This is a genomic window from Streptomyces sp. NPDC043878 (assembly GCF_056435735.1).
This window is the reverse complement of the sequence record NZ_JBWKDW010000002.1, coordinates 219,706-277,376: the sequence shown is the minus strand read 5'-3', so window position 1 is coordinate 277,376 and position 57,671 is coordinate 219,706. Positions and strand designations below refer to the sequence as shown.

The window sequence follows — 57,671 nt, the reverse complement described above, 5'->3', positions numbered from 1 at the left end:
GCTTCAGGACCTGGCGGGGCAGGTCGCGGACGGCAGCGTCAGCGCGGCCGAGGCGACCGAACGCATGGATGAGATCAAGAAGTCCCAGGGGGGCTCGGTGCTGAGCAACACGACGCAGACGACGAGCAGTTCGGGTGCTCCCACGGTCAAGCGGGTGGTCCGTGAGATCCAGTCGCTGCTGCGGTCGGTGGCGGCGGCCGGGGACATCATCGACGCGGCCGACACCCTCGCCCCGGCCCACCCGGAACTGGCAGAGTTCCTCCGGGTGTACGGAGCGGGTCGTACCTCCGACGCGGTCGCGCACTACCAGTCCCACCAGAACTGAGCGGGCGGCCCGGTCGCCGAAGGGGGTTCGGCAGCCGGGCCGGCGGCAGCGGCGGAGGGTGAGAGGCCCGTACCTGTCAGGTGCGGGACACGCGGGGGTGTGTCCCGCACGAGAAGGTGCGCGGGAGGGTCGGACCGCTCGTCCGGGGGGAAGCAAGGGGGGTAACCGAAGGGGGAGGGGCGGCGCACATCCATGGGTGAGGTCTTTGCCGGCCGGTACGAACTGGCCGACCCGATCGGACGCGGCGGAGTCGGCGCCGTCTGGCGTGCCTGGGACCACCGGCGCCGCCGTTACGTGGCGGCGAAGGTTCTCCAGCAGAGCGACGCCCACTCGCTGTTGCGGTTCGTCCGCGAGCAGGCGCTGCGGATCGACCATCCCCATGTGCTGGCGCCCGCCAGCTGGGCCGCCGACGACGACAAGGTCCTCTTCACGATGGATCTGGTCGGCGGGGGTTCGCTGGTCCATCTCATCGGGGACTACGGTCCCCTGCCCCCGGGGTTCGTGTGCACGCTGCTCGACCAACTCCTCTCGGGGCTGGGGGCGGTGCACGCCGAAGGTGTGGTGCACCGGGACGTCAAGCCCGCCAACGTGCTGCTGGAGGCCACGGGCATCGGCCGGCCGCGGCTGCGGCTGTCGGACTTCGGCATCGCGATGCGGCTGGGTGAGCCGCGGCTGACGGAGACGAACCTCGTGGTGGGGACGCCGGGGTATCTCGCGCCCGAGCAGATGATGGGCGCCGAACCGGACTTCCCGGCCGATCTGTTCGCGGTGGGGCTGGTCGCCCTGTATCTGCTGGAGGGCGCCAAGCCGGACGCCAAGGCGATCATCCAGTACTTCACGGCGCACGGCACTCCGAGCGCGCCGAAGGGCATCCCGGAGCCGCTGTGGCAGGTGGTGGCGTCGCTGCTCCAGCCCGATCCGCAGGCGCGGTTCCGGACGGCGACGGGGGCCCGCAAGGCGCTCGGCTCGGCCGTCGAGCTCCTGCCCGAGACCGGCCCGGACGACGAGCTAATCGAGATCTTCGACCAACTCGGCCCGCTTCCGGCGGGGTTCGGCCCGGACGGACCGGCCAGGCCCGGACGCGGGGTGCGGGTGGGGCCGGGAGGTCACCTGTCGGGGGACGACGTGTCGTCGGGGTCGGTGGGTCCTGCCGGGACCGCCCGCGAGGACACCGGCGCCCCGGGCGGCGGCCCTGCCACCGGTTCCGTGGCGTCGGGCTCGGGCGAGGGGGCCCTGTCGCGGGATCCGGGTGCCGTAGCGCGGGATCCTGCGGGCCTGTCGCGGGATCCGGGTGCCGTATCGCGTGATCCACGGCGGCGTGGGGGGTATCGGCCGGCTCCGGACGTCCAGGACTCCCGCGTTCCCCGGGTCTCCCGTGCGGAGCCATCCGCGCCCGCGCAGCCGCTCGGGATGTCGGACACCGGCAGCTTCCAGCTGCCGCCGCCTCAGGCGACCGTCTCCTCCCAGGTGTCCGCCGTACCGACGCCGCACGCGAACCCGCGGGCGGAGAGCCGGCCGCTGCCTCCCGGGCAACGCCAGGGCGCACAGCAGCACTTCTCCCCCGACGACCCGACGTACGACCTGCCCTCCGCTCCGTCTCACGCACCCCGTCCGGCGGCGCCCCCCGCTGCCGCGGTGCCGGCGCCGGACCGGGATCGGCGCGAGGACGCCTCCACCGCTTCGTACACCGCTGAGGTCCCGAAGGTCCCGGCGTTCACGCAGGGGCACGCGCAGCCGCGTCACCGGGCCGGCCGTCGGGCCCGCCGGGCCGCGCGCCGGGCCGGTCCGCCCGCCAAGGTCGTGGTCCCGCTGCTGCTGCTCGCGCTGGCCTGCTACGCGGTGGGTTTCTGGGCGCTGACCCGCGTCTGACGGGCGGTACCCGCTGCTTTTCCCCGCACGGCGAGGCGCGACCTCGGCGTGTGGCGAGCGGCGGCCACGGCTACCGCTCGCCGGATCTCCGACGCGCCAGCGCCGTCCACGCTCCGAGCGCCACCAGCAGTACGGTGCCGCCGCCGATGCCGCCCGTGGCGACGAGCCGCATCGTGGCGTTCCCGCCCGCGGTCCCGTTCCCCGACACCGCCCGTCCGTTCCATGCCGTGTCCCCGAAGACGCCGGCCGGCTCGGCGGGTCCGTCGTAGCCCGGGCCACCCCGTGCCCCGCCCTTGATCCGTACGCGCAGGGTCAGTCCGACGGGTGCGTCGCCGAACCGGTCGGCGACCTGCGCGGCCAGGTTCACGACGAGGTAGTACGACCCGGCGAACCTCATGGCGTTCACGCGGTCGGCGACGGCGTAGCGGTTGGGGTAGGCGACCGGCGGGACGGGTTGCAGGGTGGCCGACTTCTGGCTGCCGTCGTAGGTGACGCCGGTGTTCTCGATCTCGGCGCGCACCGGGTTGTGGAGCGACAGGTTGAGGGCGCCGGGCACGAAGCCCTTGCCGCCGCTGGAGTTGCCCAGTTCGACGGTGGCGTACAGCTGCCGGCCCCAGTCGAGCGGCACCTCGTAGAAGAGGGTCTGTCCGGGCCGTATGTCATCGCGCCACACTCCCTGCGTGAGGGGCGTGGCGGAGGCGAACCCCAGGCCGCCCCGGCAGCGCCGTGGATCGCCGGGGAGGGGCTCCGCCGAGGCCGAGTCCCAGGCGTCGGGGGCGCTGGTGGCGGCGGTCTGCCGCAGGCGGGGCTCCAGGACGGGGGAGAGTTCGAGGTCCCAGGTGTCCGGGGAGGCGTCCGTGCCGGTGACGCGCTCGACGACCATGTAGTACGTGCCGGCCGCCTGGCACAGGACGCGCGTGGCCCTGGTCTCGCGGGTGCCGACGGCGGTGACGGGGTGCGGGCTGCGGCTCGCGCCGACGGTGGCACTGTCGAAGGAGCAGGAGTTGCCGTCGGCGTCCTGGACCGAGACCCGGATGCCGTCGCCCGCCGTGACGGCCGTACCGGCGGGCGGGATGGCGGTGGCGGCGACGTAGGCGTTCGACGTGGCGTCGAGTTCGAGGCGGTAGTAGACCTTGCCGGTGGCCGGGAGGGAGCTCTCGTACGACGTGCCGGGCGTGAGACGTTCGGCGTCCGTGGTGCTGGTCCTGGCCGCGACGGGCCGGGCGCCCGCGGCAAAGGCGTAGCGACCGGCGCCGGGGCTGGAACTGGGCCCGGAGTCCGGGCCGGCGGTGCCGTCCGCCGCCGCGGGCACCCCGGGCGGCATCGCCACCGCCGCGCACAGGACGACACCCACGACGGCCACGCGGGTGTGCGCGCGTGCGGGCAGGGTCTCAGACGGCGGCACGGAGGCGGGGGCGGGCGCCGGGGAACGGCCGTACGACACTCTCGCGCGCCACCACGCCGTACGCCGCCCCATCATGCGCCACCCCTCGTCGTCCGCGCGGATCGCGGGACCGTGGCCCATCCTGCCCCGCCGTGCCGCGCGTCATCCGCGCAATCCGTACGAGCGTCCGAAACACCCGGGTCGACGGCCCCCGTCTCCTGCGCCCCGAGGCGGCCCCGGTTCCGCACGGGTGCGTGAGGGGGCCCGGCAACACGAAACCCCGACCGTGAGAGACGGCCGGGGTCTGGTCAGAATCGGTTGTCGATCCTCACGAACCCGTGGGCACGGAGTCAGTCGCCTCCGTCCACAGATCCTGCTCGGCGCGATCCGCCTGGATCTGGCGGTACACGAGGAGCCCGCCGATGGCGGCCAGTGCGACCAGGAGAAGCTTCTTCACCGTGCGACCTCGTCTTTCCTTGACGTGGGGGACTTATGGCGCCCGACTATACACACCGGCCGAGACCGATCGGTGACCTGCGCGGGCCCCTCAACTACCGCTCCGGGTACCGCAATAGAAGCGGATGATGTCGCTCCGATCAGAGGGTGATCACATCCGCACACACGGTGATTACGGCACGATTCCTCCTCATTTCTACTCTTCCGACGCCTTTGCGGCCATCCGGGTGGTGTTCATCCGAAGATCGACGCGCCACGGGCGTCGGTCCACCACTTCCCGGCCCACATACACATCATGAGGAAAGTACGCAAATCGCCCGACCCGAAAGTGAGGGGCCATGGCCCAGAACAAGGTCATGAAGCTGTGGACCGCCATCGTCACCGCCTTCCTCGCGCTGTTCACGGCGCTCGGACTCGTCACGACGACAGCCGCCGCGGCCGTACCGCAGGCCGAGGCCGCGCGCAACAGCGGCAGCACCACGACCGCACAGACGACGACGGCGTCGGCCCTGTGGGCGTGGTCCTTGGCCAGGTCCCTGCCCCCCACGATGAAGCAGCGCATCCACGCCGAGGCCCATGGCAAGTCCCCCAGCTGTCGCCACCGCCCGTCGGCGGACGCGGACCTGACCGCGACGGCGGACACCCCGTGCGTCTCCCCCGACGCCCCGGACGCGCCCCCCGCCCCGCTCCAGCGCTGAACACCGCGCGGCAGCCCGCACCGGGCGCCGGCACCAGGCCCCGACGCGCGTCACCGCTCATCACGCTCCACCACGTACCTCGCGTCACCGCTCACCCCGCCGCACCGCTCCCCGCACCTCTCGCTCGTAGCGGCAGCGCATCAGCCCCTTCTTCCTCACGTCCATGACGGAACGGCGAACTTGCGTACAACGCTCTCGAAGAAGACCTGAGAAAGAACCGACGAAGACCCCCGGCCCACCGGCCGGGGGTCTTGTGTTCCCGTACGCCATTGCGAGGACCGGTGTGTGCGAAGCCGCCGTGTGCGAAGCCATCGTGTGCGGAGGCCGCCGTGTGCGGAGGCCGCCGCGAAAGCGCTGGCATACGGCGAAGGCCCCCGGTCCTGATGGACCGGGGGCCTTCTCGCTGGTGGGGCTAACAGGATTTGAACCTGTGGCCTCATCCTTATCAGGGATGCGCTCTAACCAACTGAGCTATAGCCCCGCCGCGCTGTGCGGTGTGTGTCCCGCGCGCTGACTCCTGAAGATTAGCGCACGACATGGGCAGTCCCAAAATCGGTTGTGACGGGGGCTTCGGCGGGGGTTTGGAACGACCGCCGAAGCCAAGTCACTCGTCCTCGGCGAGCGTCAGCTCGACGCCGCCGACAAAGCCGGCGGAGAGGTTGTAGATGAACGCGCCCAGCGTCGCGAGGGCGGTCGCGAGGACGACGTCGATGACCGCGATGATCGTCGTGAAGATCAGGACGTTCGAAAGAGACAGGAAGGACTGCAGGTCGAAGCCGTTCGACTCGTTGGAGCCGGTCGCCTCGGAGATCGTGCCGCCGACGGTCGAGAAGACGCCCATCGCGTCCATGACCATCCACAGCACGGCGGCCGCGACGATCGTGCAGATGCCCAGGGCGATGGACAGCAGGAAGCTGACCTTCATCACCGACCACGGGTCGGCCTTGGCCACGCGCAGGCGGGCCTTGCGGGTGCGGGGCACGGTGCGCGCGCCGGTGCGCGGACGGCGTACGGCGCCTGCCGGACCGTCGGACGGGTAGGCCTGCGGCGGGTGGTAGGGGCCGGCGGGCTGCTGCGGCTGGCGTTCGCCCGGCAGCGGGGAGGGAGCCTTCGGGGCCTGCGCCTGGACCGGTGGCTGGTGCGGCTGGGCGCCCGCAGCGGCCGGGGCCTGGCCCGCGCCAGCGGCGTACTGCTGGGTCTGCGGACCTCGGGTGTCCGTCACAGTTCCCCCCTGGGAATCATGCGTGTCGGGCGAGCGCGAGTCGGTCGCGGGTGACTTGATCGCTTGAAGGTTGGTCGTGTGCGGGTCTGTCGCGTTCGCGGCGGAGCCACGGCCACCGCCGCCCGTGTTCGTACCGGTCGATCCGGCGCCCGTGGCTCCGCTCACGCTGACTCACTCCTCGTGCTACTCGGCCGAGGGCGCGTCACCCTCATCCGTGCCGGTGGTCGTGGCATCCTCGGCGGTCTCGGCGACGGCGTCGTCACCCTCGACCTCTTCCGCCTCGCGTCCCGCCTCGGCGTTACGAGCGACGCCGACCACGGCATCGCGCTTGCCCAGGTTGATCAGTTGGACGCCCATGGTGTCACGGCCCGTCTCCCTGATCTCGTTGACTCGCGTACGAATCACACCGCCGGACAGCGTGATGGCGAGGATCTCGTCGGTCTCCTCGACCACCAGCGCGCCGACGAGAGAGCCGCGGTCCTCCACGATCTTGGCAGCCTTGATGCCGAGGCCGCCGCGACCCTGGACGCGGTACTCGTCGACGGCGGTCCGCTTCGCGTACCCGCCGTCTGTGGCAGTGAACACGAACGTACCGGGTCGAACAACATTCATCGAGAGCAGCTCGTCGCCCTCACGGAAACTCATGCCCTTGACGCCCGAGGTGGCGCGGCCCATCGGTCGCAGGGTTTCGTCCGTGGCGGTGAACCTGATCGACTGGGCCTTCTTGCTGATCAGCAGCAGATCGTCATCGGCCGAGACGAGTTCGGCTCCGATCAGTTCGTCGTCGGAACCGTCCTCCGTCTCACGGAGATTGATCGCGATGACGCCACCGGAACGCGGCGAATCGTAATCCTTCAGAGGCGTCTTCTTGACCAGACCGCCCTTGGTGGCCAGGACCAGGTACGGCACGGCCTCGTAGTCGCGGATCGCGAGGATCTCGGCGATCGCCTCGTCCGGCTGGAAGGCCAGCAGGTTCGCGACGTGCTGGCCGCGCGCGTCCCGGCCGGCGTCCGGCAGCTCGTACGCCTTCGCGCGGTAGACGCGGCCCTTGTTGGTGAAGAACAGCAGCCAGTTGTGCGTCGTCGTCACGAAGAAGTGGTCGACGATGTCGTCCTGCTTCAGCTTCGTCCCGCGGACGCCCTTGCCGCCCCGCTTCTGCGAGCGGTAGTCCTCCGTCTTGGTGCGCTTGATGTAGCCACCGCGCGTGATGGTGACGACGATGTCCTCTTCGGCGATCAGGTCCTCCATGGACATGTCGCCGTCGAAGGGCACCAGCTTGGAGCGGCGGTCGTCGCCGAACTTCTCGACGATCGCGGCGAGTTCCTCGCTGATGATGCCGCGCTGGCGCACCGGCGAGGCCAGGATCGCGTTGTACTCGCGGATCTTCGCCTGGAGCTCGTCGTGCTCCTGGATGATCTTCTGGCGCTCCAGGGCGGCCAGTCGGCGCAGCTGCATCTCGAGGATGGCGTTGGCCTGGATCTCGTCGATCTCCAGGAGGCCCATGAGGCCCTCACGCGCGATCTCGACGGTGTCGCTGCGCCGGATCAGCGCGATGACCTCGTCGATGGCGTCCAGGGCCTTCAGAAGGCCGCGCAGGATGTGCGCCCGCTCCTCGGCCTTGCGCAGCCGGAACTTCGTACGGCGGACGATGACCTCGATCTGGTGCGTCACCCAGTGCCGGATGAACGCGTCCAGGGACAGGGTGCGGGGCACGCCGTCGACCAGCGCCAGCATGTTGGCGCCGAAGTTCGTCTGCAGGTCGGTGTGCTTGTAGAGGTTGTTCAGGACGACCTTGGCGACCGCGTCCCGCTTCAGGACGATGACCAGGCGCTGGCCCGTGCGGGAGGACGTCTCGTCGCGGACGTCGGCGATGCCGCCGACCTTGCCGTCCTTCACCAGGTCGGCGATCTTCTGCGCCAGGTTGTCGGGGTTGACCTGGTAGGGGAGCTCGGTGACCACCAGGCACTGGCGGTTCTGGATCTCCTCGACCTCGACGACCGCGCGCATCGTGATGGAGCCACGGCCCGTGCGGTACGCCTCCTCGATGCCCTTACGGCCCACCACCAGGGCGCCGCTCGGGAAGTCGGGGCCCTTGATGCGCTCGATCAGGGCGTCGAGCAGCTCCTCGTGAGAAGCCTCGGGGTTCTCCAGGTACCACTGGGCGCCGGCCGCCACCTCGCGCAGGTTGTGCGGCGGGATGTTGGTGGCCATGCCGACCGCGATGCCCGCCGAGCCGTTGATCAGCAGGTTCGGGAAACGGGCGGGCAGGACGGTCGGCTCCTGGGAGCGGCCGTCGTAGTTGTCCGTGAAGTCGACGGTCTCCTCGTCGATGTCGCGGACCATCTCCATGGACTGCGGCATCATCTTGCACTCGGTGTACCGCATGGCGGCCGCCGGGTCGTTGCCGGGAGAGCCGAAGTTGCCGTTGGAGTCCACCAGCGGCATGCGCATCGACCACGGCTGCGCGAGGCGCACCAGCGCGTCGTAGATCGAGGAGTCGCCGTGCGGGTGGTAGTTGCCCATGACGTCGCCGACGACGCGGGCGCACTTGTAGAAGCCCTTCTCGGGCCGGTAGCCGCCGTCGTACATGGCGTACAGGACGCGGCGGTGAACCGGCTTGAGGCCGTCCCGCACGTCGGGCAGGGCGCGGGAGACGATGACGGACATCGCGTAGTCGAGGTAGGAGCGCTGCATCTCCGTCTCGAGCCCGACGGGCTCGACACGCAGGACGATCTCGCCGCCCTCTTCGGGCGTGCTGGGGGTGTTCTCGTCGGCCATTGCTGGTGAGGATCCTTTCTGCGGCGGTCAGCTGAGACCGACTCAGATGTCGAGGAAGCGGACGTCCTTGGCGTTGCGCTGGATGAAGGCGCGGCGCGCCTCGACGTCCTCGCCCATGAGGACCGAGAAGAGGTCGTCGGCCTGGGCCGCGTCGTCCAGCGTGACCTGGCCGAGCACGCGGTGCTCCTGGTCCATCGTGGTGATGCGCAGCTCCTCGGCGTTCATCTCGCCGAGACCCTTGAAGCGCTGGACCGAGTCGTCACGGATGCGCTTGCCGTTCTGCCGGCCGAGTTCGATCAGCGCGTCGCGCTCACGGTCGGAGTACGCGTACTCGAAGTCGTCCCGGCCCCACTTGATCTTGTACAGCGGGGGGCGCGACAGGAAGACGTGCCCGGCCTCGACCAGCGGCCGCATGAAGCGGAACAGGAAGGTGAGCAGCAGGGTGTTGATGTGCTGGCCGTCGACGTCGGCGTCCGCCATCAGGATGATCTTGTGATAGCGGAGCTTCTGAATGTCGAAGTCCTCGTGGACCCCGGTGCCGAACGCGGAGATCAGCGCCTGGATCTCCTGGTTCTGCAGGATCTTGTCGATCCGCGCCTTCTCGACGTTGAGGATCTTGCCTCGGATCGGGAGGATCGCCTGGTACTGCGGGTTGCGGCCCGACTTGGCCGAACCGCCGGCGGAGTCACCCTCGACGATGAAGATCTCGCACTTGGTGGGGTCGTTCGACTGGCAGTCGGACAGCTTGCCCGGCAGGGACGCCGACTCCAGCAGTCCCTTGCGGCGGGTCAGGTCACGCGCCTTGCGGGCCGCCACGCGCGCGGTGGCCGCCTGGATCGACTTGCGGATGATGTCCGCGGCCTCGTTGGGGTTGCGGTCCAGCCAGTCGCTGATGTGCTCGTGGACGACCTTCTGCACGAAGGTCTTCGCCTCGGTGTTGCCCAGCTTGGTCTTGGTCTGGCCCTCGAACTGCGGCTCACCGAGCTTGATCGAGATGATCGCGGTCAGACCCTCGCGGATGTCGTCGCCCGTGAGGTTGTCGTCCTTCTCGCGCAGCAGCTTCTTGTCGCGCGCGTACCGGTTGATGAGACCGGTGAGCGCCGCGCGGAAGCCCTCTTCGTGGGTGCCGCCCTCGTGGGTGTGGATGGTGTTGGCGAAGGAGTACACGCCCTCGCTGTAACCGCTGTTCCACTGCATCGCGACCTCGAGGGAGAGCATGCGCTCCCGGTCCTCGGCCTCGATGTCGATCACCGTCTCGTGGACGACGTCGCCCTTGCGGGAGTTGAGGTACTTCACGAAGTCGACGATGCCGCCCTCGTAGTGGTACGTGACCGTCTTGACCTCGGCCTTCTCGTCCGCACCCGCCTCGTCGGCCCCGGCCGTGGCCTTCGCCGACTCGCGCTCGTCAGTGAGTTTGATCGTCAAACCCTTGTTGAGGAACGCCATCTCCTGGAAACGCCGCGAGAGCGTCTCGAAGGAGTAGTCGGTGGTCTCGAAGATGTCGCCGTCGGCCCAGAAGGTGACCGACGTACCGGTCTCGTCGGTGGCCTCGTGCTGCGCCAGCGGGGCCGTGGGGACGCCCAGCTTGTAGTCCTGCGTCCAGCGGTGGCCCTCCGTCCTGATCTCGACGGCCACCTTCGTGGACAGCGCGTTCACGACGGAGACACCCACGCCGTGCAGACCGCCGGAGACGGCGTACCCGCCGCCGCCGAACTTGCCGCCCGCGTGCAGCACGGTCAGCACGACCTCGACGGCCGGCTTGCCCTCGGACGGGACGATGCCCACCGGGATACCGCGGCCGTTGTCGACCACACGCACGCCGCCGTCGGCGAGGATCGTCACGTCGATGGTGTCCGCGTGACCGGCCAGCGCCTCGTCGACGGAGTTGTCGACCACCTCGTACACGAGGTGGTGAAGTCCACGCTCACCGGTCGAGCCGATGTACATACCGGGTCGCTTGCGGACCGCGTCCAGACCCTCGAGGACGGTGATGGCACTGGCGTCGTACGAGGCGGTGACCTCGCCGTTCGAGGTGGTGGCCTCGTTCTTCACGCCGGCGTCGGTGGACGGGATGTTCTCGTTGGGGTTGCCGGAATCGGCCACGAAGCGCCCTTTCTGGCACAGCACCAGCCAGGCTCGTCGGCGGGTTGCCGGAGCGGCTGCGGCATGTTGCGTTGGTAAGCCTTGATCAGCGTTGCTCAGCTTCTCCCGGGCGGTCCCCACGTTCGGGGCGGGATCGGCTTCCAGTCTACCGGTAGCGCTGACAGTGATGGGGGTTTGCCGGTACCTGAGTCCCCATGTGCCGCCCTGAACCGGTCTCCGCCGGGTCCCCATATACGGAACGGGGCTCAAAGAGGCTCACGGAGGCACTCAGCGCTTCCGGGTGTCAACCCATGGCTACTTGGGAGTCAGGTCGGCATTCGCAACCGCGTGCGGTTGCTCGCCGGGACCTCGGACAGCGCCACGATCAGCCCTCGGACGTGACGTACCTCACCCGTAGGTGTCACCGGGTCCCGTGCTCCCAGGGGCACGCAGCGGGCCGTAGCGACGGACGGGGCCGGCGGGACCGTGCACCTTGATCAGCTTCACCGTGCCGTGCCCGAGGTCCTCGTTCAGCCGGGCCACGAGCTGCGGCGCGAGCAGCCGCAGGTTCGTCGCCCACGCCGTGGAGTCGCAGCGCACGACCAGCACTCGCTCGTCCTCGTCGTACTTCTCCGGCTCGCAGTGCTTGGCGAGGTCCTCGCCGACGATCTGCGGCCAGCGCCCCATCACCCCGCCCACCGCGGCCGGCGCCTCCCAGCCGCGCTCCGTGATCAGACGGTTGATCGCGGCGCCCAGCGCCATGGGGTCGCGCCCGTCGGCGCGCGCGCCTGAGCGCAGCCCCCCGCGCCGCGCCTGCCTCTTCTGCTGGGCCGCGTCCCCGCGCGCGCGTGCCTGCTCCTTGGCCGCCCGCAGCGCCACGCGCGCGAGGTCCACCCCGGAGGGCTCCGGGGTCTTCTTCGGGGCCGCCTCGCCCTTGCCGTCACTCATGCGCGCTCCACCGTCCCGCCGGCCACCGCGTACCGCGCCCCGGCCAGCACATGCGGTACGTCGTCGTCGACCGCGGCCGTCACCAGGACCTGCTCACCCGGCGCGACCAGCTCCGCCAGCCGCTCCCGGCGACGCGTGTCCAGCTCCGCGAACACGTCGTCGAGAACGAGCACCGGCTCGTTCCCCTCGGCCCGCAGCAGGTCGTACGACGCCAGCCGCAGCGCCAGCGCGTAGGACCAGGACTCGCCGTGCGACGCGTACCCCTTCGCCGGCAACTGACCCAGCTTCAACAGCAGTTCGTCCCGGTGCGGCCCCACCAGGGTCACACCCCGCTCGATCTCCTGCTTGCGGGCCTCGGCGAGTGCGGCCATCAGCTGCCCGTAGAGGTCCTCGCGCGTGTGCGCCTCGCCCGGCGCGGACGGCTTGTACTCCAGCGCCACGGGCCCCCCGCCCGGCGCCAGCTGCTCGTACGCCTTGTCGGCCAGCGGCTGGATCGCGGCGATCAGGTCGAGACGCTGCGCGAGCAGCTCCGCGCCCACGCGCGCGAGATGCTGGTCCCACACGTCGAGGGTGGACAGGTCCATGGAACGCCCGCCGTGCCGGCGGGCCAGCGCCGCCGTCTTCAACAGCGTGTTGCGCTGCCTGAGGACCCGGTCGTAGTCCGACCGGACCCCGGCCATGCGCGGCGAGCGCGCGGTGATCAGTTCGTCGAGGAAACGCCGCCGCTCACCGGGGTCGCCCTTGACCAGCGCGAGGTCCTCGGGCGCGAACAGGGCAGTCCGTACGATACCGAGCACGTCCCGCGGTCTGACCTGCGACGATCTGTTGATGCGGGCCCGGTTCGCCTTGCCCGGGTTGAGCTCCAGCTCGACCAGCTGCTGCCGCTCGCCCTGGCGGACCTGCGCCCGGATCACCGCCCGGTCGGCGCCCATGCGCACCAGCGGGGCGTCGGTGGAGACCCGGTGACTGCCGAGGGTCGCGAGATAGCCGACCGCCTCGACCAGGTTCGTCTTGCCCTGCCCGTTGGGACCGACGAACGCGGTGACGCCCGGATCGAGCGGGACCTCGACCCGGGCGTAGGAGCGGAAGTCGGCCAGCGACAGATGCGTGACGTGCATGATCGTTCGCCGACCTCCCCCAGGGTTGTGGACCGCCGGGCGGTCCTGTGGACTACTTCTTCTCGACCGCGTGGCCGCCGAACTGGTTGCGCAGCGCCGCGATCATCTTCATCTGGGGCGAGTCCTCCTGCCGGGAGGAGAACCGCGCGAACAGCGACGCGGTGATCGCCGGCAGCGGCACCGCGTTGTCGATCGCGGCCTCCACGGTCCAGCGGCCCTCGCCGGAGTCCTGGGCGAAGCCCCGCAGCCGGTCCAGGTGCTCGTCCTCGTCCAGCGCGTTGACCGCGAGGTCCAGCAGCCAGGACCGGATCACGGTGCCCTCCTGCCAGGAGCGGAACACCTCCCGGACGTCGGTCACGGAGTCGACCTTCTCCAGGAGTTCCCAGCCCTCGGCATAGGCCTGCATCATCGCGTACTCGATGCCGTTGTGGACCATCTTCGCGAAGTGGCCCGCGCCGACCCGGCCCGCGTGCACCGCGCCGGAGTCGCCCTCCGGCTTGAGCGCGTCGAAGACCGGCTGCACCTTGGCGACGTGCTCCGCGTCACCGCCGTACATGAGCGCGTAGCCGTTCTGCAGGCCCCAGACGCCGCCGGAGACACCGCAGTCGACGAAACCTATGCCCTTGGCCGCCAGTTCCCCGGCGTGCTTCTCGTCGTCCGTCCAGCGGGAGTTCCCGCCGTCCACGACGACGTCTCCGGGCTCCAGCAGCTCCGCGAGTTCGTCGACGGTGGACTGGGTCGCGGCTCCGGCCGGGACCATCACCCACACGACCCGCGGGCCGTGCAGTTTCCCCACCAGCTCTTCCAGACTGTGGACGTCGGCGAGGTCAGGGTTGCGGTCGTATCCGATCACGGTGTGGCCTGCGCGGCGGATCCGCTCACGCATGTTGCCGCCCATCTTGCCGAGGCCGACGAGACCGAGCTCCATCAGTGTTCCTTAGGTGTGCGACGTGGCGTTACGGCACTTTCGTACCTACGTCCGACCCTAAACCCGGACGCTCGCGCACATCTGTGGGCATACGCGCTCATGCGTACGCCCCGACCTGCGGGTTCTCCGACGGAACCGGTCAGCCGCTGAGACGGACCGGCATGATCAGGTACTTGTAGGACTCGTCCGGCTCCGCGTCCAGGGCCGGCCTGCCGCTCAGCAGCGCGGGCTTCGTGGACGTCGTGAACGACAGCTGGGCCACCGGGGAGTCGATGGCGCTCAGGCCGTCCAGCAGGAACGTCGGGTTGAAGGCGATCGAGATGTCGTCGCCCTCCAGCTGGGCGTCGACCCTCTCCACAGCCTGTGCGTCGTCGCTGGAACCGGCCTCCAGGATCAGCACCCCCTGCTCGAAGCTGAGCCGCACCGGGGTGTTGCGCTCGGCGACCAGCGCCACCCGCTTGACGGCCTCCACGAAGGGGGCGGTCTCGATCACGGCGATGGAGTTGAACTCCGTCGGGAACAGGGTCCGGTACTTCGGGAGGTCGCCCTCCAGCAGCCGCGTGGTGGTGCGCCGGCCCGCACCCTCGAAGCCGATCAGGCCCTCGCCCGCACCCGAACCGGACAGCGCCAGGATCACGCTGTCGCCGCTCGTGAGGGCCTTGGCGGTGTCCAGGAGCGTCTTGGCGGGCACCAGGGCCACCGCGGACGCGTCCGGGTTCTCCGGCTTCCACAGGAACTCGCGGACCGCGAAGCGGTAGCGGTCGGTGGACGCCAGCGTGACCGTGTCGCCCTCGATCTCGATACGCACACCGGTGAGCACCGGCAGCGTGTCGTCGCGGCCGGCGGCGATGGCCACCTGGGCGGCCGCGGACGCGAAGACCTCACCGGGAACGGTGCCGGTCGCGTTCGGCATCTGCGGCAGGGCCGGGTACTCCTCCACGGGCAGGGTGTGGAGGGTGAACCGCGAGGAGCCGCAGACCACCGTCGCGCGTACACCGTCTGTGGAGATCTCCACCGGGCGATTGGGCAGGGCGCGGCAGATGTCCGCGAGCAGGCGGCCGGAGACGAGCACCGTGCCCTCCTCCTCGACCTCCGTCTCCACCGACACCCGCGCCGAGACCTCGTAGTCGAAGCTGGACAGGCTCAGCTGGCCGTTCTCGGCCTTCAGCAGAAGGCCGGCGAGGACAGGCGCCGGCGGACGGGCCGGGAGGCTGCGGGCCGCCCAGGCGACTGCCTCCGCGAGTACGTCGCGTTCCACCCGGATCTTCACTGTTGCCGCCTCCTGCTGTTGCCGGCGCTTCTCGCCCTGCCTGGCTTCGTCGTCTGTCTCGGTGTCGTCGGTCCCAGCGGTGGGAAGGACACCGTGAACAGTCTGACGCACCGCACTGACAGTAGGTGCCTCTCGGGGTCAAGTCGTGACGAGGGGCAGTCGGGGGCCGGACAGCGAGTTGTGCACAGGACCCCCTTCGAAGCGACTTTCTCACTCTCTCCAGTTGTCAGTAGTAGTAGGGGCTGTGGATACCGTGGATAACCGCGTTTTCGCAGGTCAGGTGCCAAATTTTATCCACTGGCCCTGTGGGCGGAGGCGGTGGACAACCGGGGGTGTCTGTGGAGAAAGAAAAGTTCTGCACACTCCGTGCACAGGCAGAGGCGAGTTCTCCCCAGCGTCGTCCCCAGCTTTACCCGTCTTTCCCACAGGCCAACCCGGCACCTTCGTGTGACGCCTTTCACTCGACATGGTGAGGAGGCGCTCCGGGTTGCCGAACAGTGGACAGTGCTGTGGAGAAGCCCCTGATCGCTGGGGACAACCCGCCTCGGCCTGTGGGTTTCCCGTGGACAACTCGGTGCACAGGCTGTGGATCACCGCGTTGTCCACAGCCTGTGGAGATCCTTCGTCCACGAATCCACAACCACCTGACCTGGCACGACAGTTCCCGGGCCGCCGGGCCTGTGGACACGATCTGGACAACTCCGCGGTCCCCAGGGTGTGGACGGGAGAAAGTCGCCGAATCTGTGGAGGAAGGCCGTAACCCCGCCGGTATTCGAACACCGGAAGGGCGCACACGACGAAGGGCGCCGCCGGGATCTCCTCCCGGCGGCGCCCTCGGCGACGTGCTGGGGTCGTCCTCAACCGTTCTTGATGCGGTTGGTGAGCTCGGTGACCTGGTTGTAGATGGAGCGCCGCTCGGCCATCAGATTGCGGATCTTGCGGTCGGCGTGCATGACCGTGGTGTGGTCCCGGCCGCCGAACAGCGCGCCGATCTTCGGCAGCGAGAGGTCCGTCAGCTCGCGGCACAGGTACATGGCGATCTGGCGGGCCGTCACCAGGGCCCGGCCGCGCGAGGTGCCGCACAGGTCCTCGACGGTCAGCCCGAAGTAGTCCGCGGTGGCGCCCATGATGGCCGTCGAGGTGATCTCGGGGGCGGAGTCCTCACCGCCCGGGATGAGGTCCTTGAGGACGATCTCGGTGAGGCCGAGGTCCACCGGCTGCCGGTTGAGCGACGCGAACGCCGTCACCCGGATCAGCGCGCCCTCCAGCTCGCGGATGTTGCGCGAGATCCTGGAGGCGATGAACTCCAGCACCTCCGGCGGGGCGTTGAGCTGCTCCTGCACCGCCTTCTTGCGCAGGATCGCGATCCGCGTCTCCAGCTCGGGCGGCTGGACGTCGGTGATCAGGCCCCACTCGAAACGGTTCCGCAGCCGGTCCTCAAGGGTGACCAGCTGCTTGGGCGGCCGGTCGGAGGACAGCACGATCTGCTTGTTGGCGTTGTGGAGCGTGTTGAAGGTGTGGAAGAACTCCTCCTGCGTCGACTCCTTGTCCGCGAGGAACTGGATGTCGTCCACGAGCAGGATGTCCATCTCGCGGTAGCGCTTGCGGAAGCTGTCGCCCTTGCCGTCGCGGATGGAGTTGATGAACTCGTTGGTGAACTCCTCGGAACTCACGTACCGCACGCGCGTGCCGGGATAGAGGCTGCGCGCGTAGTGCCCGATCGCGTGCAGCAGGTGCGTCTTGCCGAGCCCCGACTCCCCGTAGATGAAGAGCGGGTTGTATGCCTTGGCGGGTGCCTCGGCGACGGCGACCGCGGCCGCGTGGGCGAAGCGGTTGGAGGCGCCGATGACGAAGGTGTCGAAGAGGTACTTCGGGTTCAGGCGCGCGGTCGGCTCGCCCGGGCCGGTGGCCGGTGCGGGCTTCGCGGCCAGTGGTCCGGGGGCGCCGCTGGAGGAGGGCGAGCCGACCGGGCCGCCGCGGTGGACGTGCCCGGAGCCGGACTCGTGCCGGTCGCGCCGCGGGGCGCGCTGGTCGTAGTCGGAACGCTGGCCGTAGTCGGGCCGCGGCTGCTCGTACTCGGGCCGCTGCGACTCGTAGTCCGGGCGCTGCGGTTCGTACTCCGGCCGCTGGTTGTCGTAGTCGGGGCGCTGGTTGTCGTACGGCGGGCGCTCCATCGACTGCGGGCGGTAGTCCTGAGACGGCGCGTTGTACGAGTCCTGTCCGGAGGAGCCGTACGAGTCCTGCCCCGAGCCGCCGTACCCGTCCTGGGACGGGGAGGCGTAGGGGTCCCGGTCGGGGAAGCCCAGGCGCTGTTGCTGCCAGCTGTACTCGTCCTGGGCCGGGCGCGGCCAGGAGCCGGGCTCGGGGCGCTGGTACTCCGAGGGGTAGGCGGGGCGGGCGGTGGGGAGCTGGTCCTGACGCGTGTGGGGCAGCTGGTCGCTCGGCGTGCCGGGGTGCTGTTCGCCGCGGCCGGGTGCGCGGTCGTCGGCGCGGTGGCGGCCGTAGCCCCCCTCGTAGGTCTCGCGCCCCTGGCCGGAGGGCAGTTCCGGTTCCTCGTACCGGGGGCGGGCCGGCGGTGCCGGCGGGGAGGGGGATTCGCCCGCGGAGTCGTCGACGGTGATCGCGATGCGGATCGGGCGGCCGCACTCGCGGCTCAGGGTCTCGCTGACGATCGGCGCGAGCCGGCCCTCGAGGACGCCCTTGGCGAACTCGTTGGGTACGGCGAGCAGGGCCGTGTCGGCGACCAGGGCGAGGGGCTGGCAGCGCCGGATCCAGTGCTCGTCCTTGCCCTCGACCCCCTGTCCGCGGCTCTCACCGAGGAGCTGTTCCAGTACTCGTGGCCACACTGCGGCAAGATCGGCAGGCACGTCAGCCACAGGGCACGCTCTCTCACGGGTCCCTCGAAGGTGTGATCCAGGGACGGGTCGGGATGTAAATCGGGTGGGTGAGGGACTAGGGATCGAGTCGGAGTCCAGTCACGGTAGTCAGGGCGACGGGTACGGTTCAAGTTGTTGTCCCCAGGCTGTGGACAGTGTCTCCCGGTGACCGTTGGTTTGACCGGATGGCGTAGCCCCGCGTACCGTAACCAGGTCGAGTTGTCGATGGCTGCTGCCGCCTGCCTCCGATGGGCACAGATCGCTTCAGGTGATCGGGAAGCGGTGCACTCGGGCGTGATACGAGCTACTCGTGGGCGCACGGTGACAGCCAGGACGGCACCCCGCCACCACCGATTGATTTCTGGAGCCCCCGAGTGAGCAAGCGCACCTTCCAGCCGAACAACCGTCGTCGCGCCAAGACCCACGGCTTCCGCCTGCGGATGCGTACCCGTGCCGGCCGCGCGATTCTCGCGAACCGTCGTGGCAAGGGTCGCGCCAGCCTGTCCGCCTGATCCCGATCAGGTCATGACGTCGTGCTGCCTACCGAGCATCGGCTGAGGCGGCGCGAAGACTTCGCGACCGCGGTACGACGGGGTCGTCGGGCAGGCCGCCCGACCCTCGTCGTCCATCTTCGTAGCGGTGCCAAGGACCCGCACGCGCCTGGGGAGAGCGCTCCCCCGGTGCGTGCGGGTTTCGTCGTGAGCAAGGCCGTGGGCGGTGCGGTCGTGCGCAACAAGGTGAAGCGCAGGCTTCGTCATCTGATGCGCGACCGAATCGCCCTGCTGCCCCCCGGTAGCCTGGTAGTCGTACGAGCGCTGCCCGGTGCGGGCGACGCCGATCATGCACAACTGGCCCAAGACCTGGATGCCGCTCTGGAGCGGCTGCTGGGAGGGGGCGCGCGATGAAGTACCCACTGCTGGCGCTGATCAAGGTGTATCAGTGGATCATCAGCCCGTTGCTCGGGCCGGTGTGCAAGTACTACCCGTCGTGTTCCCACTACGGCTACCAGGCCATCGACCGGCATGGTGCGATCAAGGGAACGGCACTCACGGCCTGGCGCATCCTGCGGTGCAATCCGTGGTCGCCTGGCGGTGTGGACCATGTTCCGCCGCGCAAGCGCCCGCGATGGCACGAAATGCTGGGTGACGCGTGGCGCGCACGCAAGGGCGGGCCCTTCGCCGCCGAACCGGCCACCGAGGGGCTGAGTCCTTCGAGCCCGGCCGCAGAGACTCCGTCCCATGCCCAAGGAGCATGATTAGTGGACACGATTGCCAGCCTTTTCAGCTTCATCACGACACCTGTCTCCTGGGTCATCGTCCAGTTCCACACGGTGTACGGGTCCATCTTTGGGCCTGACACCGGTTGGGCCTGGGGCCTGTCGATCGTGTCCCTGGTGATTCTGATCCGTATCTGCCTGATCCCGCTGTTCGTGAAGCAGATCAAGGCGACCCGGGCGATGCAGACGCTGCAGCCCGAGATGAAGAAGATCCAGGAGCGCTACAAGAACGACAAGCAGCGCCAGTCGGAAGAGATGATGAAGCTGTACAAGGAGACGGGTACCAACCCGCTCTCCTCGTGCCTTCCCATCCTGGCGCAGTCGCCGTTCTTCTTCGCCCTGTACCACGTGCTCAACGGCATCGCGTCCGGTGACACCATCGGCGTGATCAACCAGAGCCTGCTGACGAGCGCGCAGAAGGCGCACATCTTCGGCGCGCCGCTGGCCGCGAAGTTCACCGACAGCTCCGCGAAGGTGGAGGCGCTCGGCGCCACGATCACCGATGTGCGGGTCGTCACCGCGATCATGATCGTCCTGATGTCGGCGTCGCAGTTCTACACGCAGCGCCAGCTGATGACGAAGAACGTCGACACCACGGTGAAGACGCCGTTCATGCAGCAGCAGAAGATGCTGATGTACGTCTTCCCCGTCATGTTCGCCGTCTTCGGTATCAACTTCCCGGTCGGTGTCCTCGTCTACTGGATGACCACCAACGTGTGGACCATGGGCCAGCAGATGTACGTGATCCACAACAACCCGACCCCGGGTTCCAAGGCTCAGGCCGCGTACCTGGAGCGCCTGTACAAGCACGTCACGAACCACGGCAAGACCCGCAACCGCCGCGAGCGCACCATCGTCAAGGCGATCGTCGTCAAGGGCCGTGACCGCAACGAGCACGAGCGCAAGTTCATCAACGGCCTCAACAAGGCGGGCCTCACGGCCCAGCCCGACGGCACCGTGGTGAAGGGCGACGGCTCGGTGGTCACCCAGGCCGAGGACGGTACGACGACCACCACCACGGCGGCCACCCCCAGGCGTCAGCAGCCGAAGCGGCAGAGCAAGTCCCAGCGCCAGTCCGGCCCCGTGAAGGCCGCCGGAGAGCCGGAGCCGAAGACGTCGCTGTCCAAGTCCGCCGAGCCACAGGACGCCAAGCCGGGCGCCGCCGGCGGCAAGGCCGAGTCGAAGCCCGGTGCCGGAACCCGCAGCAAGGCCCAGTCCGGACAGCGCAAGGGCCCGCAGCGGCCCAAGTCCCCGTCCAAGAAGTAAGAAGGAGTCCATCCCGTGACGGAAGGCACCACCACCTCCGCCGCTGCCGAGGGTGTAGACACCCTTTCCCGCCTGGAGCAGGAGGGGGAGATCGCGGCGGACTACCTCGAGGGTCTGCTGGACATCGCCGACCTCGACGGTGACATCGACATGGATGTCGAAGCCGACCGTGCCGCTGTCTCGATCATCAGCGACGCGAGCGGCCGAGACCTGCAGAAGCTGGTCGGGCGGGACGGCGAGGTGCTGGAGGCACTCCAGGAGCTCACGCGCCTGGCGGTGCACCGGGAGACCGGGGACCGCAGCCGGCTGATGCTGGACATCGCGGGCTACCGGGCGAAGAAGCGCGCGGAACTCTCCGAGCTGGGTGCCAAGGCGGCGGCCGAGGTCCGCAGCAGCGGTGAGTCCGTGAAGCTGAAGCCGATGACGCCGTTCGAGCGCAAGGTCGTGCACGACGCGATCAAGGCCGCGGGCCTGCGCAGCGAGTCCGAGGGCGAGGAGCCGCAGCGGTTCGTCGTTGTGCTGCCCGCCTGATCGGTCCGTACGTTTCTCCGGCCCCGTCTGTTGCGCAGGCGGGGCCGAGCTTTGTCAGCCTGATAGTTCTGGTGGTTCAGGCGTGGGTGCCCGGTGTGCCGACGCAGTACGGAAGGACGGTCCCCCCGTGACGGAGGCAGCGGAGCTTCCCCCCGCGCCCGAGCAGGCGCGTGAGGTGTTCGGTGACCGCTTCGCGGATGCGGTGCGGTACGCGGAGCTGCTCGCTGAGGCGGGAGTGCAGCGAGGGCTGATCGGCCCGCGTGAGGTGCCGCGCCTGTGGGAGCGGCACCTGCTGAACTGCGCGGTGCTCTCGGAGGTCGTTCCGGAGGGCGTGACGGTGTGCGACGTGGGGTCGGGCGCCGGCCTGCCCGGCATCCCGCTGGCGCTCGTCCGCGAGGACCTGAAGATCACGCTCCTCGAGCCCCTGCTGCGCCGTACGACCTTCCTGACCGAGGTGGTCGAGCTGCTGGGCCTGCATCACGTGACGGTCGTGCGCGGACGTGCCGAGGAGGTCGAGCTGCTGGGCCTGCATCACGTGACGGTCGTGCGCGGACGTGCCGAGGAGGTCATGGGCAAGCTGAACCCCGTCCATGTGGTGACGGCGCGAGCCGTGGCCCCGCTGGACCGGCTGGCCGGCTGGGGGATTCCGCTGTTGCGTCCCTACGGCGAGATGCTGGCGCTCAAGGGTGACACCGCGGAGGAGGAGCTGAAGACCTCGGCCACCGCCCTCAGCAAGCTCGGTGCCGTGACGACCTCTGTCCTCCATGTAGGTGAGGGTGTGGTGGACCCGCTGTCCACAGTGGTGCGGGTCGAGGTCGGGGAGAGCCCCGGAGGCGTGCGGTTCGCCGCCAAGCGGGCCAAGGCCGCGCGGACGGGTCGGACACGGCGACGCCGTGGCCAGTGATCAGAAATCTGTGTCGCAGTCTTTCCGGCGGGTGTTCCTGCCGTCGTGGCGTTCGTCTCAGTCTTCTGGGTGTTGTGAGCGCTGATCCGTCCTGACGACGAGACGTACTCCACACAAGGTGTCAAACCTACGCATGCCGGAGTGTCGCGGCAGTTCCGTACCCGGCGCTGTGCATCGTGTTTCACGTGAAACGTCGCTCACTGCTGCACGGCATCATCAGCCGGGGCCGCGCTGCGGCCGAACCCCGCGATCGCAAGCCTCTTGGTTCTCTTGGCGGGGGCCCGGCTTCCAACGACTCTTCGTCCCCCCCAGGGGGCACGGAGTTGTCCACAGAGGTGGATTTCTCCACAGAACAACAGGCCTCACTGGTTCACCACCCCGAAGACATGGGAGGCTCTGTTCATTGCGAGCCTGAAGTCGAGGAGAGTGAATCCTTGCGGTCCGACGCCAACATCGCGGGACCGATGACCGACCCGGTCCCCGGTCCCCGTACCGAGTCGACGTTGGGGGACGATGTTTCACGTGAAACACCGCCTCCGATGGACGACACTCCGATCGGTCGTGCTGCCCAACTGGCGGTCGAGGCTCTAGGCCGCGCCGGTGAAGGTCTGCCGCGGCCCGACCAGACCCGGGTCATGGTCGTCGCCAACCAGAAGGGCGGGGTGGGCAAGACGACGACGACCGTCAACCTTGCGGCCTCGCTGGCCCTGCACGGCGCACGTGTCCTGGTGATCGACCTCGACCCACAGGGCAACGCGTCCACCGCGCTGGGCATCGACCATCACGCCGAGGTCCCGTCCATCTACGACGTCCTGGTCGACAGCAGGCCGCTCGCCGAAGTCGTGCAGCCGGTTCCGGACGTCGAGGGTCTGTTCTGTGCCCCCGCCACGATCGATCTTGCCGGTGCGGAGATCGAGCTGGTGTCCTTGGTGGCACGGGAGAGCCGGCTGGAGCGGGCGATCCAGGCGTATGAGCAGCCGCTGGACTACATCCTCATCGACTGCCCGCCGTCGCTCGGTCTGCTGACCGTCAACGCGCTGGTGGCCGGACAGGAAGTTCTCATCCCGATCCAGTGCGAGTACTACGCGCTGGAGGGCCTGGGGCAACTGCTGCGCAACGTCGACCTGGTGCGGGGGCACCTCAACCCCGGCCTGCATGTGTCGACGATCCTGCTCACCATGTACGACGGCCGGACGCGCCTTGCGTCTCAGGTCGCCGACGAGGTGCGCACCCACTTCGGTGACGAGGTGCTGCGGACGAGCATTCCCCGCTCGGTCCGTATCTCCGAGGCACCGAGCTACGGCCAGACGGTACTGACCTACGATCCCGGATCGAGCGGTGCCCTGTCCTACCTTGAGGCGGCACGAGAAATCGCGCTGAGGGGGGTTGGCGTCAGCTACGAAGCGGCGCACGCCCACATCGGCGCACAGGGCGACCCGAGCATGGTGGAGGGCATCCAGTGAGTGAGCGACGGAGGGGTCTGGGCCGTGGCCTCGGGGCACTGATCCCTGCTGCCCCGACGGAGAAGTCGGTGGCTCAGGCCGCGATCGTCGGAGGTTCCGCGTCCCCGGCGGCGGTCCCGGTACTGACGGCCGAGCGTGGAGTGGCCGCGGCGAAGGTGGCCACACTGTCGCCGGTCGCTCATGACGTCGAGGAGCCGGCGCCCGCCGATGTGGTGGAGACTCTTCCTCCTCCGGTCGGCGCCCACTTCGCGGAGCTTCCGCTCGACTACATCACGCCGAACCCACGGCAGCCCCGTGAGGTCTTCGACGAGGACGCGCTGCAGGAACTCGTCACCTCCATCCGTGAGGTCGGTCTCCTCCAGCCGGTCGTCGTCCGACAGCTCGGTCCCGCGCGGTACGAGCTCATCATGGGTGAACGGCGCTGGCGGGCATGCCGGGAGGCGGGGCTCGACGCGATCCCGGCGATCGTCCGCGCCACCGAGGACGAGAAGCTTCTTCTGGACGCGCTGCTGGAGAACCTGCACCGGGCTCAGCTGAACCCGCTGGAGGAGGCCGCGGCCTACGACCAGTTGCTGAAGGACTTCAACTGCACGCACGACCAGCTGGCGGACCGCATCGGCCGCTCCCGCCCGCAGGTCTCCAACACCCTGCGTCTGCTGAAGCTCTCGCTGTCGGTTCAGCGCCGGGTCGCCGCGGGTGTGCTGTCCGCCGGTCACGCCCGGGCCCTGCTGTCCGTCGACGACTCGGAGGAGCAGGACCGTCTGGCGCACCGCATCGTGGCCGAGGGCCTCTCGGTGCGTGCTGTGGAGGAGATCGTGACCCTCATGGGGTCGCGGCCGCAGTCGGCTCAGCGTTCCAAGGGTCCGCGGGCCGGGGCGCTGGTCTCGCCGGCTCTGACCGATCTGGCGACCCGTCTCTCGGACCGCTTCGAGACGCGGGTGAAGGTCGATCTGGGCCAGAGAAAGGGCAAGATCACCGTCGAGTTCGCCTCCATGGAAGACCTTGAGCGGATCCTTAGCTCCCTCGCCCCGGGTGAGGGACCGGTCCTCCAGAGGAGCCTCCTGGACGACGACTCCGAGGAGACCCAGGACTGAGTCCCCCTCGCGAGGCGGTGGTCGACATCGTTCGTCAAACGCGGGAGCGGGTCGTGTCCGGTGCAGATCGGATACGACCCGCTCTTTGCTGTGAGGCGGTTTCGATGGAATCCCATCGTGGATACGATGCGTTGAGGTAGGGCACCATCCACCCGGCCGCACCTGTGAGGGGAGACAGGGGCCATGCGAACGGTGAGTCGCACGGGACTGGTGAGCGCAGGCCTGGGACTGGGCGCCGTCGGCGGGTTCGTCGGCAGCCTGCTCAGGGAAAGGAACGCTCTGACGGCCGCCCGCGACGCGGCGGGCGAAGGAAGCGAGGAACAGCCTTCATGGGGCGCCGGCTCGTACCGCTCACGCTGGACAACCTTGCGGACCTTCCCAAGCGCTGTCGTTCATGTGTCTTCTGGGAGCTGGATCCCGTCAGCGGTGAGGCCGCGGTAAAGACGGGCACCTCCGTTCTGGAGAAGGAGGCATGGATCTCCGCTGTCCTGCTGGACTGGGGGTCCTGCGGCCGGGTCGTATACGTCGACGACGTGCCAGTGGGTTACGTCCTGTACGCGCCGCCCGCCTACGTCCCTCGCTCGACGGCCTTCCCCACGAGCCCGGTCTCACCCGACGCCGTGCAGTTGATGAATTCGTTCATCATGCCGGGCTACCAGGGGCAGGGGCTGGGCCGGGTGATGGTCCAGACGGTCGCCAAGGATCTGCTCCGGCGCGGCTTCAAGGCGATCGAGGCCTTCGGCGATGCCCGCTGGAAAGAGCCCGCCTGTGTGCTGCCCGCCGACCATCTTCTGGCTGTGGGCTTCAAGACGGTCCGGACTCATCCCGCCTACCCGCGGCTGAGGCTGGAACTCCGCTCCACGCTCTCCTGGAAAGAAGACGTCGAGATGGCCCTGGACCGGCTGCTGGGAGCCGTGCAGAAGGAACCGGCACTCCGTCCCCTCTGAGCGGGGCAACGCCTCTCCCGCACGATCCAGTGTGTCTCTTGCCGCAGGCGGCACAGTCCGCGGCAAAGCGAATGGGCCGACCCGCAGGGTCGGCCCATTCGCGTTTCACGTGAAACGTCACTCGGCGATGAAGTCCTCGAGGTCGCGGACAATCGCCGCCTTCGGCTTCGCACCGACGATGGTCTTGGCGACCTCGCCACCCTGGTACACGTTCAGGGTCGGGATGGACATGACGCCGTACTTGGCGGCCGTACCCGGGTTCTCGTCGATGTTGAGCTTGACGATCTCGATCTTGTCGCCGTACTCGGCGGCGATCGCCTCGAGCGAGGGCGCGATCTGACGGCACGGACCGCACCAGGCGGCCCAGAAGTCCACCAGGACGGGCTTGTCGCTCTTCAGGACGTCCTGCTCGAAGGAGTCGTCAGTCACATTCTTCAGGGTGCCGGCCACGGCGGGCTCCTTAACTTGTTCGTGCGGTGGGGCGGATGGGGGTCAGACAGCGGTCTTCTCGGGCTCGGCCTTCTCCTCGTCCGCCAGGGCGGCGAGGAAACGCTCAGCGTCGAGAGCGGCGGAGCAGCCGGTGCCGGCGGCGGTGATCGCCTGCCGGTAGGTGTGGTCGACGACATCACCCGCGCCGAAGACGCCGGTCAGGTTCGTCCGGGTCGAGGGCGCCTGCACCTTCAGGTAGCCCTCGTCGTCCAGGTCCAGCTGGCCCTTGAACAGCTCGGTGCGGGGGTCGTGGCCGATCGCGATGAACAGGCCGGTCACCGGGAGCTCCGAGAGCTCGCCGGTCTTGAGGTTGCGCAGGGTCAGGCCCGCGAGCTTCTGTTCACCCTGGACCGCGGTGACTTCGCTGTCCCAGACGAACTTGATCTTCGGGTCGGCGAAGGCGCGCTCCTGCATCGTCTTGGACGCGCGCAGGGTGTCCCGGCGATGGACGATCGTCACGGACTTGGCGAACCGCGAGAGGAAGGTGGCCTCCTCCATCGCGGTGTCACCGCCACCGATCACGGCGATGTCCTGCTCCCGGAAGAAGAAACCGTCACAGGTGGCGCACCACGAGACGCCACGTCCGGAGAGGGCGTCCTCGTTGGGCAGACCGAGCTTGCGGTGCTGGGAGCCGGTGGTGACGATGACGGCCTTGGCCTTGTGGACCGTGCCCGCGGTGTCGGTGACGGTCTTGATCTCACCGGTGAGGTCGACGTCGACGACATCGTCGGGGATGAGCTCGGCACCGAAGCGCTCGGCCTGGGCGCGCATGTTGTCCATGAGCTCGGGGCCCATGATGCCGTCCTGGAAGCCGGGGAAGTTCTCCACCTCGGTGGTGTTCATCAGCGCACCACCCGCGGTCACGGCGCCCTCGAACACCAGCGGCTTCAGCGACGCGCGCGCGGTGTAGAGCGCCGCCGTGTAGCCGGCGGGCCCGGAGCCGATGATGATCACGTTACGGACGTCGCTCACGGCCTGATTCCTCGTCTCTGGACTACGTCGTAGGTCCGGTGGGAGTGCCTTTCGGAACTCTCATCCGACCCAACGGATCCTAAGGGGCGCGCATTCCCGTTGTGTCGGGGCACACGGGAACCGCCACCGGACGAGATGCCACGGGGAGTGGAGACGAAGCGTGCGGGTTCAGGAGCGGGTGTAGGACTGCTTCAGCAGAACCGTGGCAGTGGCGGACGCCGGGTGGTCCACGCACGTCGCGTCCACGATGTACGCCGTGACCCGGGTGGTGTCGGAAGGGTCCGGCAGCACCACCAGCACCGCGTGCTTGCCCTGGTAGGTCCCGTCCTCGGTGGCGAGGGCCGAGTCGTCGCGGCCGATGCCCTTCTGGACGCATCCGGGGACGGCTGGCTGCTTGAGGGTCCTGGGGGAGTCGGTGACGGCGTTGCCCTCGACTCCGAGGCTGTGGGAGGTGTGGGAGCCGCTCACTGAGGCGCTGTTCCGGGCGAGGAGACCGGCGACCTGGTCCCCCAGTGCTTCCTTGGAGAAGGTGTCCGAGGCGGACTGCCGACCGTGTGCTTGAGGGGGCGACGGGTTGCCGTCGTTGAGTGAGGAGAGCAGCAGGGATCCGAGTCCCAGGGCGGCGGCGGTGAAGACGGCCCCCAGGACGGCGGCCCGGCGGCGCCTGCCGCGCCTGCCCTTGCGGCCGGGGCCGGTGGTCGAGATGTGGGCACGGCCTGCGGGGCGGTCGGTGGTGGGCGATGTTTCACGTGAAACAGAGGTGTCCTCGTCCATGGCGGAGAGGGAGGTCGGGGAGACGGCAGGCCGGGGTGTCTCCACCCCGTCGGGCGCGGTGGCGTCGAGCAGGGGCTCGGCCGCGAGCGCGGCGTCGATCCGCCCCGCGACATCGTCCGGCATGCGTGTCGGGCCAGGCAGTGTCCCGAGGAGTCCCCGGATCTCCTCCAGCGACGCGAGAGTGTCGGCGCAGAGATCGCATCCGTCCACATGCTGTCGTACGTCCGCGGTCCGGGACGGCGGGAGCAGGCCTTCGGTGAGGTCGGAGATCTCCGTGACGTCCGGATGCCCGGCCGTGCCCGTCGTGGACGTCACGCTCGCCCACCTCCGCCCTTCACAGCAGTCGAATCGCTTGGCCCCGCACCCGGCGGACTCACGGGGTGCTGTCCCGCTGCGGGTGGGACGGATGTCCCCTGCGCCCGGTTCCGTCCTGCGGACGGTTCCTTGCCGTCATCTGTTTTTTCCGGCCGCAGATGGGTGAGGAGGGGGAGGAGCCTGGCTCTGCCGCGCGCGCATCGGCTCTTCACCGTGCCCGTGGGGACGTCGAGAACCCGTGCGGCCTCGGCGACCGGGTAGCCCTGCATGTCCACGAGGACGAGGGCGGCCCGCTGGTCGGGCGGAAGGGTGCCGAGTGCCTCGATGAGCTGCCGGTGCAGATCGTTGCGTTCCGCCGGCGCGGAGGCCGCCTCGTGGGGTTCCAGCAGCTGTTCCAGCCGCTCGGTGTCGTCGACCGGAGACGTCTTGCGGGAAGCGGCCTTGCGGGCCCGGTCGAGACATGCGTTCACCGTGATGCGGTGCAGCCACGTCGTGACGGCCGACTGGCCGCGGAAGGTGTGCGCGGCCCGGTAGGCGGAGACGAGTGCGTCCTGCACGGCGTCAGCGGCTTCCTCGCGGTCGCCGAGGGTGCGCAGGGCCACCGCCCACAGCCGGTCGCGGTGGCGCCGGACGAGCTCGCCGAAGGCGTTGGGGTCGCCGTCCACATGACGGGCTAGGAGGTCCTGATCGCTGGTGTCGCCGTATGCGTTGCCATCTGCCATCGGACCCCCTCCCCTGGTGTGCGGTGAGCCCTCAGCCGGTGAACTTCACGTCGGTGACGGCCTGCTTGTAGCCGGCACTGCTGTAGCCGTCGCTGGGGGCGTTGGGTACAGCGGTGACCCACAACAGTACGAACTGCGTCTTGACCGACTTGGACGCCTTCACCTTCAGAGAGGTGTCGGTGCCGGTGGCGGTTCCGATCTGCTTCATTCCGTCGACGCCCGTGGAAGGGGTCAGCGAGTCCGTGGCGTACAGCACGATCGTCGTGTGGTCGCCGCTGTATCGGAGCCCTATCGACGCGGCCGAGACGTTCTGCGCCGAGCCGAGGTCGTAGACGATGCCTACGCCCGGCTTGTAAGGGGCCAGTTCGGGTCCCTGGAGGAAGCGCTTGGTGCGCCAGTAGGTGGAGCTGTCGTTGTCGTATGTCTTGCCGACGTCGCCGGCCGCCTGGGCCGAACCGCTCGCGACGTACTCCTGGGCTCCCTTGATGGCGAGGGTGCGGACCGGCCTGGTCTTGTCGCTGTTCTTGTCGTGGCCGTCGTTGGTCTGCGTCTTGTCGGTGTCCTCGGACTGGTTGCTCTGATCCATGAGGGCGTCCGCCAGCTGCCAGCTGCCGAGGCCCAGTGCGGCGATGAGCAGCGCCGACACGGCCCACTTGAGAGCCTTCCCGGTGCGGCTCTGCAGTGGGGCCGGCGGTGTCGGTGCCGGCTGCGCGGCGTGCGGATGGGCGACGGGACGGCCGTAGGTGCCCTGCTGGTACGTCGTGCGCTGGTACTCGGGCGGGGCGGTGAACGCCGGCTCCGGCGGGCGGATGCGCGGCATCTCGCCGATCGCCTTCACCAGTTCCTCCGGTGTGGTGCACGGGGACTCGTGCCGGGAGGCGGTGGCGCCGTCGTTGGCGAGTGCCCGCATGGACAGCTCGGACAGGCCGCGGTGCACACCCGCGCGCACCTGGTCGGGAGCGATCAGACCGACGTCCTTCGGCAGCCCCGACAGCCCGTAGGCGTCACTCTCGTACGGCCAGCGCTGGGTGAGCGCCGCGTACAGCAGGGCGCCGATCGCCTCCGTGTCGGTGCGCTGTGGAGTGTCGGAACTGACGCCGCGCAGCGCGGCGTTGACGGCCAGGCCGCGGATGCGCCACTGACCGCTGGAGGTGCGCAGGATCGCGTTCGGGTTCAGGCGCAGATGTGCCAGGCCCTCCCGGTGGGCCGCGGCCATGGCCGCAGCCACCTGGCTGACCATCTGGTAGGCGTCGTACACCTCCAGCGGGCCGGCGGCGAGGAGAGCGGTCAGTTCGGTGGCGTCGGGGAGCCACTCGTGGACGACGTAGACGAGGTCGTCCTCCTCGACGGCGTCGAGGACCTGGACGAAACGGGGGTCGCCGAGCAACGCCGAGGAGCGTGCCGCCGCGAGTACCGAACGGGCCCTGGTGTGGTCCGCGGGGAGAAGGTGGACACCGACCGCTCGGCGAAGTTTCTCGTCGACGGCACGCCAACTGCTGAAACCGTCCAGACGGGTGACGCACTCCTCCAGGCGGTATCGCCCGGCGAGCTTGTGTCCGCTGTGCAGTTCGGGTGGTGAGGCCTTCCCGGGACGTTCGGTCCCGCCACTCCCCTGTGCCTCGACGTCGTCCGTGTCCCGCTCCCGGTTCTGGGCCTCCCCGTCGGCCGTGGACTGGTCCGCCTTGGCGGTCAGCGGCTTGTCACCGCTGTTGTCTGCCACGTCGACGGCAGCCGTGCTCCGTTCCGCCACCGTCGTTCCTGCCTCCCCATCCGTTGCGCGCCGTGCGACGCCGAATCCAATTGTGCCCACAGTCTGCCGCTATGCACGACACACGGTGGCGGCCGATGGTTGTGCGCCTACCCCGGCCTCAACGCCCCAGGCGCCCACGGACCATACCGACCAGCGAGTTCAGCTCCTCGATCCGCAGGCGCCGGGCCACGACGAAGAAGATCCCGAGCAGTACCGCCCCGCCCACCAACAGCGCGGCGAGCGAGCCGGCGACGCCCTGACCGAGCGTGTGCCCGATGCCGTAGCAGGCCGCGCCGCTCAGCAGCGCCGCGGGCACCGAGGCGAGGCAGAGCCTGGCGTACGTGCGCAGCACGCGCGAGCCGTCCAGGTCGCCGCCCAGCCGCTTGCGCAGCCGGTTCCAGGCGACACCGACCCCGATCGCGTAGGCGAGACCGTACGCGGCGGACATGCCGACCACCGCCCAGCGGGCCGGCAGGACGAAGAAACACAGCGCCGAGGCACCCGCGTTGACCGCGGCCACGATGACCGTGTTGTAGAAGGGAGTTCGGGTGTCCTCGTAGGCGTAGAAGGCCCGCAGGACGACGTACTGCACGGAGTAGGGGATCAGGCCGAGGCCGAACGCCATCAGCATGAAGCCCATGTTGGTGGCGGCGCGGGTGCCGGACGAGCCGAAGATCAGGGTGCACATCGGGATGCCGAGCGCGAGGAAGCCGAAGGCGATGGGCACGATGGCGACGGCGGTCGTGCGCAGCCCCTGGGAGATGTCGTCGCGGACCGCGCCGCCGTCTCCCTCGGCCGCCGAGCGGGAGATGCGCGGCAGCAGCGCCGCCATCAGGGAGACGGTGATGATGGCCTGCGGCAGGCCCCAGATGAGCTGGGCGTTGGCGTAGGCACTGAAGCCTGTACCGGCGATGTTCGTGTCCGAGACCGAAGCGGTGGCCAGCTGGGTGACGACGAGCGCGCCGGCCTGGTTGGCGAGGACGAAGAGGATCGTCCACTTGGCGAGCATCGCCGCCTTGCCGAGGCCGTGACCCTTCCAGTCGAAACGCAGACGCAGTCGGAAGCCGGTCTCCCGCAGGTACGGGATCATCGCCAGGGCCTGCACGACAAGGCCGAGGAGGATGCCGACCCCGAGGAGCCGCTGGCCCTGCGGCGGAATGTTCGCCACGTCCATGCCGGAGTCGGCCGAGGTGCCGTACACCCAGAGGAACATGCCGAGCGTCACGATGATGACGATGTTGTTGAGGACCGGGGTCCACATCATCGCGCCGAACTTGCCGCGGGCGTTGAGGACCTGGCCCATCACCACGTGAATGCCCATGAAGAAGATCGAGGGCAGGAAGTAGCGGGTGAAGGTGATGGCCACGTCGTCGGCCGCGGGATCGCTGGCGACCGGGTTCGACAGCACCTGGACGAGGAGCGGGGCGGCGAACATCGCCAGGGCGGTGAGCAGTCCGAGCGCCACCATGACCAGCGTCAGCAGGCGGTTGGCGAACGCCTCGCCACCGTCGTCGTCCTCCTTCATGGCCCGCACGAGCTGCGGGACGAAGACCGAGTTGAGGCCGCCGCCGACGGTGAGGATGTAGATCATCGTCGGGAGCTGGTAGGCGACCTGGAAGGTGTCGCCCAGCAGGGCGGTGCCGAGGGCGGAGACGATCAGAGCGGAACGGACGAAGCCGGTGAGGCGCGAGACCATCGTGCCCGCCGCCATCACGGCGCTCGACTTCAGCAGGCCCGTGGCGCGACCGCCCCGCTTCGCGGCAGGAGCGGCGGGCGCGGATGCCGGCCTCGTGTCTGCCGCGGGTGGGGACGGTGCCGGCCGGTCCTGGCCGGGAGCCGGTGCGGCGGCCGGGCCGGGCACCGCAGGGGCGTCCGCGGAGGGCGCCTGTCCGCCCTGCTGCTGGTCACGGAAGAGATGCGCGAAGGCGTCGGGCTCGTGGTGCTCCTCGCCCGCCCCGGTGACCAGGTCGTCCACCCCGACGAACTGGGTCGTCCGGGGGTCGTCGCCGTAGGGCAGGTACTGGGTCGGGCCCTCCGGCTCGGGCGGCGGGGTCTGGGCCCACACGCGGGGGTCGGGGGCGTACGGCGACTGGGGCGGCTGGGCGTACAGCTGCTGCTGCGGCGGGTACGTGCCCGGCGGCGGCGGGGGATGCGCGGCACGGTCGTAGAGCGCCTCGGCGACCGGGTCCTGGGCGTAGAGGTCCTGTGCCCGGTAGGGGTCCTGGTCGTAGGCGTCCTGGAGGTACATGTCCGCGGGAGACTGCGGAGGTACCTGGCCGTGCTCGGGCGGCGGGCCCTCGGGGTGGCCCGGGCTGTCCGCGGCCCGGCCGCGGTCACCGTCGTACGGCGCGTTCATGGTTACCCCACCTCATCGTCCCGGGCCCACCGGCCACGACATCCTCAACGGTCCACTCTCTCACCCGTGCCGGACGGGTCCGTGCTTTCCGCTGGGGTGTCAGCTGTCGGGTCACTCGGCTGCTCCGGGGCCTCCGCCCCGGGCCGGATGCCCGACTCCTCCTCTGGACGGTCCTCGGGCCCCTCGGGGTTCCGTGCGTCGTCCTCGGCCTCTCCCGCCTCGTCCGGGCCGTCCGGACCGGCCTCCTCGGCCTCCCGCGCCGCGGCACGCTTACGGTGCGTGTACATCCGGAAGCCGGCGAGCACCAGGAGGAGGAAGCCGCCGCCGATGACCAGCATCACGGTGGCCGTGAACTCGGTGACCTTCACATCGAAGGTGACCGGCTCGCCGTACTTCTGGCCGTCCTCGGTGTACAGCTGCGCGACCACCGCGGCCTGGCCGTTGGCCTTGGCGGTGGTGGTGAACTTCACTGTCTGGCTGTGTCCGCCGGACACCGTGACGGGCTGTTCGTCGAAGGAGTCGCCGCCGATCTCCAGGCGCGGGCTCGTCGAGGTGAGCCGCAGCCTGAGGTGTCCGACGCCCTGCACCAGGTTGTTCTGCACCGTCACGGGGATCGTGGCGCTGCGGCCGGAGAGCTTGGTGTCGGACTTGTCGATCAGCTTGACCTGGCCGGTCAGACCGTCGAGGTAGGTCTTCACGCCGGTGCGGTAGGCGGCGGCCTCGGTCGCGAGGCCACGCCACGAGGTGGACATCGCCCGGTTCATGGCCCGCCCGAAGGGGGTCACCACACGGGACTGGTCGGTGAGGATCACCTTGAAGCTGTCGAGTTCGTCCTGCGTGCTCGCGATCTCCTCGAACGCCGCTCGCGGCAGCTCCCGCTTGCGCAGTGAGGAGGGGTACGCGGACATCGACGGCACCCTCGTGGTGGCACCGGGGTCCGGCTTGGCGGAAGCGGCCGCCGAGAGTTCCTGGGACTCGGACCAGTTCCCGTCCTGGAGCGCGGTGATCGCCTCGGCCATCGCCTGCGCCTGGCGTGCGGTGGGCATGCGCTGCGGTGCGACGACGATGCTGCGCTGCTTGTCCGTCTGGCCGTTGAGGGCGAGGCTCTGCGCCAGGAAGGCCTGCACGGCGAGGGTGCCGGACGAGGCCTTGATCAGGTCTCCCTGGAACGCGGTCGACAGGCGGGCGTCCGCCACGACCGCCGTGGTGCCACCGCCGATGGGGCGCGCCGCGGACGGGGTGTAGGGCAGGCCGCCGGTCTCCTGGAGGCTGTCGCTGCGCGCGATCAGTTTGTCGGCGCCGGCGGAGGTGGCCACCTTGACGATCGAGGGGTCCACGGCACCGTCCACGGGCCACGCGAAGTCGGTGGTCGGCTCGGTGTGGAGGATCGGCTCGACCGTGTTGGTGACGACGTCGGTGGCTTCCTTGAGGTGGCTCAGGGAACCGGTGACCCGCGTGCCGTTGTGCGCGAGGGACGCCAGGTCGGGGTCGGCGAAGGGGAGGGCTACCACCTCCTTGTTCTTCACCGCCGCCTGGAGGTCGGCGAGCCACTGCTTGGCGACCGCCTGGTGGGTGCCCGCCGTGGTGGTGCCGTCCTCGGCCAGGACTTGGTAGTTGTGCGTCATCGCGTCGACCGACGCGAGCAGGTTCGGGTCGATCACCCAGGTGACGTCGAGGTCCTTGCCCAGGGACAGCAGCTCGTCCAGGCGGCCACCGGGGGAGATCTCCGCGGCGAGATCCTCGTTGAGGAAGACCGGGGTCTGCTGTTCGTTCGACCGGGTCTGCGCCGTCATGTGGACGGTGGAGACCAACGGCCACAGGTACGTCGTCCTGGTCCTGGTGTCGGCCTCTTCCGGCTGCCACGGCAGGAACGTCCGTTGGATGCCCAGCAACTGGTCCCACGGCTGGGCGGACGTCTGTCCGGACAGGGAGACGGAGAGCGGGTAGACCCCGTCGCCGCCGAGGTCCAGCTTGTCGACCGGGACGCGGATGGAGAAGGACTGTGCGACGCCGGGTGCGAGTTTGGCGAACTTCTCGACGTAACTGCCGCCGACCTCCGTGCCGGTGGCTGTCTGCAGGTCGGTGCTGTCCCTGGAGATGTCGTCGATGGCGGAGCGGGTGTTCAGCACGGACCCCAGCCGCAGCCCGACATGGGCGCCGGTGACCGCCTGCCTGCCGGTGTTGGTCACGGTCCCGGACACCGTCAGGGTGTCCCCGTCCGTCGGGGTGGACGGGCTGAGCGTGTCGAGGGCGACGGCCACCGTCCCCGATCCGGCGACGGCTTTCGGGGAGGCCGGTTCCACGGCGAGTGCGGTGGGGGCGGCGGGCAGCTGGAGAAGACCGGCCAGCAGGGGCGCCCCGGCCAGAAGTACTCCGGTGCGCCGGAGCCACCGGCGGGCAGGTGAGGGACTCGTCCCCGGGAAGTCTGCCGCCTCGGCCACGCGCTCGTCCGTCCCTCGTCGTCGTCAGTGGTCGTCGGAATGTGCGTCCACGCATGGTAACGATGCCCGCTGAGGGGAAGTGCCGCGGACTCTGCCACAAGATCGGGAAACCAGGCCGGCCCGCCCTGTATGAGCGCGTATGGACAGCAGATGCCGTACGTCTCAAAGGTATGTCTTGTGCTGATGGCAGGGGATATGTCGAGGGCTGCCGATGTGTACGTTCAATGGAGGCGCCCGCGGTGGCCCGGGCCACGTACCCTCTTCTGTTGTGCCGAACGCCAACGAAGACAACGCCCGTGCCCTCAGCCAGGTGCAGCACCGTGCGGTGACCGAACTGCTGAGGGTCGCCCCGGTCGCCGACGACCTCGCCCGCCGCTTCCAGGAGGCCGGCTTCTCGCTCGCCCTGGTCGGTGGCTCGGTCCGCGACGCGCTGCTCGGCCGGCTCGGCAACGATCTCGACTTCACGACGGACGCTCGCCCCGAGGACGTACTGAAGATCGTGCGGCCGTGGGCGGACGCGGTGTGGGAGGTCGGGATCGCCTTCGGCACGGTCGGGGTGCAGAAGGACGCCAGGGTCGAGGGCGTCGACAGGTCCTTCCAGATCGAGGTGACCACCTACCGGTCGGAGGCGTACGACCGCACCTCGCGCAAGCCCGAGGTGGCGTACGGCGACTCCATCGAGGAGGACCTCGTCCGGCGCGACTTCACCGTGAACGCCATGGCCGTCGCACTTCCCGAGAAGGAGTTCATCGACCCGCACGGAGGGCTCGTCGACCTGGAGGCCCGCCTGCTGCGGACACCGGGCACGCCCGAGGCGTCCTTCTCCGACGACCCCCTGCGGATGATGCGGGCCGCCCGGTTCGCCGCCCAGCTCGACTTCGAGGTGGCTCCCGAGGTCGTCGGGGCGATGAAGGACATGGCGGGACGGATCGAGATCGTCTCGGCCGAGCGGGTGCGGGACGAACTGAACAAACTGATCGTCTCCGCGCACCCGCGCAAGGGACTGACGCTGCTGGTCGACACCGGGCTCGCCGATCGTGTGCTGCCCGAGCTGCCCGCCCTCCGGCTGGAGAGCGACGAGCACCACCGGCACAAGGACGTCTACGAGCACACGCTGATCGTCCTGGAACAGGCGATGGCGCTGGAGGAGGACGGCCCCGACCTCATCCTTCGGCTGGCGGCCCTGCTGCACGACATCGGCAAGCCCCGCACACGTCGGTTCGAGGACGACGGCCGGGTCTCCTTCCACCACCACGAGGTGGTCGGCGCGAAGATGACCAAGAAGCGCATGACGACGCTGAAGTACTCCAACGACCTGGTGAAGGACGTCTCGCGGCTCGTCGAACTCCACCTGCGCTTCCACGGATACGGGACCGGGGAGTGGACGGACTCGGCGGTTCGTCGTTATGTCCGTGACGCGGGGCCGCTGCTCGCCCGTCTTCACAAGCTGACCCGGTCGGACTGCACGACGCGGAACAAGCGCAAGGCGGCCACGCTGTCCCGTGCCTATGACGGTCTTGAAGAGCGGATCGCACAGCTCCAGGAGCGGGAGGAGCTGGACGCGATCCGTCCGGACCTGGACGGTAACCAGATCATGGAGATCCTCGGCATCGGTCCCGGCCCGGCTATTGGGCAGGCGTACAAACACATGCTGGAACTGCGGCTGGAGAACGGGCCGATGGAGCACGCCGACGCGGTGACCGCCCTCAAGGAATGGTGGGAGCAGAAGGCCCGGGTCTGAGGGCGGAGTTGGTCCAGGGGCGGCGCCCTTCGCACCGTAGACAGCAGAGCGGGGCATGTTTCACGTGAAACATGCCCCGCTCTGCGTTGCTGTCGTTCGTAGCTCCCGATGTTGTTTCACGTGAAACAGCACTCTCGGGAGAAACGGACTGTGTCAGATCAGACGTCCGCCAAGCACAGCAGGAACTCGTCCCCGTCGCCCGTCTCGGCGTAGAAGCTGGTCGCACCAGTGACCTTGCGGCACTCGGTCTCCGCGGTGATCTGCGAGTAGTGGCCCTTGATCTTCTGGAGGACCTTGGCCTCCGCGTCCGAGGAGTCGCAGCCGACTACCTCCATGCGGTCCGAGGACGACGACGCGGACTTCAGGCAGTCACCCACGTTGGCGTGATCGGCGTCGTCCCGGCTGGCGATCCAGCCACCGATGACCGCGCCGAGAACCACGACGACGATGACGACGTTCTTGATGGTCTTGAACTTGGGGCGGCGGCTCGGAGCCTGCGGCGGGACTGGCGCGTACGGAGCCGTGGCCTGCTGAGGGAACCCCGGCTGACCGGGCTGCTGCGGGTAGCCACCCTGCGGCGGGTACGGAGCCTGGGGCTGGCCGACTGGAGGCTGGCCCTGAGCGAACGGGTTCTGACCCTGAGGCGGCGGAGTGGTCACGTGGAAGTCCCCCTGGAGCATCGGTATGTGACGCGCACATGGCGCAAGTAAGACGCACGTAAGTTACCGGGGCCCTGTGACAACTCTGTGGTCAGGAGCGGCTCTGTGGCATTGATGTGACACTTACTGGCGAATAAAGCGGGTCATACCGAGCGCAACCATCCCGTAGATAACGGCGATCGTGACCACCAGGGCCACGGATCGGCCGTCGGGCGGCAGCACGAGCGCGGCGACCGAGGCCGCGCCGACGAAGGCGATGTTGAACAGCACGTCGTAGACCGAGAAGATCCGGCCACGGAAGCCGTCGTCGACCGAGGACTGCACCAGGGTGTCGGTCGCGATCTTCGCTCCCTGGGTGGTCACACCCAGCACGAACGCCGCGGCCAGCATGGGCACGGTGGCGAACGGCAGCCCGAGGGCGGGTTCCAGCACCGCGGCGGCGCCGGCGCAGGTGACGATCCAGCGGGCGGCCCCCAGCCGTCCCGCGGCCCAGGGCGTCACCATGGCCGCCACGAAGAACCCGGCGCCGGAGATGCCCAGTGCCAGCCCCAGCAGACGCAGCCCCTCCTCCGCGTCCGAGGAGAGGGCGTACCGGCAGAGCATCAGCACCATGACCGTCAGGGCGCCGTAGCAGAACCGCATCAGGGTCATCGCGGCCAGCGCCCAGGCGGCTCTGCGACGCGGGGGCGCGGCCAGATGCCTGAGCGCCGCCGCCAGGGCACGGGCGGCGCCGGTGAGTGCCGTGCCCAGCTGCGGCGGCACCGACTCCGGGTCGGGGCCCAGCAGTTCCGGGGCCATCCGCAGCGAGGCGAGCGCCGCACACAGGTACAGGGCTGCGCCCAGCAGGACCACGGCGGCGTCCGAGTCGGCGAACACCAGTCGGACGACGAAGGCGAGGCCGCCGCCCGCGGTCGCGGCGAGCGTTCCGGCGGTGGGGGAAAGGGAATTGGCGATCACCAGGCGTTCGCCGTCGACCACGCGGGGCAGCGCGGCGGACAGCCCGGAGAGGACGAACCGGTTGACGGCGGTGACGCACAGCGCGGAGACGTAGAAGAGCCAGTCCGGGACGTGACCGATCACCAAGAGGGCGGTCACCGACGCCATCAGGGCACGCAGCAGGTTGCCGTACAGGAAGACCTGGCGGCGGCGCCAGCGGTCCAGCAGGACGCCGGCGAACGGGCCCACGAGGGAGTACGGGAGCAGCAGGACCGCCATCGCGGAGGCGATCGCGGCAGCCGAGGTCTGCTTCTCCGGGGAGAAGACCACATGCGCGGCGAGGGCGATCTGGTAGACGCCGTCGGCACCCTGGGAGAACAGGCGGACGACGAGCAGGCGCCGGAAGTTCCCGAAGCGGAGCAGGACGCGCAGGTCGCGGACGACGGACATGGGGCACAGCCTCACACACGGCAAGAGCCCCCGGGCATGTCGCCCAGGGGCCCTCAGCGGTCGTACAGGGAGCGGCTTCTAGCGCTCGACCTCGCCCTTGATGAACTTCTCGACGTTCGCGTAGGCCTCGTCGTCGAAGTACTGGACCGGCGGGGACTTCATGAAGTAGCTCGACGCGGAGAGGATCGGGCCGCCGATGCCGCGGTCCTTGGCGATCTTCGCGGCGCGCAGGGCGTCGATGATGACACCCGCGGAGTTCGGGGAGTCCCAGACCTCGAGCTTGTACTCGAGGTTCAGCGGAACGTCGCCGAAGGCACGGCCCTCGAGACGGACGTAGGCCCACTTGCGGTCGTCCAGCCAGGCCACGTAGTCCGACGGACCGATGTGGACGTTCTTCTCGCCCATGTCGCGGTCGGGGATCTGTGAGGTGACGGCCTGCGTCTTCGAGATCTTCTTGGACTCGAGGCGGTCACGCTCCAACATGTTCTTGAAGTCCATGTTGCCGCCCACGTTGAGCTGCATGGTGCGCTCGAGACGGACACCGCGGTCCTCGAACAGCTTCGCCATCACGCGGTGCGTGATGGTGGCGCCGACCTGCGACTTGATGTCGTCACCGACGATCGGGACACCGGCCTCGGTGAACTTGTCCGCCCACTCCTTGGTGCCGGCGATGAAGACCGGGAGGGCGTTGACGAAGGCGACCTTGGCGTCGATGGCGCACTGGGCGTAGAACTTCGCCGCGTCCTCGGAACCGACGGGCAGGTAGCAGATGAGAACGTCGACCTGCTTGTCCTTGAGGATCTGGACGATGTCGACCGGCTCCTCGGCGGACTCCTCGATGGTCATGCGGTAGTACTTACCGAGACCGTCAAGGGTGTGGCCGCGCTGCACCGTGACACCCTTGTTCGGGACGTCGCAGATCTTGATGGTGTTGTTCTCGCTGGCACCGATGGCGTCCGAGAGGTCGAGACCGACCTTCTTCGCGTCGACGTCGAAGGCGGCGACGAACTCGACGTCACCGACGTGGTAGTCGCCGAACTGGACGTGCATCAGGCCGGGTACCTTGGTCGCCGGGTCGGCGTCCTTGTAGTACTCGACTCCCTGCACCAGCGAGGCGGCGCAGTTGCCCACGCCGACGATGGCTACGCGAACCGAACCCATTCCGGTTGCTCCCTGTGTGTGCGAGTGAGGCCCTGGCAGGGACCTCACGTGGTGGTGTCGCCGGGCGTATCCGGGCCGGGGGTTTCCCCGGTCCGGGGCAGGACGCCCGGCGCTCCCTCTGTGGTGTCGCGAGCGGGGCCTCCGTGGGCGGGACCCTTCAGGTCCCGGCCCGCCCGCTCACTTTCGATGAGCTCGTTCAGCCAGCGCACTTCGCGCTCCACGGACTCCATCCCATGGCGCTGGAGCTCAAGCGTGTAGTCGTCGAGGCGCTCCCGGGTGCGCGCCAGGGAGGCGCGCATCTTCTCGAGGCGCTCCTCCAGCCGGCTGCGGCGGCCCTCCAGTACGCGCATGCGTACGTCGCGTGACGTCTGCCCGAAGAAGGCGAAGCGCGCGGCGAAGTGTTCGTCCTCGTACGCGTCGGGCCCCGTCTGCGAGAGCAGGTCCTCGAAGTGTTCCTTACCTTCCGCCGTCAACCGATAGACGATCTTGGCGCGACGCCCTGCGAGTGGTGCGGCGAGGGCGTCCTCGGAGACGTTCGTCGTCTCCTCGATCAACCAGCCGTTGGCAAGCAGGGTCTTCAGGCAGGGGTACAGCGTCCCGTAGCTGAAAGCACGGAACACGCCCAGTGACGTGTTGAGGCGTTTGCGCAGCTCATAGCCGTGCATCGGGGACTCGCGGAGCAGGCCGAGGACGGCGAACTCAAGGATTCCGGCACGCCGGCTCATCGTCGCCTCCTCTCTGTCGCAGACTCCGTGACGGTCTTTATGCCGTGCTGATGTATCGACTCGATACATCAGCACGATAGATCGAGCTTCCGATCACGGCAAGAGAGCAGAGGGTGAACGGGATCACATCCCTGACTCGTGACGAGCAAGTTGCCTGGTTTGGGGTGAACTTCTGCGCTAGGCAGCTTTTGACGGTGCGTAGTCTGTGCGCCATGCACACCACCGGGAACCGAGTGACGCATGGGGACGTCCTCGTCCCCGGTGCGGTACGGATGAATGCGGAACCGACCGCATCCGTACTTCGGGGGGACCGGAAACCAGTCGCCTTTTCCAGGCGCGCAACGGTGCGCCTGCCCGAGGAGTAGTCGTTCGATGAGCGAGCACCGTCGCAAACCGCCGCCGCCGCAGGGAGGCGGACGTGCCGCGAACCGACGCGGCCAGTCCAGCTCGTCCTCCGGCCGCCGTGCGGCACCGCGAGGCGCCACTGGGTCACTTTCCGACTCCTATGGGACGAGTTCCCAGGAGTCGGACTCCTATGGGCCGGGAGGTGAGGAACGCCTGTCCGGCGGCCGAGCAGAGGCCCGGCGCGCGGCACAGAGAAGCAGCGGCAGCCGTCGCAGGGCGGACGAGCCCGCCGGCCGGCGTGGCGCGCCCGGCGGTCCGAACGGTCCCGGCGGCCGGGGCAGAGGGCGTTCGGCCGGTCCGCCCAAGAAGCGCTTCGTCGACTACCCGCGCGCGGGGAAGTACGGCGTTGGCCGGTGGATCCCGTCGTGGAAGCTCGTGACGGGGCTGTTCATCGGTTTCATGGGGAGTCTGGTCGCCGTCGCGGGCATCGGGTACGCACTGGTGAGCGTTCCGAACGTGGCCAAGGCGGCCACCGCGCAGAACAACGTCTTCTACTGGTCCGACGGCACCGAGATGGTCTCCACAGGTGGAGAGACGAACCGTCAGATCATCAACTACGCGTCCATTCCGCCCGCCATGCGGTACGCCGTCATCTCGCAGGAGAACAAGACCTTCGAGACTGACAGCGGTATCGACCCCAAGGGCATCGCACGTGCCTTCTTCAACATGGCCAGGGGTGGTCAGACACAGGGTGGCTCCACCATCACCCAGCAGTACGTCAAGAACGCGCGGCTGGACGACCAGTCGCAGACCCTCTCCCGGAAGTTCAAGGAGATCTTCATCTCGGTGAAGGTGGGCACCACGGTCTCGAAGGACAAGATCATGGCCGGGTACCTCAACTCGGCGTACTACGGCCGCGGTGCCTTCGGACTCCAGGCGGCGGCACGCGCGTACTTCGACAAGCAAGCCGTCAACCTGAACGAGGGCGAGTGCGCTTTCCTGGCGGCCATGCTGAAGGGCGCCACGTACTACGACCCGGCGGGCATGCCTTCCGTCGACCCGGTCGGCGCCACTCCCCAGGCGAACCAGAAGCGGGCCCTGGCCCAGATGCAGGACACCCTCGACAAGATGGTGGAGTACGGCCACCTGTCCCAGACGGAGCGGGCCAAGTACACGAAACTTCCCTCATGGAAGAACCCCCGCTCGAACACCCGGCTGAGCGGTCAGATCGGCTATCTCGTCGACCTGGCCAAGGGCTATCTGGTCAACAACACGGACCTGACCGAAACCGACCTTCAGCGGGGCGGCTACTCCATCTACACGACCTTCGACAAGAAGAAGGTCAACGCGCTGGAAGCCGCGGTCAAGAAGGTCCGGAAGGCCAACATCGACCCCAAGAAGCGTCCGCGCACCGACACCCACGTCCAGTTCGGCGGCGCGTCCGTGGATCCGGAGACGGGTGCTATCAAGGCCATCTACGGCGGCGAGGACGCGACCAAGCACTTCACCGACAACGCCGACGTCACCGGCGCCCAGGTCGGTTCGACCTTCAAGCCGTTCGTGCTCGCCGCGGCGATGAAGTGGGGCGTACGCAATCCCGATGGTCCCGCGTCACAGGCGCAGGACGAGCGGACGGTCGTCTCCCCGAAGAGCCTGTACAGCGGTATGAACAAGCTGAAGATCGAGGACTACCAGAAGAACGTCTGGAAGAACGAGAAGGGCGAGGAGTGGCTGCAGACCAATGACGGCAACGCGTCCTACGGCAGCCCTCCGAAGTTCCAGATCGACCTCCGCGAGGCGATGCGGGAGTCGGTGAACTCGGCCTTCGTGCAGCTCGGCATGGACGTCGGCCTGGACAAGGTGAAGGAGTCCGCCATCGACGCGGGCCTCAAGCCTGACAGCCTCACCGGCACCAGCTTCCCGTCCTTCTCGATCGGCATCTCCGATCCCAGCGCCATCCGGATGGCCGGCGCGTACGCCACCTTCGCGGCCAGCGGCCAGCAGCGCGAACCGTTCTCCGTCAAGAAGGTCACCGGCGCGGACGGCACGGTCTACGTCCACAAGACCGTGAGCAGGGAAGCGTTCGAGCCCGTGGTCGCCGACAACGTCACCGACGTCCTCAAGACCGTGGTCGAGAAGGGCACCGGTACCAACGCCCAGCTTGCGGGCCGTGACGTGGCCGGCAAGACCGGTACCACCGACGGCAACAAGTCGGCCTGGTTCGTCGGCTACACCCCGCAGCTGTCCACCTCGATCAGCATGTTCCGGTACGACGACGACGAGACCAAGAAGAACCGCACCTTCCTGAAGATGTACGGGACGGGTGGCCAGGAGAAGATCCACGGCGCGTCGTTCCCGGCCGAGATCTGGCACGACTACATGGAGCAGGCCATGAAGGGTCTGTCCGTGAAGAACTTCCCTGCTCCCCAACCCATCGGTGAGATCGTCAACGACGTCCCGTCCCCGACTCCCACGCCCACGTTCAGCGAGACGCAGAAGCCGTCCCCCACGCCGTCGCCGACGCCGAGCGTGACGGTGACCTCTCCGACTCCGACCGTGAGCGAGACGTGCCAGTTCGAGTTCCAGTGCCCCGGTGAGACCGGTGGGACGGACGCCGGCGGCACCGACGGAGGTGTCACCTCCTCGCCCTCGGCCTCGGAGTCGACCGGGAACGGCAGCACCAGAGGCAATGGCAACGGGGGCATCTTCGGAGGCTCGACCGGTTAGTCGCGTATAGCCCGTCAAGGGTGTTTCACGTGAAACAAGGGCCGCCGTACCCACCAGGTACGGCGGCCCTCGGCGTATTCCTAGACACGTACGGCAGGATGTGCGGCATGCCCAGTGCTGAATCGACGCGAGCGAGCGTCCATGCCACGGACCCGGTGCGGCCGACCAAGGAGGACGAGGTCGCTGCCAACGGCAGCGAGCTGATCGGCGGCCCCATCGGACGGCGTGCCCTGCTCGGAACGTCCTGGTGGACTCCCGTACGGATCGTCGCGCTCGTGGCGATCGGCGTGTTCGCCCTCGGGCTGGTCCAGAAGGCGCCCTGCTACAACGGTGCCTGGTTCTTCGGCGCCAGCTCGCAGTACACGCACGCGTGCTACTCGGACATCCCGCACCTCTACCAGGGGCGCGGCTTCGCCGACGGGCTCGTGCCGTACTTCGACAAGCTGCCCGGTGACATGCAGTACCTCGAATACCCGGTACTGACCGGCGTGTTCATGGAGGTGGCCTCCTGGCTCACACCGGGCAGCGGCACCATCCAGGACCAGGAACAGTGGTACTGGATGGTCAACGCCGGGATGCTGATGGTGTGCGCGGCCGTCATCGCCGTCTGTGTGGCCCGCACGCACGCCCGGCGGCCCTGGGACGGGCTGCTGGTCGCCGTGGCGCCCGCCTTCGCCTTGACCGCGACGATCAACTGGGACCTGCTGGCCGTCGCTCTGACGGCTGCCGCGATGCTGATGTGGTCGCGGAGTCGTTCTCTCGCCTTCGGTGTGCTGCTGGGGCTCGCCACGGCCGCCAAGCTCTATCCCGTCTTCCTGCTCGGCCCGCTGTTCCTGTTGTGCTGGCGTGCGGGCAAATGGCGGGACTTCGGAAAGGCGCTGGGGGGTGCGGTCGTCGCCTGGCTGGTCGTGAACCTGCCGGTGATGCTCTTTGCCTTCGACGGCTGGTCGAAGTTCTACACCTTCAGTCAGGAGCGCGGTGTCGACTTCGGGTCCTTCTGGCTGATCATGGCCCAGAACTCGGCGAACCCGCTCAGCACCGACACCGTCAACCGCTTCGCCATGCTGCTGGTGCTGCTGTGCTGCGTGGGCATCGCGGTACTCGCCCTGACCGCTCCGCGCCGGCCGCGCTTCGCCCAGCTGGCGTTCCTGATCGTCGCGGCCTTCATCGTCACCAACAAGGTCTACTCGCCGCAGTACGTGCTGTGGCTGATCCCGCTCGCCGCCCTGGCCCGGCCGAAGTGGCGGGACTTCCTGATCTGGCAGGCGTGCGAGGTGGCGTACTTCCTCGGGATCTGGATGTACCTCGCGTACACGACCAGCGGAGACGCCCACAAGGGCCTGCCCACCGACGGCTACCACTGGGCCATCGGCCTGCACCTGCTGGGGACGCTGTACCTGTGTGCCGTGGTCGTGCGCGACGTCCTCATGCCGGAGCGGGACGTGGTACGCCGGGCCGGCGACGACGACCCGTCGGGCGGGGTGTTCGACGGTGCCGAGGACGTCTTCGCCTTCGGCTCCGCAGCCCATCCGCCGCGGCACGCCGCACACCTCGCGGCACCTCAGGTGGAGTGGGGCAGCCAGGACCCGGCCGACGGGCCGGTCTGAACGAAGCCGGGCAGCACCCGGGTCCGAGCTCCCGGCTGCTGTTCGCTGTGAGCGAACAGCACGGGAACGCGGCACTCAAAAGGCCGTACACGGACATTCCGTGTACGGCCTTTTGGCGTCGGGGAGCTGTCAGCGGTCGACGATCCGGTCGAACTGCGTGGTGGTGTGCCGCAGATGCGCCACCAGTTCCTCGCCCACCTTCGGCTCCGGTGCGTCCGAGGGCACGAACAGGATCGAGACCTGCATGTGCGGCGGCTCGGCGAACCAGCGCTGCTTGCCGCCCCAGACGAACGGGGAGAGGTTCCGGTTCACCGTGGCGAGGCCGGCCCGTGCGACCCCCTTGGCGCGCGGCATGACGCCGTGCAGGGCCTTGGGAGCCTCCAGGCCCACCCCGTGCGACGTACCGCCCGCCACGACCACCAGCCAGCCGTCGGAGGCCGCCTTCTGCTGCCGGTAGCCGAAACGGTCACCCTTGTCGACCCGCGTGACGTCCAGGACGGCCCCGCGGTACTCGGTGGCGTCGTGGTCCCCCAGCCACAGCCGCGTGCCGATCCGCGCGCGGAAACGGGTCTGCGGGAACTGCTGCTGGAGCCGGGCGAGTTCCTCCGCCTTGAGGTGGCTGACGAACATCGTGTGCAGCGGCAGCCGGGCCGCGCGCAGCCGGTCCATCCAGCCGATGACCTCCTCGACGGCGTCCGAGCCGTCGGTGCGGTCCAGGGGCAGGTGGATCGCGAAACCCTCCAGGCGCACGTTCTCCGTGGCGGCGTGCAGCTGCGGCAGCTCCTGCTCCGTGATGCCGTGCCGCTTCATCGAGGACATCACCTCGATCACCACGCGGGCGCCCACGAGGCCGTAGACCCCGTCGATCGACGACACCGAGCGGATGACCCGGTCGGGCAGCGGCACGGGCTCCTCACCGCGGCGATAGGGCGTCAGCACCAGCAGGTCGCCGCCGAACCAGTCCTTGATGCGCGCGGCTTCGTAGGTCGTGCCGACGGCGAGGACGTCCGAGCCCATCCGGGTGGCCTCCTCCGCCAGCCGCTCGTGTCCGAAGCCGTAGCCGTTGCCCTTGCAGACCGGCACGAGCGCGGGGAACTGCTCCTGCACGTGCTTGTGGTGCGCCCGCCAGCGCGCGGTGTCGACGTAGAGGGTGAGCGCCATGGCCGGACCTGGGACCTTTCTCGTGGCTGGGGTGTGTCAGAGGGGTGGAACGGGAGAACGGGACGTCAGCGACGCGACATATACATGTCCAGCGCCTTGTGGAGCAGCTTGTTGAGTGGGAAGTCCCACTCGCCGAGGTACTCGGCGGCCTGGCCGCCCGTGCCGACCTTGAACTGGATCAGGCCGAAGAGATGGTCGGTCTCGTCCAGCGAGTCGGAGATGCCCCGCAGGTCGTAGACGGTCGCGCCGAGGGCGTAGGCGTCCCGCAGCATCCGCCACTGCATCGCGTTGGAGGGCCGGACCTCACGGCCGATGTTGTCGGAGGCGCCGTAGGAGTACCAGACGTGTCCGCCGACGATCAGCATCGTCGCGGCCGACAGGTTCACGCCGTTGTGCCGGGCGAAGTACAGCCGCATCCGGTTGGGGTCCTCGTTGTTGAGGGCCGTCCACATGCGCTGGAAGTACGACAGCGGACGCGGCCGGAAGTGGTCGCGCACGGCCGTGATCTCGTACAGCCGCTGCCATTCCTCAAGGTCGTGGTAGCCGCCCTGGACGACCTCGACGCCGGCTTTCTCCGCCTTCTTGATGTTGCGGCGCCACAGCTGATTGAAGTTCCTTTGGACCTCTTCCAGGGACCGGTTGGCCAGCGGTACCTGGTACACGTAACGGGGCTGCACGTCGCCGAAGCCGGCGCCGCCGTCCTCGCCCTGCTGCCAGCCCATACGGCGCAGCTTGTCCGCCACCTCGAAGGCGCGCGGTTCGATGAAGTCGGCCTCGATGTCACGCAGCCGCTTCACGTCCGGGTTCTGGATGCCCTGCTTGATCGAGGGGGCCTCCCAGCGCCGGATGATCACCGGCGGGCCCATCTTCACCGAGAAGGCGCCCTGCTGCTTGAGGTGCGCGAGCATCGGTTCCAGCCACTCGGTGAGATTCGGCGCGAACCAGTTGATGACCGGACCCTCGGGAAGGTAGGCCAGGTAGCGCTTGATCTTGGGCAGCTGTCGGTACAGAACCAGACCCGCGCCGACCATCTCGCCGGTGCGGCCGTCGAACCAGCCGAGGCTCTCCGAGCGCCACTCCGCCTTCACATCTGCCCAGGCCGGAACCTGCATGTGACTCGCCGACGGCAGGCTCTGGACGTATGCCAGATGCTGCTCACGACTGATGGTCCTCAGGGTCAGGCTCATTCGGGGCGCTCCTCGGGCTGGTGTGTCCCCATGGGTACAGGGGCTCCGGCTCTCGCGGCGAAGCCTACTGCGCCCGGAGAGCGCTCCGACTGGGCGTACGGCACCTTCGCCCCGGCCTGTCGGTCGCCGAGCCGTTCAGCGGTGCGTTGTGCGGTGTTCGGGGGACGGTGTCCTTGGCGTCAGCCGATGACCCCGCCGAAGAGCCCCCCGTGCGCCATGCCCAGGAAGAAACCGACCGCGCTGGCGCCCAGACCCAGGATGAGTCCGAAGCGTTCGCGGGTCGTCTCCGAGATCCACTGGCCGTACGCGCCGGTCAGGATCCCCACCAGGCCGGCCCATGAGCTGACCAGGTGCAGGCTGTCGAAGATCGCCGTGATGGCGGCCGTCAGTCCGAGCACCAGGGTCACCGCGAGCAGCGTGTCCTGGAGCGGATGGGGCCGGCCGTCCGTGGCGAAAAGGCCTCCGGCGGTGTTGGGTCGCATTGCCTGTGCCATAGGGCACCTCCTGCGGAAGACGGCGCATCGTAGCGCCATACACACCCGATGTGTACAGACTGACGGTCCTGGGGGCCGGATTTCAACCGGAAGCACGTGTGCGGGTAGTCTGTACCCTCTGCACCGGTGTCTGCTCACGTCGCGGCAGGGAGTCCCGCGAGGAACCCCCGATTGTCAGTGGCGGCCGATACCGTTGCGTACGCATCACAACCCTCCTGCCACGGAACGACCGTGGCCGCTGAGTCCAAAGGAGGTGGGTTCCACATGCGTCATTACGAAGTGATGGTCATCCTCGACCCCGATCTCGAGGAGCGCGCTGTCTCCCCGCTGATCGAGAACTTCCTCTCCGTCGTCCGTGAGGGCAACGGAAAGGTCGAGAAGGTCGACACCTGGGGCCGTCGTCGTCTCTCGTACGAGATCAAGAAGAAGCCCGAGGGCATCTACTCGGTCATCGACCTGCAGGCCGAGCCTGCGGTCGTCAAGGAGCTCGACCGCCAGATGAACCTGAACGAGTCGGTCCTCCGGACCAAGGTCCTCCGCCCCGAGACCCACTGAGCCTCCCGCTCAGCGATCTCGGGATTCGAGTAGCAGCAGCACAAGCAGCCAGCAGCAAACCCGCCGAGAGGTTCCCCCATGGCAGGCGAGACCGTCATCACGGTCGTCGGCAATCTTGTCGACGACCCCGAGCTGCGCTTCACCCCCTCCGGTGCGGCGGTCGCGAAGTTCCGTGTCGCGTCCACTCCCCGCACCTTCGACCGCCAGACGAACGAGTGGAAGGACGGCGAAAGCCTCTTTCTGACCTGCTCGGTCTGGCGTCAGGCGGCGGAGAACGTCGCGGAGTCGCTTCAGCGAGGCATGCGCGTCATCGTGCAGGGCCGGCTGAAGCAGCGGTCCTACGAGGACCGTGAGGGTGTCAAGCGCACGGTCTACGAGCTTGACGTCGAGGAAGTCGGTGCCAGCCTGCGCAGCGCCACGGCCAAGGTCACCAAGACCGCCGGTCGCGGTGGTCAGGGTGGTTACGGCGGCGGCGCTGGTGGCGGTGCCCAGGGTGGCGGCAGCTGGGGCGGTGGCTCCGGCGGCGGCCAGCAGGGCGGCGGCGGTGCTCCCGCCGACGACCCGTGGGCGACCGGCGGTGCTCCCGCCGGTGGCAACCAGGGCGGCGGCGGTGGCGGCGGCTGGGGTGGAAACTCCGGCAGCGGCGGCAGCGGCGGCGGCTACTCGGACGAGCCCCCCTTCTAGGGACGGGTTCGTACCCACACTTCTTGATCACACAGGAGAAACACCATGGCGAAGCCGCCTGTGCGCAAGCCTAAGAAGAAGGTCTGCGCTTTCTGCAAGGACAAGGTCACGTACGTGGACTACAAGGACACGAACATGCTGCGGAAGTTCATTTCCGACCGCGGCAAGATCCGTGCCCGCCGCGTGACCGGCAACTGCACGCAGCACCAGCGTGACGTCGCCACGGCCGTCAAGAACAGCCGTGAGATGGCGCTGCTGCCCTACACCTCCACCGCGCGATAAGGGAAGGGTGACCTACCAATGAAGATCATCCTCACCCACGAGGTCTCTGGCCTCGGTGCCGCGGGCGACGTCGTCGACGTCAAGGACGGTTACGCTCGCAACTACCTGATCCCGCGGAAGTTCGCTATCCGCTGGACCAAGGGAGGCGAGAAGGACGTCGAGCAGATTCGTCGCGCTCGCAAGATCCACGAGATCCAGACCATCGAGCAGGCCAACTCCGTGAAGGCCCAGCTCGAGGGCGTCAAGGTCCGTCTGGCTGTCCGCTCCGGCGACGCCGGTCGTCTCTTCGGTTCCGTCACCCCGGCCGACATCGCTTCCGCGATCAAGGCTTCCGGTGGCCCCGAGGTCGACAAGCGTCGTATCGAGCTGACCTCGCCGATCAAGACCCTGGGCGCGCACGAGACGTCGGTGCGTCTGCACCCCGAGGTCGCCGCCAAGGTGAACCTCGAGGTCGTCGCGGCCTGATCGCCGCACTCGGCTGAACAGCTGACAGTGGGGGCACACCCGATGGGTGTGGCCCCACTTCGTGCCCCACAGGGTGGGGTGGCGAGCCTGTTTCACGTGAAACGCCGGACTCACCTGAAGGGTCGGTTTCACGTGAAACGGTCAACGGGTCGCGCCGGTGACGATCCAGCGTCCTGAACGGGCGCGCAGCCACAGGGTCAACATCCGCACAGTCATCATCAACGTCATCGCACCCCAGAGCGCGGTCAGTCCGCCGCCGAACACCGGTACGAGCAGAGCGACCGGGGTGAAGACGATCAGGGTGAGCACCATCGCCCAGGCAAGGTACGGCCCGTCGCCCGCTCCCATCAGGACGCCGTCCAGCACGAAGACGACTCCGCAGATCGGCTGGGAGAACGCCACCATGAGCAGGGCGGGCAGGGCGACGTCCCTGACCACCGAGTCACCGGTGAACAGGGGAAGGAAGAGCGGTCGGCCGGCCACCACGAGCAACCCGAGCACCACACCGGCCGCGATGCCCCACTCCACCATCCGACGACAGGCGGCGCGGGCTCCCTGTGGATCGTCGGCACCCAGATAGCGCCCGATGATGGCCTGGCCGGCGATGGCGATGGCGTCCAGGGCGAAGGCGAGCAGGCTCCAGAGGGACAAGACGATCTGGTGGGCCGCGATGTCTGCGTCTCCGAGACGGGCCGCGACGGCCGTGGCGATCATCAGGATGGCCCGCAGTGACAGCGTGCGGACCAGCAACGGGACGCCGGCCTGGGCGGAGGCCCTGATCCCGGCGGCATCGGGGCGGAGAGAAGCGCCGTGCCTGCGAGCTCCGCGGACGACCACCGTCAGATACGCGGCGGCCATCCCACCCTGGGCGATGACGGTTCCCCAGGCGGAGCCCGCGATACCGAGGCCGGCGCCGTAGACGAGACCGGCGTTGAGGACACCGTTGGCGACGAAGCCTCCGACGGCGACGTAGAGGGGGGTTCTGGTGTCCTGCAGACCGCGCAGCACACCGGTCGCCGCGAGCACGACGAGCATGGCCGGGATGCCGAGGGCGGAGATGCGCAGATAGGTGACCGCATAGGGAGCCGCCGTGTCGGAGGCACCGAACAGTTCCACGACGGCCGGAGCCGTGGGCAGGACGACGGCAATCACCGCGGCACCGAGCAGCAGTGCCAGCCAGATGCCGTCCATGCCCTGGCGGATGGCGGCCCCGAGGTCACCGGCTCCGAGGCGGCGGGCGACGGCCGCCGTGGTGGCGTAGGCGAGGAAGACGAAGACGCTGACAGCTGTCGTGAGGAGGGCCGAGGCGACGCCCAGTCCCGCGAGCTGAGCCGTGCCGAGATGGCCCACGATCGCACTGTCCACCATGACGAAAAGGGGCTCGGCGACGAGTGCGCCGAAGGCGGGGACGGCCAGTGCCACGATCTCCCGGTCGTGCTGTCGCCGGGTGGCCTTGGAGGTCGCGGGAGCCTGTGTCATGAGCACCAATGTAATCGTCCACAGGTAAGAGATGCAATGGCACAAGGACCCTTACTTGTCGTTGCGTGATGCACGCTGTCGCGCACTGTTCGAGGCGAACTTGGCCCGAGTGGGAAAGTTTTTCTTCTGCACAGCCAGTGGATGGGAAAGGTGCAGGTCAGAGCTGGTTGCCTGAAGAAGAAGAGGCCTTGTTCACAGGCTCGTCCACCGGGTCGTGCACAGGTTTCGGGGAGTTCTCCACAGCATCCGGGCCGTCGTCCACATGGCCTGTGGATAACCAGATTGGCTGACGGTGCCCGCGGGCCTACCGTGGTGCGGCACCCTCTCTGTCCGTCCGCCTTGGAAAACATCACAAAACCGACGCGCCAGAACCGGAGTTGGGGCTCTCAGTTGTCAGTGGCGTGCCGTAGAACAGAGGGGCACGCCGAGGTCCGCTCGGCGGACGGGAGGAGGTGGCTCGGTGAGTATTTCCGAGCCCTTGGACGACCCGTGGGCCGACAGCGGTCCCAGTGATCGTCTGCCCGCCTCCCGACGCGGTGGAGAGGGCGGCCGGGGACGGGACGAGCAGCACGACCGCGGCCGGGAGAACGTTTCCTGGGACGGCGGCGGCTCCTCCTTCGAGCGCGTCCCGCCGCAGGACCTGGACGCCGAACAGTCAGTGCTCGGCGGCATGCTGCTGTCCAAGGACGCCATCGCGGACGTCGTCGAGGTCCTGAAGGGCCATGACTTCTACAAGCCCGCGCACGAGACCGTCTACCAGGCGATCCTCGACGTCTACGCGAAGGGCGAGCCCGCCGACCCCATCACGATCGCCGCGGAACTCACCAAACGCGGGGAGATCAACAAGGTCGGGGGCGCCTCCTATCTGCACACCCTCGTCCAGACCGTGCCGACGGCGGCGAACGCCGAGTACTACGCGGAGATCGTCCACGAACGCGCGGTCCTGCGCCGCCTGGTCGAGGCCGGCACCCGCATCACGCAGATGGGATACGCGGCCGACGACGACGTCGACGAGATCGTCAACCGGGCCCAGGCCGAGATCTACGCGGTCACCGAGCAGCGCACCAGCGAGGACTACCTGCCGCTCGGCGACATCATGGAGGGCGCGCTCGACGAGATCGAGGCGATCGGCTCGCGCAGCGGCGAGATGACCGGTGTGCCCACGGGCTTCACCGACTTCGACTCGCTCACCAACGGTCTGCACCCGGGCCAGATGATCGTCATCGCCGCCCGTCCGGCCATGGGAAAGTCGACGCTCGCACTGGACTTCGCGCGGGCCGCGTCGATCAAGAACAATTTGCCCAGCGTCATCTTCTCCCTCGAGATGGGCCGCAACGAGATCGCGATGCGTCTGCTGTCCGCCGAGGCCAGGGTCGCGCTGCACCACATGAGGTCGGGCACGATGACCGACGAGGACTGGACGCGTCTGGCCCGCCGGATGCCGGACGTCTCGGCCGCCCCGCTCTTCATCGACGACTCGCCGAACCTGTCCATGATGGAGATCCGTGCCAAGTGTCGGCGTCTCAAGCAGCGCAACGACATCCGGCTGGTCGTGATCGACTACCTCCAGCTGATGCAGTCCGGTGGCTCCAAGCGCGCCGAGAACCGTCAGCAGGAGGTCTCGGACATGTCCCGGAACCTCAAGCTCCTGGCGAAGGAACTGGAGGTTCCGGTGATCGCGCTCTCCCAGCTCAACCGTGGCCCCGAGCAGCGCACGGACAAGAAGCCGATGGTCTCCGACCTGCGTGAGTCCGGTTCGATCGAGCAGGACGCGGACATGGTCATCCTGTTGCACCGTGAGGACGCCTACGAGAAGGAGTCGCCCCGGGCCGGCGAGGCGGACCTGATCGTGGCCAAGCACCGAAACGGTCCGACGGCGACGATCACCGTTGCCTTCCAGGGCCACTACTCGCGGTTCGTGGACATGGCGCAGACCTGAGCCGACCGTAGGTCTCAAATCCCGTGTCATTTCCTCAGTCGCGATGTCATGTGACTGGCCGATCTGACACGGGATGTGGACATGACGAACGCTCTGGTGAGACTGGCCGGCTACCTCGATGCTCACGATGTTCCCATCGACTACCAGCGGCGCCGACGCCTGGACTGCACCGACCTTCTGCCGCACGAGCGCTGGTCGGAGATCTGTCAGCGCACAGGCTCACCGCCAGGCCTCGGTCGACGCGAGCAGATCGTCCGGTGCCGGTTGTTCCAGCGCATCAGCGGTCTTCCCGCCGAAGTCGATTCGAGCGGGGTCGGGCCCGGGTAGGTCCAGCCCGTCGAGCAGGGTGGTGGGCGGCTGCCAGGTCACCGGCTCGTCGCGGATGCTGTGGCCGGCCAAGAAGTCGCGTGCTGCTCGGTCCAGCTCCGCAGCCAGTTCGGGGGTCTGGAGGACTGCGATGCGGGCGGCCTCAGCCCTGAACGCTGCTTCGCCAGCACGGAATGGCTGTGCTGGCGGCCGAGCCCGACAAGGCTCGAACCGAGCAGTACCTGTCAGGTCGGCCATGCGCAGCCGACGTCGCCTGATCTGTCGGACCATCAACCACCAGGCGAAGTGCCGCCTCCGCGGAGCTGTCCAGCCAGGTATTCGATCAACCTGGTCTCGCTCAGCTCCAGACGTTCTCGCTGATCACGTGGCAGCGACGCCACGGCGTCCACGAGGACGCGTCTCCGCGGAACATGCACCATGGAGCCGGAGTAGACCCTGCAGCCGGAACACCATACGAACCCGATACACCGCTCGAACATGGAGGACTCCGGCGGATAGAAGCGGTACCGATCTGAGCGGGCAGGCGTCCCACAGGCCGCGCAGACCAGCCTGTCTCCATCGGAGACCGTCGCCCCGGTCCCGACCTTGAGCCAGCGTCTCCGGTCATCAGGTGCTCTTCAAATCGTCATGCCGGGCGTCCTTTCCATGACGAACCCGCCGTGTCGGCAAGCCCCGAACTTCTTCAGAGAGCTTTGGACTCTCATTCGCATCTTGCTGCGGCAGTCCAACTCGTACCCCGACATCGGAGCTCACAGCGAGTCGTCCAGACGGTGGAAGACCCCATCGAACTCTCCCGATGCAAGCAGCTCGGCGATCACGCTCACCATCTTCCGGATGCCGGGATCTCGAGCGATCAGCCCGTCCGAGCACCAGAAGCACCGACCACCTGCTGCTTCTCCTGTCTCCTCCCACCTCCTCATCAACCGGCTGACCTCGGTGACTGTGAAGATCGTCGCACTCCAGCGTGAGCCATCGGGGAGGCGAACCTCAGCATCGACGTTGCAGACCTCGTCGAGTACCTCATCAGGGTTCGGAAGGAATTAGGCGTCGAAGCCATCGGTTCGGACGCGATAGTAGGGTCCATCCCATCCGGCCTCGGATTGAAGTTCTATGCTCATGCTGGTCACCCGGGGGAGGATCCCAGCGTGCGACGCCGGCCACAACTCGCGAACGGGTAGCTGATCAGTCTCGGGACACCCTCACCACCGAGCAGGTAGGGGCGAGAGGACAGAGAGAAGAGTTCGCATGGACTCCCGGATCCTCCGCATCCGACGCAAGCTGGCCAAGGCGCCCTATGCCGCCCTTCGAAGCCACTCCTTCGGCGAGGAGAAGCACCAGTTTCGCCTCGATCCACCGCTGCCGGACAGCAGGGTGGCCGCTTTCGAGGCAGACCATGGCATCGAACTCCCGGCCCCCTACCGCAGCTTCCTGACCACCATCGGTGGGAGCGGTGCATCCCCGTTCTATGGCCTCCTGCCGTTGCGGTCATGCGAGCTGTTCACAATGGACCTCCAGCAAGGGGCGGGACCCCCTCAGGGGTTCAGCTTCGCCGACCGTCCGCCTCACCGAGGTGACCTGTTCCTGCACATCATTGAGGCCGGGTGCACCGACCTGGTGCTTCTGGGCGTCACCGGTCCGCTGGCTGGCCGTGTCGTCACCGGAAGTTCCGACGGCTTCTGGGGCCCCAACGTTTCGTCGGCCGCTGACTTCCTGGCATGGTACAAACGCTGGCTCGACCACATGCTCGACGGCCGCGACAACCGCGACCTGGAACTGACCTCACCCGCCCCCCGAGCCTCCTCAACAGCACCCTGAGGCAGCACCGCAGCCGCGAGGATCTGTCACACAGCTGAGAATCCGCAGCTATGTCATTTGCTTAAGACTCGATCGAAGCTACAGGTCACATGGTTGCTCAGATGACATTGGCGCCGAGAACCCACAGGCCGCCCCGGGACGAATAAGCTCGACGCCGGAGTCCCCCGCGGGATGGACTGGGGGCATGACGACACCTCAGGATGACCTGCTCCCCGCTACCCGGCGGGCGCTGCTGCATCGCATCGCGGTGGCCCAGGCCGAAGGGCGCGCGCCGTCACTGGTCGCCGCGGTCGTACGGGACGGACGTGCCGTGTGGCACGGGGCGCGGACCTCGGTGGACGGTCACGCACCGGACGAGAACGTGCAGTACCGGATCGGCTCGATCACCAAGACCTTCACCGCCGTACTCGTCCTGCGACTGCGTGACGAGGGTGTGCTCGACCTCGGTGATCCGCTGGAGAAGCATCTGCCGGGCACGGGCGCGGGGGAGGCGACCGTCGCCGAACTGCTGGCCCACACCAGTGGGTTGGCCGCCGAGTCGCCGGCGCCGTGGTGGGAGCGCAGTCCAGGGGCCCTGCGTCCGCAACTCGCGGACGTGCTGGGCGATCAGCCCTTCCGGCATCCGGTCGGCCGCCGCTTCCACTACTCGAATCCCGGCTACACCCTGCTGGGCGCGCTGGTGGAGAAGGTACGCGGAGCTCCGTGGGAGGAGGTACTGAGCCACGAGGTGCTTGATCCTCTGGGTCTTCACCGTACAACCGTGCGACCGAAGGCGCCGCATGCGGGCGGGTGGGCGGTGCACCCCTGGGCCGACGTGATGCTGTCCGAGCCGGCCGAGGACCTCGGCCGTATGGCACCCGCCGGTCAACTCTGGTCGACGACCGGCGACCTGGCACGGTTCGCCGTCTTCCTGACGCGGGGGGACGACCGGGTGCTCGGTGCGCAGACCGTTCAGGAGATGCGGGCGCCCGCGGCACCGGCCGAGGCCACCGACGTCGTGGACGGTGCCGCCTACGGGCTCGGCCTGCAGGTCCAGCACCGGGACGGCAGGCTGCTCGTAGGGCACTCGGGTTCGCTGCCCGGCTTTCTGGCGAACCTCACCATCGGGGTGGCAGACGATGTCGCCGCGGTGGTGCTGGCCAACTGCACCTCGGGTCCGCCGCTGGCCACGGTGGGCGCGGATCTGGTGCGGATCGTCGCCGATGCGGAACCTCGCATCCCCGATCCCTGGCGGCCCCTGGACGATGTCGATCCGGCGGTCCTGGAGTTGACGGGCCAGTGGTACTGGGGGACCTACGGCTTCGCCCTGCGACTGACAGCCGACGGGCTTGCTTCACTGGAGCCCTTGGCCGCCAACGGTCGCCGTTCGCGTTTCCGCGCGAACGGCGACGGCACGTGGACCGGTCTGGAGGGCTACTACGCCGGGGAGCTTCTGAAGGCGGTACAGCGTCCTGACGGATCCGTAGACCATCTGGACCTCGGCTCGTTCGTTTTCACCCGGCAGCCGTACGACGAGGGGTCCTCCGTCCCGGGCGGGGTGGATCCCGAAGGGTGGCGGGGTTTGCGCTAGGACGGTCTTTGCGTGCCCTGGGGGGGGGGGGGGGGGGGGGGGGGGGGGGGGGGGGGGGGGCGGGGGGGGGGGGGGGGGGGGGGGGGGGGGGGGGGGGGGGGGGAAAGG

The 57,671-nt window shown here is 68.6% G+C and carries 48 protein-coding genes, 1 tRNA gene and 1 pseudogene (1 of these 50 running past the window's edge); 22 read left to right on the top strand and 28 right to left on the bottom strand.

What is annotated here, in order from left to right:
• Together AC07AZ_RS04965 and AC07AZ_RS04960 are read left to right on the top strand one after the other, a co-directional pair.
• On the top strand, positions 1-325 hold the 3' portion of the coding sequence (locus tag AC07AZ_RS04965) for a helix-turn-helix domain-containing protein (protein WP_478843875.1). The gene continues 224 nt to the left of window position 1, outside the view; the window shows 325 of its 549 coding nt (coding positions 225-549); its start codon lies off the left edge, out of view; the stop codon is at positions 323-325.
• 192 nt (positions 326-517) lie between these two features.
• Positions 518-2,194, top strand: a complete 1,677-nt coding sequence (locus AC07AZ_RS04960; RefSeq protein ID WP_478843873.1) for a serine/threonine-protein kinase — start codon at positions 518-520, stop codon at positions 2,192-2,194.
• A 70-nt stretch (positions 2,195-2,264) separates the two neighbouring features.
• Here the strand turns inward: AC07AZ_RS04960 and AC07AZ_RS04955 are convergent, their stop codons facing one another.
• Together AC07AZ_RS04955 and AC07AZ_RS04950 are read right to left on the bottom strand one after the other, a co-directional pair.
• A complete protein-coding gene (locus tag AC07AZ_RS04955; RefSeq protein ID WP_478843871.1) occupies positions 2,265-3,719 on the bottom strand; it encodes a hypothetical protein in 1,455 nt (484 codons plus the stop codon).
• A gap of 187 nt (positions 3,720-3,906) precedes the next feature.
• On the bottom strand, positions 3,907-4,035 hold the full coding sequence (locus tag AC07AZ_RS04950; protein ID WP_003999697.1) for a DLW-39 family protein: 129 nt from the start codon (positions 4,033-4,035) through the stop codon (positions 3,907-3,909).
• A gap of 337 nt (positions 4,036-4,372) precedes the next feature.
• Between AC07AZ_RS04950 and AC07AZ_RS04945 the strand changes: the two genes are divergently transcribed.
• Positions 4,373-4,732: a DUF6344 domain-containing protein gene (locus tag AC07AZ_RS04945; RefSeq protein ID WP_478843868.1), complete on the top strand. Its 360-nt coding sequence runs from the start codon at positions 4,373-4,375 to the stop codon at positions 4,730-4,732.
• A 404-nt stretch (positions 4,733-5,136) separates the two neighbouring features.
• Here the strand turns inward: AC07AZ_RS04945 and AC07AZ_RS04940 are convergent.
• The 9 genes from AC07AZ_RS04940 to dnaA form a co-directional block, all read right to left on the bottom strand.
• Positions 5,137-5,213 (bottom strand) — tRNA-Ile (locus AC07AZ_RS04940).
• A gap of 123 nt (positions 5,214-5,336) precedes the next feature.
• On the bottom strand, positions 5,337-6,119 hold the full coding sequence (locus tag AC07AZ_RS04935; protein ID WP_478843866.1) for a DUF3566 domain-containing protein: 783 nt from the start codon (positions 6,117-6,119) through the stop codon (positions 5,337-5,339).
• 18 nt (positions 6,120-6,137) lie between these two features.
• Positions 6,138-8,732, bottom strand: coding sequence for a DNA gyrase subunit A (gene gyrA, locus AC07AZ_RS04930; RefSeq protein ID WP_478843864.1), 2,595 nt, complete (start codon positions 8,730-8,732; stop codon positions 6,138-6,140).
• A 42-nt stretch (positions 8,733-8,774) separates the two neighbouring features.
• The gene (gyrB, locus tag AC07AZ_RS04925) at positions 8,775-10,859 is read right to left on the bottom strand and encodes a DNA topoisomerase (ATP-hydrolyzing) subunit B (RefSeq protein WP_478843862.1); all 2,085 of its coding nucleotides are present in this window, start codon (positions 10,857-10,859) and stop codon (positions 8,775-8,777) included.
• 363 nt (positions 10,860-11,222) lie between these two features.
• Positions 11,223-11,762: a DciA family protein gene (locus AC07AZ_RS04920; protein ID WP_478843860.1), complete on the bottom strand. Its 540-nt coding sequence runs from the start codon at positions 11,760-11,762 to the stop codon at positions 11,223-11,225.
• Positions 11,759-12,880 (bottom strand): DNA replication/repair protein RecF, encoded by a 1,122-nt coding sequence (gene recF / locus AC07AZ_RS04915; RefSeq protein ID WP_478843858.1) that lies wholly within the window; start codon positions 12,878-12,880, stop codon positions 11,759-11,761. The genes AC07AZ_RS04920 and recF overlap by 4 nt, the downstream gene beginning before the upstream one ends.
• 52 nt (positions 12,881-12,932) lie before the next feature.
• Positions 12,933-13,808, bottom strand: coding sequence for a phosphogluconate dehydrogenase (NAD(+)-dependent, decarboxylating) (gene gnd, locus AC07AZ_RS04910; RefSeq protein WP_478843856.1), 876 nt, complete (start codon positions 13,806-13,808; stop codon positions 12,933-12,935).
• 139 nt (positions 13,809-13,947) lie between these two features.
• On the bottom strand, positions 13,948-15,078 hold the full coding sequence (gene dnaN, locus AC07AZ_RS04905; RefSeq protein WP_478844171.1) for a DNA polymerase III subunit beta: 1,131 nt from the start codon (positions 15,076-15,078) through the stop codon (positions 13,948-13,950).
• A gap of 857 nt (positions 15,079-15,935) precedes the next feature.
• Entirely contained in the window at positions 15,936-17,954 is a 2,019-nt protein-coding gene (gene dnaA / locus AC07AZ_RS04900; RefSeq protein WP_478843854.1) for a chromosomal replication initiator protein DnaA, read from the bottom strand.
• 374 nt (positions 17,955-18,328) lie between these two features.
• Here dnaA and rpmH point away from each other — a divergent pair, with 374 nt between their 5' ends.
• The 9 genes from rpmH to AC07AZ_RS04855 all read left to right on the top strand — a co-directional run bounded on the left by rpmH (position 18,329) and on the right by AC07AZ_RS04855 (position 25,435).
• A complete protein-coding gene (rpmH, locus tag AC07AZ_RS04895) occupies positions 18,329-18,466 on the top strand; it encodes a 50S ribosomal protein L34 (protein WP_006381191.1) in 138 nt (45 codons plus the stop codon).
• Between the two features lie 21 nt (positions 18,467-18,487).
• Complete coding sequence (rnpA, locus tag AC07AZ_RS04890) at positions 18,488-18,859, top strand: ribonuclease P protein component (RefSeq protein WP_478843852.1); 372 nt, start codon at positions 18,488-18,490, stop codon at positions 18,857-18,859.
• Positions 18,856-19,209, top strand: a complete 354-nt coding sequence (gene yidD, locus AC07AZ_RS04885; RefSeq protein WP_478843850.1) for a membrane protein insertion efficiency factor YidD — start codon at positions 18,856-18,858, stop codon at positions 19,207-19,209. Before rnpA ends, yidD begins: the two co-directional genes overlap by 4 nt.
• Before the next feature lie 3 nt (positions 19,210-19,212).
• Positions 19,213-20,496: a membrane protein insertase YidC gene (yidC, locus tag AC07AZ_RS04880; protein ID WP_478843848.1), complete on the top strand. Its 1,284-nt coding sequence runs from the start codon at positions 19,213-19,215 to the stop codon at positions 20,494-20,496.
• 15 nt (positions 20,497-20,511) lie between these two features.
• Entirely contained in the window at positions 20,512-21,027 is a 516-nt protein-coding gene (locus AC07AZ_RS04875) for a Jag family protein (protein WP_478843846.1), read from the top strand.
• Between the two features lie 127 nt (positions 21,028-21,154).
• A complete protein-coding gene (locus tag AC07AZ_RS04870; RefSeq protein WP_478843844.1) occupies positions 21,155-21,931 on the top strand; it encodes a 16S rRNA (guanine(527)-N(7))-methyltransferase RsmG in 777 nt (258 codons plus the stop codon).
• A 386-nt stretch (positions 21,932-22,317) separates the two neighbouring features.
• On the top strand, positions 22,318-23,394 hold the full coding sequence (locus tag AC07AZ_RS04865; RefSeq protein WP_478844168.1) for a ParA family protein: 1,077 nt from the start codon (positions 22,318-22,320) through the stop codon (positions 23,392-23,394).
• Complete coding sequence (locus tag AC07AZ_RS04860; RefSeq protein WP_478843842.1) at positions 23,391-24,488, top strand: ParB/RepB/Spo0J family partition protein; 1,098 nt, start codon at positions 23,391-23,393, stop codon at positions 24,486-24,488. Before AC07AZ_RS04865 ends, AC07AZ_RS04860 begins: the two co-directional genes overlap by 4 nt.
• A gap of 329 nt (positions 24,489-24,817) precedes the next feature.
• Positions 24,818-25,435, top strand: coding sequence for a GNAT family N-acetyltransferase (locus AC07AZ_RS04855; protein ID WP_478843840.1), 618 nt, complete (start codon positions 24,818-24,820; stop codon positions 25,433-25,435).
• Positions 25,436-25,552: 117 nt separating this feature from the next.
• Here AC07AZ_RS04855 and trxA read toward each other — a convergent pair whose 3' ends face one another.
• From trxA to AC07AZ_RS04820, 7 genes are all read right to left on the bottom strand, one after another.
• Positions 25,553-25,885: a thioredoxin gene (gene trxA / locus AC07AZ_RS04850; protein ID WP_007383275.1), complete on the bottom strand. Its 333-nt coding sequence runs from the start codon at positions 25,883-25,885 to the stop codon at positions 25,553-25,555.
• 42 nt (positions 25,886-25,927) lie between these two features.
• Positions 25,928-26,896, bottom strand: a complete 969-nt coding sequence (gene trxB, locus AC07AZ_RS04845) for a thioredoxin-disulfide reductase (RefSeq protein WP_478843837.1) — start codon at positions 26,894-26,896, stop codon at positions 25,928-25,930.
• A gap of 168 nt (positions 26,897-27,064) precedes the next feature.
• Positions 27,065-27,985, bottom strand: a complete 921-nt coding sequence (locus tag AC07AZ_RS04840) for an anti-sigma factor family protein (RefSeq protein WP_478843835.1) — start codon at positions 27,983-27,985, stop codon at positions 27,065-27,067.
• Positions 27,982-28,707: an RNA polymerase sigma factor SigM gene (gene sigM / locus AC07AZ_RS04835; RefSeq protein WP_478843833.1), complete on the bottom strand. Its 726-nt coding sequence runs from the start codon at positions 28,705-28,707 to the stop codon at positions 27,982-27,984. Before sigM ends, AC07AZ_RS04840 begins: the two co-directional genes overlap by 4 nt.
• A gap of 31 nt (positions 28,708-28,738) precedes the next feature.
• The gene (locus tag AC07AZ_RS04830) at positions 28,739-30,457 is read right to left on the bottom strand and encodes a protein kinase family protein (protein ID WP_478843832.1); all 1,719 of its coding nucleotides are present in this window, start codon (positions 30,455-30,457) and stop codon (positions 28,739-28,741) included.
• A 118-nt stretch (positions 30,458-30,575) separates the two neighbouring features.
• Entirely contained in the window at positions 30,576-32,813 is a 2,238-nt protein-coding gene (gene murJ / locus AC07AZ_RS04825; protein ID WP_478843831.1) for a murein biosynthesis integral membrane protein MurJ, read from the bottom strand.
• Between the two features lie 44 nt (positions 32,814-32,857).
• On the bottom strand, positions 32,858-35,254 hold the full coding sequence (locus AC07AZ_RS04820) for a DUF6049 family protein (RefSeq protein WP_478843830.1): 2,397 nt from the start codon (positions 35,252-35,254) through the stop codon (positions 32,858-32,860).
• A 268-nt stretch (positions 35,255-35,522) separates the two neighbouring features.
• Between AC07AZ_RS04820 and AC07AZ_RS04815 the strand changes: the two genes are divergently transcribed.
• On the top strand, positions 35,523-36,995 hold the full coding sequence (locus AC07AZ_RS04815; protein WP_478843828.1) for a CCA tRNA nucleotidyltransferase: 1,473 nt from the start codon (positions 35,523-35,525) through the stop codon (positions 36,993-36,995).
• A gap of 158 nt (positions 36,996-37,153) precedes the next feature.
• Here the strand turns inward: AC07AZ_RS04815 and AC07AZ_RS04810 are convergent, their stop codons facing one another.
• From AC07AZ_RS04810 to AC07AZ_RS04795, 4 genes are all read right to left on the bottom strand, one after another.
• Positions 37,154-37,654, bottom strand: coding sequence for an LppU/SCO3897 family protein (locus AC07AZ_RS04810; protein WP_478843826.1), 501 nt, complete (start codon positions 37,652-37,654; stop codon positions 37,154-37,156).
• Positions 37,655-37,777: 123 nt separating this feature from the next.
• Positions 37,778-39,040 carry an MFS transporter gene (locus tag AC07AZ_RS04805; protein WP_478843824.1) on the bottom strand — a complete coding sequence of 421 codons (1,263 nt, stop codon included), beginning with the start codon at positions 39,038-39,040 and terminating at the stop codon, positions 37,778-37,780.
• 78 nt (positions 39,041-39,118) lie between these two features.
• Positions 39,119-40,201 carry an inositol-3-phosphate synthase gene (locus tag AC07AZ_RS04800; RefSeq protein ID WP_356031645.1) on the bottom strand — a complete coding sequence of 361 codons (1,083 nt, stop codon included), beginning with the start codon at positions 40,199-40,201 and terminating at the stop codon, positions 39,119-39,121.
• A 44-nt stretch (positions 40,202-40,245) separates the two neighbouring features.
• Positions 40,246-40,926 (bottom strand): PadR family transcriptional regulator, encoded by a 681-nt coding sequence (locus tag AC07AZ_RS04795; RefSeq protein ID WP_478843822.1) that lies wholly within the window; start codon positions 40,924-40,926, stop codon positions 40,246-40,248.
• Positions 40,927-41,298: 372 nt separating this feature from the next.
• Between AC07AZ_RS04795 and AC07AZ_RS04790 the strand changes: the two genes are divergently transcribed.
• A complete protein-coding gene (locus AC07AZ_RS04790) occupies positions 41,299-43,998 on the top strand; it encodes a transglycosylase domain-containing protein (protein WP_478843820.1) in 2,700 nt (899 codons plus the stop codon).
• Between the two features lie 107 nt (positions 43,999-44,105).
• Positions 44,106-45,605 (top strand): glycosyltransferase family 87 protein, encoded by a 1,500-nt coding sequence (locus tag AC07AZ_RS04785; RefSeq protein WP_478843818.1) that lies wholly within the window; start codon positions 44,106-44,108, stop codon positions 45,603-45,605.
• Positions 45,606-45,734: 129 nt separating this feature from the next.
• Here AC07AZ_RS04785 and AC07AZ_RS04780 read toward each other — a convergent pair whose 3' ends face one another.
• The 3 genes from AC07AZ_RS04780 to AC07AZ_RS04770 form a co-directional block, all read right to left on the bottom strand.
• Complete coding sequence (locus AC07AZ_RS04780) at positions 45,735-46,766, bottom strand: alanine racemase (RefSeq protein ID WP_478843816.1); 1,032 nt, start codon at positions 46,764-46,766, stop codon at positions 45,735-45,737.
• Between the two features lie 65 nt (positions 46,767-46,831).
• Complete coding sequence (gene femX, locus AC07AZ_RS04775; RefSeq protein WP_478843814.1) at positions 46,832-47,953, bottom strand: peptidoglycan bridge formation glycyltransferase FemX; 1,122 nt, start codon at positions 47,951-47,953, stop codon at positions 46,832-46,834.
• A gap of 179 nt (positions 47,954-48,132) precedes the next feature.
• Entirely contained in the window at positions 48,133-48,447 is a 315-nt protein-coding gene (locus tag AC07AZ_RS04770) for a hypothetical protein (protein WP_356031633.1), read from the bottom strand.
• 264 nt (positions 48,448-48,711) lie between these two features.
• Between AC07AZ_RS04770 and rpsF the strand changes: the two genes are divergently transcribed.
• The 4 genes from rpsF (at position 48,712) to rplI (ending at position 50,433) form a co-directional block, all read left to right on the top strand.
• The gene (rpsF, locus tag AC07AZ_RS04765; RefSeq protein ID WP_006604399.1) at positions 48,712-49,002 is read left to right on the top strand and encodes a 30S ribosomal protein S6; all 291 of its coding nucleotides are present in this window, start codon (positions 48,712-48,714) and stop codon (positions 49,000-49,002) included.
• A 78-nt stretch (positions 49,003-49,080) separates the two neighbouring features.
• Complete coding sequence (locus AC07AZ_RS04760) at positions 49,081-49,686, top strand: single-stranded DNA-binding protein (RefSeq protein ID WP_478843811.1); 606 nt, start codon at positions 49,081-49,083, stop codon at positions 49,684-49,686.
• Positions 49,687-49,731: 45 nt separating this feature from the next.
• Positions 49,732-49,968, top strand: coding sequence for a 30S ribosomal protein S18 (gene rpsR / locus AC07AZ_RS04755; protein WP_003949403.1), 237 nt, complete (start codon positions 49,732-49,734; stop codon positions 49,966-49,968).
• An 18-nt stretch (positions 49,969-49,986) separates the two neighbouring features.
• Positions 49,987-50,433 (top strand): 50S ribosomal protein L9, encoded by a 447-nt coding sequence (gene rplI, locus AC07AZ_RS04750; RefSeq protein ID WP_356031629.1) that lies wholly within the window; start codon positions 49,987-49,989, stop codon positions 50,431-50,433.
• Between the two features lie 141 nt (positions 50,434-50,574).
• On the opposite strand, the gene AC07AZ_RS04745 is transcribed toward rplI, so the two are convergent.
• Entirely contained in the window at positions 50,575-51,912 is a 1,338-nt protein-coding gene (locus tag AC07AZ_RS04745; protein ID WP_478843809.1) for an MATE family efflux transporter, read from the bottom strand.
• Positions 51,913-52,372: 460 nt separating this feature from the next.
• Between AC07AZ_RS04745 and dnaB the strand changes: the two genes are divergently transcribed.
• Positions 52,373-53,851: a replicative DNA helicase gene (dnaB, locus tag AC07AZ_RS04740; RefSeq protein WP_478843807.1), complete on the top strand. Its 1,479-nt coding sequence runs from the start codon at positions 52,373-52,375 to the stop codon at positions 53,849-53,851.
• 219 nt (positions 53,852-54,070) lie between these two features.
• Here the strand turns inward: dnaB and AC07AZ_RS04735 are convergent, their stop codons facing one another.
• Together AC07AZ_RS04735 and AC07AZ_RS04730 are read right to left on the bottom strand one after the other, a co-directional pair.
• Positions 54,071-54,415, bottom strand: a complete 345-nt coding sequence (locus AC07AZ_RS04735; RefSeq protein WP_478843805.1) for a hypothetical protein — start codon at positions 54,413-54,415, stop codon at positions 54,071-54,073.
• Positions 54,416-54,927: 512 nt separating this feature from the next.
• A pseudogene (locus AC07AZ_RS04730) lies at positions 54,928-55,296 on the bottom strand (hypothetical protein).
• A gap of 127 nt (positions 55,297-55,423) precedes the next feature.
• Here AC07AZ_RS04730 and AC07AZ_RS04725 point away from each other — a divergent pair.
• Positions 55,424-55,993: an SMI1/KNR4 family protein gene (locus tag AC07AZ_RS04725; protein ID WP_478843803.1), complete on the top strand. Its 570-nt coding sequence runs from the start codon at positions 55,424-55,426 to the stop codon at positions 55,991-55,993.
• 184 nt (positions 55,994-56,177) lie between these two features.
• Positions 56,178-57,563: a serine hydrolase domain-containing protein gene (locus tag AC07AZ_RS04720; RefSeq protein ID WP_478843801.1), complete on the top strand. Its 1,386-nt coding sequence runs from the start codon at positions 56,178-56,180 to the stop codon at positions 57,561-57,563.
• Positions 57,564-57,671: the final 108 nt, after the last annotated feature.

Bases quoted from the DNA above. Each gene is read 5' to 3' on its own strand.
- AC07AZ_RS04960 (WP_478843873.1), top strand. From the start codon at position 518: ATGGGTGAGGTCTTTGCCGGCCGGTACGAACTGGCCGACCCGATCGGA.
- AC07AZ_RS04955 (WP_478843871.1), bottom strand. From the start codon at position 3,719: ATGGGCCACGGTCCCGCGATCCGCGCGGACGACGAGGGGTGGCGCATG.
- AC07AZ_RS04945 (WP_478843868.1), top strand. From the start codon at position 4,373: ATGGCCCAGAACAAGGTCATGAAGCTGTGGACCGCCATCGTCACCGCC.
- gyrA (WP_478843864.1), bottom strand. From the start codon at position 8,732: ATGGCCGACGAGAACACCCCCAGCACGCCCGAAGAGGGCGGCGAGATC.
- AC07AZ_RS04920 (WP_478843860.1), bottom strand. From the start codon at position 11,762: ATGAGTGACGGCAAGGGCGAGGCGGCCCCGAAGAAGACCCCGGAGCCC.
- recF (WP_478843858.1), bottom strand. From the start codon at position 12,880: ATGCACGTCACGCATCTGTCGCTGGCCGACTTCCGCTCCTACGCCCGG.
- gnd (WP_478843856.1), bottom strand. From the start codon at position 13,808: ATGGAGCTCGGTCTCGTCGGCCTCGGCAAGATGGGCGGCAACATGCGT.
- yidD (WP_478843850.1), top strand. From the start codon at position 18,856: ATGAAGTACCCACTGCTGGCGCTGATCAAGGTGTATCAGTGGATCATC.
- AC07AZ_RS04865 (WP_478844168.1), top strand. From the start codon at position 22,318: ATGGGAGGCTCTGTTCATTGCGAGCCTGAAGTCGAGGAGAGTGAATCC.
- AC07AZ_RS04855 (WP_478843840.1), top strand. From the start codon at position 24,818: ATGGGGCGCCGGCTCGTACCGCTCACGCTGGACAACCTTGCGGACCTT.
- sigM (WP_478843833.1), bottom strand. From the start codon at position 28,707: ATGGCAGATGGCAACGCATACGGCGACACCAGCGATCAGGACCTCCTA.
- murJ (WP_478843831.1), bottom strand. From the start codon at position 32,813: ATGAACGCGCCGTACGACGGTGACCGCGGCCGGGCCGCGGACAGCCCG.
- AC07AZ_RS04805 (WP_478843824.1), bottom strand. From the start codon at position 39,040: ATGTCCGTCGTCCGCGACCTGCGCGTCCTGCTCCGCTTCGGGAACTTC.
- AC07AZ_RS04800 (WP_356031645.1), bottom strand. From the start codon at position 40,201: ATGGGTTCGGTTCGCGTAGCCATCGTCGGCGTGGGCAACTGCGCCGCC.
- AC07AZ_RS04795 (WP_478843822.1), bottom strand. From the start codon at position 40,926: ATGAGCCGGCGTGCCGGAATCCTTGAGTTCGCCGTCCTCGGCCTGCTC.
- AC07AZ_RS04790 (WP_478843820.1), top strand. From the start codon at position 41,299: ATGAGCGAGCACCGTCGCAAACCGCCGCCGCCGCAGGGAGGCGGACGT.
- AC07AZ_RS04785 (WP_478843818.1), top strand. From the start codon at position 44,106: ATGCCCAGTGCTGAATCGACGCGAGCGAGCGTCCATGCCACGGACCCG.
- AC07AZ_RS04780 (WP_478843816.1), bottom strand. From the start codon at position 46,766: ATGGCGCTCACCCTCTACGTCGACACCGCGCGCTGGCGGGCGCACCAC.
- femX (WP_478843814.1), bottom strand. From the start codon at position 47,953: ATGAGCCTGACCCTGAGGACCATCAGTCGTGAGCAGCATCTGGCATAC.
- AC07AZ_RS04770 (WP_356031633.1), bottom strand. From the start codon at position 48,447: ATGGCACAGGCAATGCGACCCAACACCGCCGGAGGCCTTTTCGCCACG.
- rpsF (WP_006604399.1), top strand. From the start codon at position 48,712: ATGCGTCATTACGAAGTGATGGTCATCCTCGACCCCGATCTCGAGGAG.
- AC07AZ_RS04760 (WP_478843811.1), top strand. From the start codon at position 49,081: ATGGCAGGCGAGACCGTCATCACGGTCGTCGGCAATCTTGTCGACGAC.
- rpsR (WP_003949403.1), top strand. From the start codon at position 49,732: ATGGCGAAGCCGCCTGTGCGCAAGCCTAAGAAGAAGGTCTGCGCTTTC.
- rplI (WP_356031629.1), top strand. From the start codon at position 49,987: ATGAAGATCATCCTCACCCACGAGGTCTCTGGCCTCGGTGCCGCGGGC.
- AC07AZ_RS04745 (WP_478843809.1), bottom strand. From the start codon at position 51,912: ATGACACAGGCTCCCGCGACCTCCAAGGCCACCCGGCGACAGCACGAC.
- AC07AZ_RS04735 (WP_478843805.1), bottom strand. From the start codon at position 54,415: ATGGCCGACCTGACAGGTACTGCTCGGTTCGAGCCTTGTCGGGCTCGG.
- AC07AZ_RS04725 (WP_478843803.1), top strand. From the start codon at position 55,424: ATGGACTCCCGGATCCTCCGCATCCGACGCAAGCTGGCCAAGGCGCCC.
- AC07AZ_RS04720 (WP_478843801.1), top strand. From the start codon at position 56,178: ATGACGACACCTCAGGATGACCTGCTCCCCGCTACCCGGCGGGCGCTG.